42 protein-coding genes and 3 tRNA genes (1 of these 45 cut by a window edge) are annotated in these 57,671 nt (G+C 44.7%); 28 read left to right on the top strand and 17 right to left on the bottom strand.

The window, feature by feature from the left end; genetic code table 11:
• Positions 1-2 precede the first annotated feature (2 nt).
• Entirely contained in the window at positions 3-890 is an 888-nt protein-coding gene (locus L1D37_RS10700) for a YvcK family protein (RefSeq protein ID WP_176680189.1), read from the top strand.
• A 93-nt stretch (positions 891-983) separates the two neighbouring features.
• On the opposite strand, the gene luxU is transcribed toward L1D37_RS10700, so the two are convergent.
• The 3 genes from luxU to uvrB all read right to left on the bottom strand — a co-directional run bounded on the left by luxU (position 984) and on the right by uvrB (position 5,095).
• On the bottom strand, positions 984-1,328 hold the full coding sequence (gene luxU, locus L1D37_RS10695) for a quorum-sensing phosphorelay protein LuxU (protein ID WP_017632949.1): 345 nt from the start codon (positions 1,326-1,328) through the stop codon (positions 984-986).
• 23 nt (positions 1,329-1,351) lie between these two features.
• The gene (gene luxO, locus L1D37_RS10690) at positions 1,352-2,740 is read right to left on the bottom strand and encodes a quorum-sensing sigma-54 dependent transcriptional regulator LuxO (RefSeq protein ID WP_017632950.1); all 1,389 of its coding nucleotides are present in this window, start codon (positions 2,738-2,740) and stop codon (positions 1,352-1,354) included.
• Positions 2,741-3,064: 324 nt separating this feature from the next.
• Positions 3,065-5,095, bottom strand: a complete 2,031-nt coding sequence (gene uvrB / locus L1D37_RS10685) for an excinuclease ABC subunit UvrB (RefSeq protein WP_239847887.1) — start codon at positions 5,093-5,095, stop codon at positions 3,065-3,067.
• A 509-nt stretch (positions 5,096-5,604) separates the two neighbouring features.
• On the opposite strand from uvrB, the gene L1D37_RS10680 reads away from it, so the two are divergent.
• The 8 genes from L1D37_RS10680 (at position 5,605) to nth (ending at position 13,145) form a co-directional block, all read left to right on the top strand.
• Positions 5,605-5,680 (top strand) — tRNA-Asn (locus L1D37_RS10680).
• Positions 5,681-6,046: 366 nt separating this feature from the next.
• A complete protein-coding gene (gene rsxA / locus L1D37_RS10675; protein WP_004734039.1) occupies positions 6,047-6,625 on the top strand; it encodes an electron transport complex subunit RsxA in 579 nt (192 codons plus the stop codon).
• A 2-nt stretch (positions 6,626-6,627) separates the two neighbouring features.
• Complete coding sequence (gene rsxB / locus L1D37_RS10670; RefSeq protein WP_004734040.1) at positions 6,628-7,221, top strand: electron transport complex subunit RsxB; 594 nt, start codon at positions 6,628-6,630, stop codon at positions 7,219-7,221.
• A 7-nt stretch (positions 7,222-7,228) separates the two neighbouring features.
• Positions 7,229-9,946: an electron transport complex subunit RsxC gene (rsxC, locus tag L1D37_RS10665; protein WP_239847886.1), complete on the top strand. Its 2,718-nt coding sequence runs from the start codon at positions 7,229-7,231 to the stop codon at positions 9,944-9,946.
• Positions 9,946-10,992 (top strand): electron transport complex subunit RsxD, encoded by a 1,047-nt coding sequence (rsxD, locus tag L1D37_RS10660; protein WP_017631119.1) that lies wholly within the window; start codon positions 9,946-9,948, stop codon positions 10,990-10,992. The genes rsxC and rsxD overlap by 1 nt, the downstream gene beginning before the upstream one ends.
• A gap of 12 nt (positions 10,993-11,004) precedes the next feature.
• Positions 11,005-11,634, top strand: coding sequence for an electron transport complex subunit RsxG (rsxG, locus tag L1D37_RS10655; protein WP_239847885.1), 630 nt, complete (start codon positions 11,005-11,007; stop codon positions 11,632-11,634).
• Positions 11,634-12,326, top strand: coding sequence for an electron transport complex subunit E (locus tag L1D37_RS10650; protein WP_076656929.1), 693 nt, complete (start codon positions 11,634-11,636; stop codon positions 12,324-12,326). The genes rsxG and L1D37_RS10650 overlap by 1 nt, the downstream gene beginning before the upstream one ends.
• A gap of 183 nt (positions 12,327-12,509) precedes the next feature.
• Complete coding sequence (gene nth, locus L1D37_RS10645; RefSeq protein ID WP_176680197.1) at positions 12,510-13,145, top strand: endonuclease III; 636 nt, start codon at positions 12,510-12,512, stop codon at positions 13,143-13,145.
• A 179-nt stretch (positions 13,146-13,324) separates the two neighbouring features.
• Here the strand turns inward: nth and L1D37_RS10640 are convergent, their stop codons facing one another.
• Complete coding sequence (locus L1D37_RS10640) at positions 13,325-16,078, bottom strand: cation-transporting P-type ATPase (RefSeq protein WP_176680198.1); 2,754 nt, start codon at positions 16,076-16,078, stop codon at positions 13,325-13,327.
• A 764-nt stretch (positions 16,079-16,842) separates the two neighbouring features.
• Between L1D37_RS10640 and gloA the strand changes: the two genes are divergently transcribed.
• Positions 16,843-17,259 carry a lactoylglutathione lyase gene (gene gloA / locus L1D37_RS10635; RefSeq protein WP_004734046.1) on the top strand — a complete coding sequence of 139 codons (417 nt, stop codon included), beginning with the start codon at positions 16,843-16,845 and terminating at the stop codon, positions 17,257-17,259.
• Between the two features lie 466 nt (positions 17,260-17,725).
• On the top strand, positions 17,726-18,160 hold the full coding sequence (locus L1D37_RS10630; protein WP_004734047.1) for a DUF2753 domain-containing protein: 435 nt from the start codon (positions 17,726-17,728) through the stop codon (positions 18,158-18,160).
• Positions 18,161-18,262: 102 nt separating this feature from the next.
• Here the strand turns inward: L1D37_RS10630 and L1D37_RS10625 are convergent, their stop codons facing one another.
• Entirely contained in the window at positions 18,263-19,144 is an 882-nt protein-coding gene (locus tag L1D37_RS10625; protein ID WP_017632535.1) for an OmpA family protein, read from the bottom strand.
• Positions 19,145-19,332: 188 nt separating this feature from the next.
• Between L1D37_RS10625 and rnt the strand changes: the two genes are divergently transcribed.
• From rnt to L1D37_RS10605, 4 genes are all read left to right on the top strand, one after another.
• Complete coding sequence (gene rnt, locus L1D37_RS10620; RefSeq protein ID WP_017632534.1) at positions 19,333-19,977, top strand: ribonuclease T; 645 nt, start codon at positions 19,333-19,335, stop codon at positions 19,975-19,977.
• A 64-nt stretch (positions 19,978-20,041) separates the two neighbouring features.
• Complete coding sequence (locus L1D37_RS10615; RefSeq protein ID WP_026084414.1) at positions 20,042-21,367, top strand: Na+/H+ antiporter family protein; 1,326 nt, start codon at positions 20,042-20,044, stop codon at positions 21,365-21,367.
• Between the two features lie 275 nt (positions 21,368-21,642).
• Positions 21,643-22,986 (top strand): response regulator, encoded by a 1,344-nt coding sequence (locus L1D37_RS10610; RefSeq protein WP_239847884.1) that lies wholly within the window; start codon positions 21,643-21,645, stop codon positions 22,984-22,986.
• Positions 22,987-23,032: 46 nt separating this feature from the next.
• Positions 23,033-27,391 (top strand): transporter substrate-binding domain-containing protein, encoded by a 4,359-nt coding sequence (locus tag L1D37_RS10605; protein WP_239847883.1) that lies wholly within the window; start codon positions 23,033-23,035, stop codon positions 27,389-27,391.
• A 42-nt stretch (positions 27,392-27,433) separates the two neighbouring features.
• On the opposite strand, the gene L1D37_RS10600 is transcribed toward L1D37_RS10605, so the two are convergent.
• Together L1D37_RS10600 and L1D37_RS10595 are read right to left on the bottom strand one after the other, a co-directional pair.
• Positions 27,434-28,063: a DsbA family protein gene (locus L1D37_RS10600; RefSeq protein ID WP_239847882.1), complete on the bottom strand. Its 630-nt coding sequence runs from the start codon at positions 28,061-28,063 to the stop codon at positions 27,434-27,436.
• A gap of 98 nt (positions 28,064-28,161) precedes the next feature.
• Positions 28,162-28,500 carry a Grx4 family monothiol glutaredoxin gene (locus tag L1D37_RS10595; RefSeq protein WP_239847881.1) on the bottom strand — a complete coding sequence of 113 codons (339 nt, stop codon included), beginning with the start codon at positions 28,498-28,500 and terminating at the stop codon, positions 28,162-28,164.
• Positions 28,501-28,769: 269 nt separating this feature from the next.
• Here L1D37_RS10595 and sodB point away from each other — a divergent pair, with 269 nt between their 5' ends.
• From sodB to L1D37_RS10580, 3 genes are all read left to right on the top strand, one after another.
• Positions 28,770-29,354 carry a superoxide dismutase [Fe] gene (gene sodB, locus L1D37_RS10590; protein WP_004734050.1) on the top strand — a complete coding sequence of 195 codons (585 nt, stop codon included), beginning with the start codon at positions 28,770-28,772 and terminating at the stop codon, positions 29,352-29,354.
• 248 nt (positions 29,355-29,602) lie between these two features.
• Positions 29,603-30,106: a VC2046/SO_2500 family protein gene (locus L1D37_RS10585; protein WP_275665496.1), complete on the top strand. Its 504-nt coding sequence runs from the start codon at positions 29,603-29,605 to the stop codon at positions 30,104-30,106.
• Between the two features lie 275 nt (positions 30,107-30,381).
• A complete protein-coding gene (locus tag L1D37_RS10580) occupies positions 30,382-31,065 on the top strand; it encodes an SDR family oxidoreductase (RefSeq protein ID WP_017632527.1) in 684 nt (227 codons plus the stop codon).
• Positions 31,066-31,225: 160 nt separating this feature from the next.
• Here L1D37_RS10580 and adhE read toward each other — a convergent pair whose 3' ends face one another.
• Positions 31,226-33,931 (bottom strand): bifunctional acetaldehyde-CoA/alcohol dehydrogenase, encoded by a 2,706-nt coding sequence (gene adhE, locus L1D37_RS10575; protein WP_132761999.1) that lies wholly within the window; start codon positions 33,929-33,931, stop codon positions 31,226-31,228.
• A 639-nt stretch (positions 33,932-34,570) separates the two neighbouring features.
• On the opposite strand from adhE, the gene L1D37_RS10570 reads away from it, so the two are divergent.
• A complete protein-coding gene (locus tag L1D37_RS10570) occupies positions 34,571-35,209 on the top strand; it encodes a YchE family NAAT transporter (RefSeq protein WP_004734056.1) in 639 nt (212 codons plus the stop codon).
• Positions 35,210-35,357: 148 nt separating this feature from the next.
• On the top strand, positions 35,358-36,200 hold the full coding sequence (locus tag L1D37_RS10565; protein ID WP_176680205.1) for an ion transporter: 843 nt from the start codon (positions 35,358-35,360) through the stop codon (positions 36,198-36,200).
• A 435-nt stretch (positions 36,201-36,635) separates the two neighbouring features.
• Here the strand turns inward: L1D37_RS10565 and asd are convergent, their stop codons facing one another.
• A complete protein-coding gene (asd, locus tag L1D37_RS10560) occupies positions 36,636-37,754 on the bottom strand; it encodes an aspartate-semialdehyde dehydrogenase (RefSeq protein WP_017629874.1) in 1,119 nt (372 codons plus the stop codon).
• 501 nt (positions 37,755-38,255) lie between these two features.
• On the opposite strand from asd, the gene nhaC reads away from it, so the two are divergent.
• Entirely contained in the window at positions 38,256-39,692 is a 1,437-nt protein-coding gene (gene nhaC / locus L1D37_RS10555) for a Na+/H+ antiporter NhaC (RefSeq protein WP_239847879.1), read from the top strand.
• 108 nt (positions 39,693-39,800) lie between these two features.
• Here nhaC and L1D37_RS10550 read toward each other — a convergent pair whose 3' ends face one another.
• The 3 genes from L1D37_RS10550 to yejK form a co-directional block, all read right to left on the bottom strand.
• Positions 39,801-40,979, bottom strand: a complete 1,179-nt coding sequence (locus L1D37_RS10550) for a chemotaxis protein (RefSeq protein WP_239847878.1) — start codon at positions 40,977-40,979, stop codon at positions 39,801-39,803.
• A gap of 76 nt (positions 40,980-41,055) precedes the next feature.
• Entirely contained in the window at positions 41,056-42,507 is a 1,452-nt protein-coding gene (locus L1D37_RS10545; protein ID WP_239847877.1) for an Hpt domain-containing protein, read from the bottom strand.
• 106 nt (positions 42,508-42,613) lie between these two features.
• Positions 42,614-43,618 (bottom strand): nucleoid-associated protein YejK, encoded by a 1,005-nt coding sequence (yejK, locus tag L1D37_RS10540; protein ID WP_017061190.1) that lies wholly within the window; start codon positions 43,616-43,618, stop codon positions 42,614-42,616.
• A gap of 84 nt (positions 43,619-43,702) precedes the next feature.
• Between yejK and L1D37_RS10535 the strand changes: the two genes are divergently transcribed.
• The 4 genes from L1D37_RS10535 (at position 43,703) to L1D37_RS10520 (ending at position 46,483) form a co-directional block, all read left to right on the top strand.
• Positions 43,703-43,930: a YejL family protein gene (locus L1D37_RS10535; protein WP_004740674.1), complete on the top strand. Its 228-nt coding sequence runs from the start codon at positions 43,703-43,705 to the stop codon at positions 43,928-43,930.
• A gap of 28 nt (positions 43,931-43,958) precedes the next feature.
• Positions 43,959-45,767 (top strand): DUF3413 domain-containing protein, encoded by a 1,809-nt coding sequence (locus L1D37_RS10530; RefSeq protein ID WP_017633039.1) that lies wholly within the window; start codon positions 43,959-43,961, stop codon positions 45,765-45,767.
• Positions 45,768-45,905: 138 nt separating this feature from the next.
• Positions 45,906-45,996 (top strand) — tRNA-Ser (locus L1D37_RS10525).
• 396 nt (positions 45,997-46,392) lie between these two features.
• Positions 46,393-46,483, top strand: a tRNA-Ser gene (locus L1D37_RS10520).
• A gap of 77 nt (positions 46,484-46,560) precedes the next feature.
• On the opposite strand, the gene L1D37_RS10515 is transcribed toward L1D37_RS10520, so the two are convergent.
• Both L1D37_RS10515 and L1D37_RS10510 read right to left on the bottom strand, forming a co-directional pair.
• Complete coding sequence (locus tag L1D37_RS10515) at positions 46,561-48,687, bottom strand: methyl-accepting chemotaxis protein (RefSeq protein ID WP_239847876.1); 2,127 nt, start codon at positions 48,685-48,687, stop codon at positions 46,561-46,563.
• A 194-nt stretch (positions 48,688-48,881) separates the two neighbouring features.
• Positions 48,882-49,802 (bottom strand): histone deacetylase, encoded by a 921-nt coding sequence (locus L1D37_RS10510; RefSeq protein ID WP_239847875.1) that lies wholly within the window; start codon positions 49,800-49,802, stop codon positions 48,882-48,884.
• Positions 49,803-50,063: 261 nt separating this feature from the next.
• Here L1D37_RS10510 and L1D37_RS10505 point away from each other — a divergent pair, with 261 nt between their 5' ends.
• Together L1D37_RS10505 and L1D37_RS10500 are read left to right on the top strand one after the other, a co-directional pair.
• Entirely contained in the window at positions 50,064-50,750 is a 687-nt protein-coding gene (locus L1D37_RS10505) for an SDR family oxidoreductase (RefSeq protein ID WP_239847874.1), read from the top strand.
• A gap of 7 nt (positions 50,751-50,757) precedes the next feature.
• Entirely contained in the window at positions 50,758-51,759 is a 1,002-nt protein-coding gene (locus L1D37_RS10500; RefSeq protein WP_239847873.1) for a DUF3080 domain-containing protein, read from the top strand.
• Positions 51,760-51,776: 17 nt separating this feature from the next.
• Here the strand turns inward: L1D37_RS10500 and L1D37_RS10495 are convergent, their stop codons facing one another.
• The 3 genes from L1D37_RS10495 to L1D37_RS10485 all read right to left on the bottom strand — a co-directional run bounded on the left by L1D37_RS10495 (position 51,777) and on the right by L1D37_RS10485 (position 56,669).
• A complete protein-coding gene (locus L1D37_RS10495) occupies positions 51,777-53,789 on the bottom strand; it encodes a DNA topoisomerase III (RefSeq protein WP_239847872.1) in 2,013 nt (670 codons plus the stop codon).
• A 114-nt stretch (positions 53,790-53,903) separates the two neighbouring features.
• The gene (locus L1D37_RS10490) at positions 53,904-54,452 is read right to left on the bottom strand and encodes an NAD(P)H nitroreductase (protein WP_017631353.1); all 549 of its coding nucleotides are present in this window, start codon (positions 54,450-54,452) and stop codon (positions 53,904-53,906) included.
• Positions 54,453-54,659: 207 nt separating this feature from the next.
• A complete protein-coding gene (locus L1D37_RS10485; RefSeq protein ID WP_185004406.1) occupies positions 54,660-56,669 on the bottom strand; it encodes an NADPH-dependent 2,4-dienoyl-CoA reductase in 2,010 nt (669 codons plus the stop codon).
• Between the two features lie 544 nt (positions 56,670-57,213).
• Between L1D37_RS10485 and sppA the strand changes: the two genes are divergently transcribed.
• On the top strand, positions 57,214-57,671 hold the 5' end (the start) of the coding sequence (gene sppA / locus L1D37_RS10480) for a signal peptide peptidase SppA (protein ID WP_239847871.1). It continues 1,393 nt past the right edge of the window; only the first 458 of its 1,851 coding nucleotides appear in the window; it begins with the start codon at positions 57,214-57,216; its stop codon lies off the right edge, out of view.

Genomic DNA, 57,671 nt, shown 5'->3' with positions numbered 1-57,671 from the left:
AAATGAATATTTACTCTTCAAAGAAAGTCGTAGCAATCGGTGGAGGCCATGGCTTAGGTCGTATGCTTGCTGCACTAAAAGACTTTGGTAACAACGCAACTGGCATTGTTGCAACAACGGATAATGGCGGTTCAACCGGACGAATTCGAGACTGCCAAGGTGGTATCGCTTGGGGAGATACACGCAACTGTATCAACCAATTGATCACTGAACCTTCAATCAGCTCGATGATGTTTGAATACCGCTTTCGCGGCCAAGGTGAACTCGATGGTCATAACCTGGGTAACCTGATGCTCACTGCATTAGACAACCTCTCAGTTCGTCCGTTGGAAGCCATTAACCTAATTCGAAATATGCTTAAGGTCGACGTTAATATCGTCCCGATGACCGAGCACCCTTCTGACCTCACAGCCCTATCAATGGACGGACGTTGGGTAACCGGCGAAACCAATGTTGATGACATGACAGAAAAACTGCGCATGATGGACTTGTCGCCAGAAGTGCCAGCGACCAAAGAAGCCGTAGCTGCGGTGGAAGAAGCAGACTGTATTGTGCTTGGCCCTGGTAGCTTTCTAACCAGTGTGATGCCTCCGCTGCTGCTGCCAGAAATTGGTAAAGCAATCTCAGAAAACACCAAGGCAAAAGTTATCTTCATTGAAAACCTGTCTCCAGAACACGGTCCTGCAGGTAAAATGACGCTTCAAGAGCAATTGGAGTGGTGTGAACGTACCTGCAAAGCACGTAAGATAGACGTTGTACTAGGCAATGAACCACACCCAGAACTAGAAGGGCAATGGAATTGTGTGACCACGGACCTTGCATCTGCAAACCGAGATTGGCGACACGACCGAGTGAAGCTCCAACAAGCGATCGAAGCTCAGTTGGCTTAGTCCATAAGTTCAAACATCAGAAAACGAAAAAGGAGCATGATGCTCCTTTTTTAGTCTCTGTATCTCTACTTGTATATTTGGCAATTAACCGTTTTAGAGATCCGTCATCAACTGCTGATATTCAGTATAAGTCGATAGCAGAAGCTCCTGCATATCTTGAAAATCAATATCAGTCACGGGCAATGCTTGCTTCACTTTTGCGTCTAAGCTAATAGCAAAATTACACAAAGAATCAGCACCAAAACTCGCCGCACTGCTCTTCAATGCATGGCTGATATCGGCCAAATACTTAGACGTATCGGTATCTTTGTTTAGCTCTAGGTGCTCGTAGTATCCCTTCAATTCACCTAAAAAGATTTCCAATAACACTGGGACATTCTCTTGCCCAATCTCACCGGCAAGCTCATCAACTTTTTGCTGATTTAATACTTTCATCATCGTTCTTTCTTATTGTTTGGCGATTACTGCTTCGCATTCCACGTTTGCAATTTACGGTATATCGTTGATGGACTGACATCCAAGAAACCAGCCGCGCGAGGGATGTTGCCATCACACGCTTTTATGGCTTGTTCGATTGCCGTTTTCTCAGTGATCCACAATGGGAAAATATCTTTTACTGTGATGTCTTCACTCTGCTTCTCTTTCAGGCGCAGACTGTTTTCAATCGGTTGATTCAACGGTGGCGGAAGCATGTTCAGAGTAATCTCTTTACCATTATTCAACACCACCACATTCCGCAATACGTTTTGTAGCTGACGAACGTTACCCGGCCACTCATATTGGTTAAAGCGATCCAACACTTCTTGAGCAAAACGTACAAACGCCTTGCCTTCTTCAACCGACATGTAACCCAATAATGAGTAAGCAATCTCGATGACATCTTCACCACGTTCACGCAATGGCGGCAAGTGCAGAGGAATCACATACAAACGGTAGTATAAATCTTCTCTAAAGCGACCTTCTTGCACTTCTTTCCAAGGATCACGGTTGGTCGCACAAACAAAACGCACGTCCACACTCTTCATCTTCGAAGAGCCTACCTTTTGAAAAGTACCCGTTTGGATAAAACGTAGAAGCTTGGTTTGCAATTCAAGGTCCATCTCACACAACTCATCGAGGAACAGTGTGCCTCCATCAGCCAATTCAGCAGCACCTTGGCGATCGGTTGCCGCGCCCGTAAACGCCCCTTTTACGTGGCCAAACAGCTCACTTTCAATCAAGTCTTTAGGAATTGCCGCGCAGTTGATGGCGATGAAAGGCTTATCGCCACGCTTACTCGCCGCGTGAATCGCTTCTGCACACACCTCTTTACCCGTACCACTTTCACCGGTGATGAAAATACTCGCTTTACTCGATGCGGCTGAATCTATAGTTCGGTAAACCTGCTGCATGGTTTGGCTACTGCCAATGAAGCCTTGGTAATTCTGGTTTCCAGGATGTTCAGAGCTGTTCTTAAGCTTGGTCGCTTTGCGGATCGCGTTGTTCACCGTAATACGAAGTCGGTCGGCTTCACACGGTTTGATCAGGAAATCTTGAGAGCCATGACGCATCGCTTCTACGGCGGTATCGATGGAGCCGTGCGCTGTCATGAAGATAACGGGCACTTCAGGGTATTTTTGTTTTACAGCGAAAAGTACGTCCATACCCGTCATATCAGGTAGACGTAGATCTAATAAAATGAGGTCAGGGATTCGATGATTCAAACTCTCAATTGCATCGCGGCCAGTACCGACAATGTTGATATCAATTTCGAGCGGTGTAAGATACGAGCGATATAACGCTGCGACTGAAGCCGTATCCTCCACCATCAACAAATACTTTGATTTGTTATCTAGCGTTTTTGATTGCATATCCTAGCCATTTATAATTTGCATTTACTATTATAGTCGCATTCCGCTTTGCATTATGCAAATTAGCCACAATATTTGTATTGTATTTTTTTACTTGCTTCAAATAATCAATGTTTTATCTATATGGCACGAACGATGCAATTGTGTAGATGACCTTCGGGTCACCTAGCCAACTGACGTTGTTAGTGGACTGAGTGTTCACAAACGTAAGCCAGTAGAACATTTACTACTGGCTGTTTTTTTGTCTGAAACACTCTCAAATGTAGTCTTTTGAGAGGAGCTTCTTTAGTTAATTCTTGAGTTAAGGAATGCGATCAAGTGAAGTTAGCTATTGGTAATGAATTGCTTTCTTAACTGCTCAATTTCATCACGCTTCTGTGCCGCCAATTCAAATTCCAAGTTCTGAGCATGCTGATACATTGCCGCTTCCAACTTACTGATCTCTTTATCAAGCTGTTGTGGTGTAAGCACCACATAACTTTCTGAAGGCTCAGCCACCTTAGACAGCGGAACTTGTTTAGATTGTCGCTGTTGTTTCGACTTGGTGATGTCACCCAATTCCATAATGTCTTTGATATTGCGCTTAAGCGCTTGCGGCGTAATACCCTGCTCTTCATTGTAAGCCTGCTGTTTCTCTCTACGACGGTCGGTTTCATCAATCGCTTTTTTCATCGACTTAGTAATCGAGTCACCGTATAAGATCGCTTTACCTTCAAGGTTACGTGCAGCACGACCAATGGTTTGGATAAGAGAGCGTTCAGAACGTAAGAAGCCCTCTTTATCTGCATCTAGAATCGCCACCAGCGATACTTCAGGCATATCCAAACCTTCACGAAGTAAGTTAATACCCACTAACACGTCGAACTCGCCCAAGCGCAGGTCTCGGATGATCTCGACACGCTCAACCGTATCAATATCCGAGTGCAAGTAACGTACTTTAACGCCATGCTCGCTCAGGTATTCGGTTAAATCTTCCGCCATTCGCTTCGTCAACGTGGTCACCAAAACACGCTCTTCTTTCGCTGAACGGATTCTGATTTCAGACAACAAGTCATCAACTTGAGTCGCGACCGGTCTTACTTCAATGATCGGATCTAACAGGCCAGTAGGACGAACCACTTGATCAGCAATCTCACCATCTGATTTTTCAATCTCGTAATTACCAGGTGTCGCCGATACAAAAATCGTTTGCGGCGCGATCGATTCAAACTCATCGAACTTCATTGGACGGTTATCCAATGCGGAAGGCAGTCTAAAGCCAAACTCGACCAAGGTTTCTTTACGAGAGCGGTCACCTTTATACATCGCGCCAATTTGCGGCACAGTCACGTGTGACTCATCGATAATCAACAGACCATCATCAGGTAAGTAATCAAATAACGTAGGAGGCGCTTCCCCTTCGGCACGGCCACTCAAGTATCGTGAATAGTTTTCGATACCCGAGCAGAAACCAAGCTCCGTCATCATCTCGATATCAAATTGAGTTCTCTGAGAAATGCGCTGCTCTTCCAAAAGCTTGTTATTGTCTTTTAGATACTGAGCTCGGTCTCGAAGTTCGTCTTTAATGTTCTCAATCGCCTCAAGAATTTTCTCCCTTGGCGTCACATAGTGAGTTTTCGGATACACGGTAAAACGCGGTAAATCTCTTTGTTTAACCGCACCAGTCAGTGGGTCAAAGATACTGATGCAATCCACTTCGTCATCGAACATTTCGATGCGCACGGCATCTTGGTCAGATTCAGCAGGAAAAATATCTATAACTTCACCACGAACGCGGAACTGACCACGCTCGAACGCAACGTCGTTTCTTGAATATTGCAGCTCAGCCAGGCGGCGCAAGATATCACGTTGGTCCATGACCTCACCGCGACTCAAGTGAAGCATCATCTTCAGGTAAGACTTAGGATCACCCAGACCATAGATAGCCGATACAGACGCGACGATGATGGCGTCTTTTCTTTCTAGCAAGGCCTTGGTTGCCGAAAGCCTCATTTGTTCGATATGGGCGTTCACAGACGCGTCTTTCTCGATGAATGTGTCTGTTGTCGGAACGTAAGCTTCTGGTTGGTAGTAATCGTAGTAAGAAACGAAATACTCAACGGCATTATTCGGAAAGAAGGATTTCATCTCGCCATACAATTGAGCGGCCAGCGTCTTGTTGGGCGCTAACAAGATCGCAGGTCTTTGAGATTGGGAAATGACATTGGCGAGGGTAAAGGTTTTACCTGAGCCCGTTACCCCTAGTAGCGTTTGATGTGCCAAACCAGAATCTAATCCATCTAGTAATTTGGTTATCGCTGTCGGCTGGTCACCGGACGGGCTGTAGTCCGATACCAAGTCAAAGAGTTTACTCATAGGTCGCCATTTCCATACTGTTTTTTTAATCAGGTCATTGTCACTCTAGGAGGAGTGTCGTTGCAACTATTATCTAGAGAAATGCTTCTTAAGATTCGAGATCAGTTATAGCTTTTATTTTTAGAACTTGGTATTATCCGTGCCCCTGCAAAGTTTCCCCAGCTAAATTACTCGAATTTTAATCCACTACTTTTCCCCAAAAAACCTAAAAATACCGCTTGTTTTACTGTTCAATTTATAATCTAGAAAAGTTATACAACCGTGATATTTTGATACTATTTCTTTAAATACATCAAGTTAGATCCATTTTTTACATTTTCAGATTTATCCCAATTATTGTTGTTAAAGTTTCACACACACACTTATCCACAATTTTGGTGGATAACTAAAGCAAAGCTAAATCCAATAAGGCGTTCCAGAAAGTAAAGTTTTTTATCTTACTTTTTTCTGCTATTTTTTGTTGACAGAAAAACGGACTGTTATTAGAATTCGCGTCGCTAACAAGCAATTCCCCTTTAGTTCAGTTGGTAGAACGGCGGACTGTTAATCCGTATGTCGCAAGTTCAAGTCTTGCAAGGGGAGCCAAATTTAAAGAAGCCGCATCACTCGATGCGGCTTTTTGCGTTTTGAAGCTTTTAGTCGGCATTTTGCTATTTTTTGACGTTCCTTCGATAACTCTACTCTCCCAAGAACCAACAATTATTCCCCTGTAATTAGCACTAAGAACATACCCAACTCACGAATGATCTTGTCAAAGCTCCAACTCAACCACTCCTATAAACTTGTCTCACCAAGTAAAAATTGCCCGTCTATACTTAATGTAACTTTAATAATCAAACGATTACCTGATGTTTTTTTCGCCAAGTATCTAAATCCCTAGTGATCCTTGGTTGTTATTAGGTGAGCAAAGCAGGATAATATCGGGATCGGAATCTCAAGAATTAATCCATTATGACCGAATACCTTTTGTTGTTGGTTGGCACAGTGCTGGTCAATAACTTTGTGCTAGTGAAGTTTTTAGGGCTATGTCCTTTCATGGGAGTCTCCAAGAAACTGGAGACTGCGATTGGCATGGGCCTCGCGACGACTTTCGTTCTGACGTTAGCGTCGGTATCTGCATACCTAGTAGAAACCTACATCCTTACCCCTCTGGGTATTGAATACCTGCGTACCATGAGCTTCATCTTGGTTATCGCGGTGGTTGTTCAATTTACGGAAATGGTCGTTCACAAAACCAGCCCGACTCTTTATCGCCTATTGGGTATCTTCCTACCTCTTATCACCACTAATTGCGCGGTGTTAGGTGTGGCACTTTTGAACATCAATGAAAACCACAACTTCATTCAGTCGATCATCTATGGTTTCGGCGCAGCGGTTGGTTTCTCCCTTGTTCTTATCCTATTTGCTGCGATGCGTGAGCGTATTGCGGTTGCTGATGTTCCAATGCCATTCAAAGGCGCATCAATTGCGATGATCACAGCAGGCCTAATGTCTCTGGCATTCATGGGCTTTACTGGATTGGTGAAATAAGCATGAGTACCATTTTAATTGCGATCATTGCACTAGCCGTTTTAGCCGCTGTTTTTGGCGCTATTTTGGGCTTTGCTTCTATCCGTTTTAAAGTAGAAGCCGACCCTATCGTTGATCAGATCGATACCATTTTACCGCAAACTCAATGTGGCCAATGTGGCTACCCAGGTTGTCGTCCATACGCAGAGGCGATCGCTAACGGAGACAAAATCAACAAATGTCCTCCAGGCGGCCAAGCAACCATTGAAAAGCTAGCAGACTTAATGGGCGTAGAAGTTGAAGACTCCGCTCATGACTTAGATAACAAAGTAAAAACCGTTGCTTTCATTCATGAAGATATGTGTATCGGCTGTACCAAGTGTATTCAAGCCTGCCCTGTTGACGCCATTGTTGGTGGCACTAAGGCACTGCACACAGTTATCAAAGATGAATGTACAGGTTGTGATCTATGTGTCGCACCGTGCCCTACTGACTGTATCGAAATGATTCCAGTGGCAACAACGACTGAAAATTGGAAATGGCAGATGAACATCATTCCTGTTACTGATATCACTAACCAAGCGACTGATGCGACTGCGTCAGAGCCTAAGGCGTAGGGTTAGTATGATCTCTTTAATTGAACAAATTCGCACGGGCTCTATTTGGAACTTCCCGGGCGGCGTGCACCCTGCTGAAAACAAGAAACAGTCCAATACCACTGACATCGTTCATGCAAGGCTTCCTGAAGAAATCGTTCTTCCTGTAAAACAACACATCGGTAAGCCAGGTAACTTATTGGTTGCTGCGGGTGACACCGTACTAAAAGGCCAACAACTGACTGCCTTGGACACGGGTTTTACCTTGCCAGTACACGCACCAACATCAGGTGTGATTACTGCTATCGAACCAAGAACTACTGCTCACCCTTCGGGCTTAAGCGAACTCAGTGTGGTTATTAAACCTGACGGTTTAGACACTTGGATTGAAAAACACCCAGTTGAAGAATTTTCGACAAAGACCTCTGACGAACTGCTTGATGTGATTCGCCAAGCTGGTATTTCAGGTATGGGCGGTGCAGGCTTCCCTACCGCGAAAAAGCTGCAGTCAGGCCTTGGCCGTACTGACATTTTGATCGTCAACGCTGCTGAGTGTGAACCTTACATCACCTCTGATGACAAGTTGCTTCAAGAACATGCCGAAGAAGTACTAAAAGGCATCGAAGTGGTTGAACATATCCTTCAACCAAAACTGACCGTGATTGGTATTGAAGACAACAAGCCAGACGCGATAAAAGCACTTGAGATTGCAGCGAGAGACAAAGATATCGTCATTCGTGTTATCCCAACCAAATACCCTTCCGGTGGTGAGAAACAGCTCATCAAGATCCTCACCAATAAAGAGGTTCCTGCCGGTGGTATTCCTGCAGATATTGGTGTTTTGGTTCAGAACGTAGGCTCTCTCTACTCGATTAAGAGAGCAGTAATCGACGGTGAACCTGTCGTTAACCGCGTTGTGACTTTAACCGGTAAGACCTTTAAACAACCTCGTAATGTTTGGGCGCTATTAGGCACGCCAGTACATGAGTTGCTTGAAGAGTTTGGCTACAAAGCCGATAAAAAGCTGCCGCGTTTGATTTTGGGCGGCCCTATGATGGGCTTCACCTTGCCACATGCCAATGTGCCAATCACGAAAACGTCGAACTGTATTTTAGCGCCAACGCGTCGTGAAATTTCACCAAGCACTTACGAGATGGAATGTATTCGATGCAGTGCTTGTGCCGAAGCTTGTCCTGCCTCTCTGCTGCCTCAACAGCTGCAATGGCACGCGAAAGCCAATGAGCTGGACAAGTGCGAAGAGCTAAACATTAAAGACTGTATTGAATGTGGTGCTTGTGCGTTTGTTTGCCCAAGTGAGATTCCTCTTGTTCAGTACTATCGCCAAGCGAAAGCTGAAATCAAAACAAGAAAAGACGAAGCGACGGCCGCAGAGCGCGCCAAGGTTCGTTTCGAAGAGAAAAACGCTCGTATGGAGCGTGACAAAGCAGAACGCGAAAACCGCTTCAAGAAAGCCGCGGATAACCGTCGCAAAGACATGAAAGCGGCAGACGGTGACGATGCAATTGCTGCTGCGATTGCACGAGTTAAAGCACAAAAAGCCGCTGCTGATCAGGCTCCAAATGAAGAGCCAACAGTGAAACCTGCGGTTGCAGCTGCGATTGCTAAGGCAAAAGCGAAACAAGCTGCGGCTCAGAAAGCAGACGGCGCTGAACCAGACAACTCTGAAATGTCGAAGCTACGTGAAGAGCGTAAGCGTCAAGCTAGAGAACGCAAAGCACAACAAGCTGCTGACGCTCCAGATGAAAGCTCTGGTGATGGCAAGAAAGATGCTGTTGCTGCCGCTATCGCTCGTGCTAAAGCTAAGAAAGCACAACAAGCGGAATCAGCTTCTGACGCTCCTGCTGAAAGTACTGGCGACGCTAAGAAAGACGCCGTCGCTGCCGCAATAGCTCGTGCCAAAGCGAAGAAAGCACAACAAGCGGAATCAGCTATTCAAACAGAAAGTGACGCTCCAGCTGAAAGCTCTGGTGATACCAAGAAAGATGCCGTTGCTGCTGCAATAGCTCGTGCTAAAGCAAAGAAAGCACAACAAGCGGAGTCAGCTTCTGAGGCTCCTGCTGAAAGTACTGGTGATGCCAAGAAAGATGCCGTTGCTGCTGCAATAGCTCGTGCTAAAGCAAAGAAAGCACAGCAAGCGGAATCGACTATTCAAACAGAAAGTGAAGCTCCAACTGGAAGCTCTGGCGATGCTAAAAAAGACGCAGTTGCTGCGGCCATTGCACGCGCTAAAGCGAAGAAAGCTCAGCAAGCAAAACAAGCTGAAACAGTAGAAACGCCTGAGCCAGTAATTGAAGTTGAAGCTGAAACTCAACAAGAGTCAGTCGATCCTAAGAAAGCCGCGGTTGCTGCTGCGATTGCTCGCGCCAAAGCAAAAAAAGCTCAGCAAGCGAAACAGACTGAGACAGCAGAAACGCCTGATCCAGTGCTCGAAGTGGTAGCTGATGCTCAACCAGAAACTGTCGATCCTAAGAAAGCCGCAGTTGCTGCCGCTATCGCACGCGCTAAAGCGAAAAAAGCACAGCAAGCTAAGCAGGTCGAAGCTGAAGAAATCACTCCTGAAGCCGTGGCTGAACCATTAATTGAAAAAGAGACTGTGGTTGAATCTGAGGCTCAATCAGAACCCGTCGATCCTAAAAAAGCAGCTGTTGCTGCCGCAATTGCTCGCGCTAAAGCAAGAAAAGCGCAGCAAGAGCAAGATAAAAAGAACAATGAGGAGAAAGAGTAGTGGCCTTCTTTATCGCCAGCTCACCGCACGCACACAATCGTAGAAGCACCCCTGATCTGATGAAATGGGTGGCTATTTGTGCATTGCCAGGTCTACTAGCTCAAACCTACTTCTTTGGATGGGGTACGCTCATCCAGTTAGTATTTGCTATCGCACTTGCTGTTACCTTTGAAGCAGCCGTAATGCTGCTAAGAAAACGCCCGCCAGTAATGGCGCTACGTGATTACAGTGCTGTTGTGACCGCTTGGCTGCTCAGTGTCGCTATTCCTCCACACTCACCGTGGTGGATTCTAGTGATTGGTATGTTCTTCGCGATTATTATTGCAAAGCACCTATATGGCGGGCTTGGGCAAAACCCATTTAACCCAGCGATGGTGGCTTACGTTGTTTTGCTGATCTCATTCCCAGTTCAGATGACCAGTTGGAATGCTCCAGCCAGCTTAACGGCAGAAGCAACAAGCTTTGTTGACTCTTTCTTGATGATCTTCACGGGGTTCAATAACGAAGGTTTGTCTCTTCAACAAGCACGCCTTGGTATTGATGGCACCACAATGGCAACGCCGCTTGATGCATTCAAAACCGCATTAACGGCAGGTAACACAGCGTCTGAAGCTCTGTCTCAACCGCAATTTAGCTGGCTAGCTGGCGTAGGTTGGGAATGGGTGAACCTTGCTTACCTCGTTGGCGGCTTGGTACTTATCAAGCAACGCGTGATTCAATGGCATATTCCTGTGGCGTTCATCGGCAGCCTTGCGCTGTTTAGCTTAGTGTTCTTAATCCTAACGCCAGGTGAAACCGCTTCTCCAACTATTCACCTATTGTCTGGCGCAACCATGCTTGGTGCATTCTTCATTGCAACTGACCCGGTTTCAGCTTCAACGACAGTAAAAGGTCGATTGGTATTTGGTGCCTTGATTGGCGCGTTAGTGTTTATTATCCGCAGTTGGGGTGGTTTCCCTGATGGCGTGGCGTTTGCTGTATTGTTAGCCAACATGTGTGTTCCACTGATTGACTACTACACCAAACCTCGTACGTACGGTCACTAAGGAGCGGATACCATGCTAAATGCTATTAAGAAAAATGGCCTTGTACTCGCGATTTTTGCGTGTGCTTCAACAGGTTTGGTCGCGGTGACTCACTACCTGACCAAAGATCAGATCAAACAGCAAGAACAGGCTCAGTTACTGTCTGTTCTTAACCAAGTGATCCCGCACGATCTTCACGACAACGAACTGTTTTCGTCTTGTACTTTGGTTCAAGCAGAAGAACTTGGTACTGAACAAGCGATGCCAGCTTACATCGCTAAACTTAATGGTGAGCCAAGCGCGATTGCGATCGAAGCGATTGCACCAGACGGCTACAATGGCGCGATTAAAGTCATTGTTGGAATGAAAACTGACGGTACTATTTTAGGTACTCGAGTACTTTCACACCAAGAAACTCCGGGCTTGGGTGATAAGATTGACCTGCGTGTGAGTGATTGGATTCTTTCGTTTGCAGGTAAGCAAGTAACAGATTCTAATCTAGACCGTTGGAAGGTTCGCAAAGACGGTGGTGACTTCGACCAGTTTACTGGCGCTACTATAACTCCGAGAGCGGTTGTGAAGTCAGTAAAACAAGCGGTTCAGTACGTTAACCAAAACAACCAAGCATTGCTTGCTCAACCTCTAAATTGTGGTGGTGAATAATGAGTGACCATAAAACACTAATCAAAAATGGCATGTGGGCTAACAACCCTGCCCTAGTTCAACTTCTTGGCTTATGTCCTCTGTTGGCTGTGTCTTCAACAGTGACGAACGCACTTGGACTGGGTATTGCGACTCTGCTTGTATTGGTTGGTTCGAACGTTGCAGTTTCTCTGGTTCGTAACCACGTGCCAAAAGAAGTGCGTATTCCAGTCTTCGTAATGATCATTGCATCACTGGTAACCTGTGTTCAACTTCTGATGAATGCTTACGCGTATGGCCTTTACCTGTCTTTGGGTATCTTCATCCCACTGATCGTAACCAACTGTATCATCATTGGCCGAGCTGAAGCCTTCGCTTCTAAAAACGAAGTGCTGCCTGCTGCTCAAGATGGTTTCTGGATGGGTCTTGGCATGACATCGGTACTGGTTGTACTGGGTGCAATGCGTGAGGTTATTGGTAACGGCACTCTGTTTGATGGTGCAGACCTGCTTCTTGGTGATTGGGCTTCTGTGTTACGAATCCAAATATTCCAATTTGATAACAGCTTCTTGCTAGCCCTGCTTCCACCGGGTGCCTTTATTGGTGTTGGTTTCTTGATTGCGTTGAAAAACATCATCGACAACCAAGCAAAATCTAGACAGCCTAAACAAGAAAAGCCAGTCATTGAACGCGCTCGCGTTACCAATGCTTAATAAGTTACAGTAGCTTAAAACCTGCTGAGTAGCTCAACCGCTCAGCAGGTAATTAGATTGACCAAGTACACATAATAATGACGCTCATAAGAGCGCGTAACCGATGATAAAGCCTGAGCATTGAGAGTTTATTGAATACCAACTCCGGAGCTCAAGCCCTAACTATTTGAAAGTAATGTCGCTATGAACAATGTAAAACGAGTAGAAATACTTGAGCGTTTAAGAGAAAACAACCCAAAGCCAGAGACTGAGCTTAACTGGAACAGCCCTTTCGAGTTGCTGATCGCGGTACTTTTATCAGCACAGGCAACCGATGTCAGTGTCAACAAAGCAACGGATAAGCTTTACCCAGTAGCTAATACTCCACAAGCCATTTTCGACCTAGGTGTTGATGGCTTAAAAGAGTACATCAAGACAATCGGCCTGTTTAATTCAAAAGCAGAAAACACCATTAAAACGTGTCGAATGCTGCTTGACCTACACAACGGTGAAGTGCCGGAAGATCGTGCGGCATTAGAAGCCCTTCCTGGCGTTGGTCGTAAAACAGCTAACGTTGTACTCAACACCGCTTTTGGTTGGCCAACTATTGCCGTTGATACTCACATCTATCGTGTATCGAACCGCACTAAGCTCGCTATGGGTAAGACAGTCGATGATGTCGAAGCCAAGCTACTTAAAGTGGTTCCAAAAGAATTCAAATTGGATGTCCACCACTGGCTCATTCTTCATGGACGTTACACCTGTGTCGCGCGTAAACCACGCTGTGGCAGTTGTATCATTGAAGACCTATGTGAGTTCAAAGAGAAGACCGAAGATTAGTCTTTCCGTTCACAACGATTAATCAATACGGCAGCGCTTAAAGCGCTGCTTTTTATTATGACTCTCTAGAAGCCGCCTCTATATCAGTTTTCATTTCTCATTCTACGTTCCCAAGATAACAGGCATAAAAAATCCCGCCTTTTGGGGCGGGATTCAATTATTTAGCTAAGAAGTCTGTCTTAGATAAACTTCACTTTAGTCACTTCCTTGATAGCAGATAGAACAAATGTTGGTACTGCTGCAATGAAGATTAACGATATTAAGTGATCAAACTCTAGTGCTTCTGTGCTGAATACCAGCTGGCCGAAGCTTGTGTAAACAACGCTTAAAGACAAGATAGCCGATACTGCCACCGCACCAAGTAGGTAGTGGTTAGTGAACGGATTCTTACGATAAATCGTTGTAAACGTACGTGCATCGAACAAGCTCCAAAGTTGAGCAAAGATCAGTGTTAAAAACGCAACGGTTTGTGCGTATTGAGCACTGTAGCCACCGTCGAGTGCGTAAGAGAATGTCACAAAGCTTAGACCACCTAATGCGAGACCACGAGTTAGGATACGAGCGCCTAGACCATTAGAGAAGAAGCCTTGGTCACGTTTGCCTGGCTTACGCTCCATGAGATCTTTCTCTTCTGGCTCAACACCGAGTGCGAGTGCTGGTAGACCATCAGAAACGAGGTTAACCCATAAAATCATTAGTGGAGTTAGCGGAAGTACTACATCTGGTCCCATGAGTAGGAATGCAAATAGGATTACCGAAACCTCACCCACATTCGCTGTAAGTGCTTGGCGGATAAACTTACGTAAGTTATCGAAAATTTGACGACCCTGACGTACCGCCTTCACGATAGTACTGAAGTTATCATCCAACAGGATAAGGTCACCTGAGTCTTTCGCAACAGAAGTACCTGTAATACCCATCGCAACACCAATGTCTGCACGACGCAGTGCTGGCGCATCGTTCACACCGTCACCGGTCATAGAGGCAACTTCGTTGTTCTCTTGCTGCGCTTTTACGATACGCAGCTTGTGCTCTGGAGTAACACGTGCAAATACTGCAACCTGAGAACAGATAGACAACAGCTTCTCGTCATCCATTTGATCAAGCTCAGTACCCGTTACCACTAGATCATCTTCGCTACGGATGATTCCGATTTCACGAGCAATCGCTGCTGCCGTAACTGCGTGGTCACCGGTAATCATTACCGTACGAACACCAGCGCTATAACAGCTATTTACTGCATCACGCACTTCTGGGCGTGGTGGATCCATGATGCCATAGATACCCAGGATACTGACGTCTTGTTCAAGCTCAGGGAAGTCTAACTCTAGCTCTTCCTCTTTTAATTCACGGAAACCAACGGCAAGTGTACGCAGAGCATCACCACCAAAGGTTTGGATTGCCTCTTCAAAGTTTAAATGAAGATCTTGAGACGGTGCAGTATCGAGAGCCAAGTTGCCTGATACTCCACAGCCAAGCGTTGGTACGAAACCACCGTCAACCATGAAGCTAGTTGATTTACCAAGAACAACATCTGGCGCGCCTTTCAATGCTAGGAAGTGCTTACCTTGTGGGTCACGAACGATAACAGAAGCCATCTTACGACCAGAATCGAACGGGAACTTCTTAACGATTGAGTAGCCTCCCGTTGATAGCATTTCATCTTGTTTAAGACCAGCTTTTGCCGCTGCAACAATTAGTGCACCTTCTGTCGGGTTGCCACGAACCGTCCATTTACCATCAGCATTTACATATTCAGCATCATTACAAAGTGTTGCAACTACAAGACCTTTCATCATTGCAGGGCTGTTTGTCGCTTCGACATTGTGACCTTTGGTAATGAATTCACCCTTTGGATCAAAACCTTTACCTGACACATCCCAGTAACGACCAGACACATCGTACGCTTTCATTACCTGCATTTGGTTTTGTGTCAGCGTACCTGTTTTATCTGAACAGATAACAGTTGTAGAACCTAGCGTTTCGATTGCTGCTAGCTGTTTAGCCAATGCATTATTCTTAACCATCTTAGTCGAGCCCATCGTTAATACGATAGTAACCACCGTTGGCAAACCTTCAGGAATAGCGGCAACCGACAAAGAGATACCTGTTGTTAGAATTTCTAACCATGGCATACCGTGGTAAACACCGATAGCACAAACAATAGCAACAACCACAAGAGCAACAACCAATAATGCGAGTGCGATAGTGTCCATACGCTCTTGCATTGGTGTTTTCGTCTCTTCCGTTTGGTTCATCATATCAGCGATGTGACCAACTTCAGTTTGCATACCTGTGCTTGTTACAACAGCAAGGCCTGTACCCGTAGTCACTATTGTTGTCATGAAGCCCATGTTCTTCTGATCGCCAAGACCAAGAGTCTCATCTTCAAGGCGTTCAGACTGCTTATTCACTGGCTCAGATTCACCGGTCAGCGCTGCCTCATCGACCGTCAGACGGTTTGACTCAAGAATACGAACATCAGCTGGCAGAATATCGCCAGTATTAATTTTAATGATGTCACCAGGAACGAGGGTTTTCGCTGGAACACTGATCCATTTACCATCTCGCATCACTTCGGCTTCTGGAGCTGCCATTTCTTTTAGCGCTTCCATCCCTTTCTGAGCTTTAAACTCCTGCCAGAATGCAATACCAGTATTAATAAGAATAATCACTGCAATAGCGATAGCATCAATGGCGTGGCCAGTAGACCAAGAAACGATTGCACCAACAGCTAGAATAAAAATCAGTGGGTTTTTATATTGATGAATATACAGTTCCCATGCAGACGCAGACTCTTGTGCTGTCAGCTCGTTGGTACCGTGCTTCTCTAAGCGTGCATCCGCTTCAGAATTTGATAAACCTGTAGTTTGATCCGCGTTCAGTTCCTTTAGAACATCTGAACTTTGTTGTGTAAACCATTTACTCGTCATTTGAGTACTCCACATCAATGCCTCACATCGAGGCTAATGTAATAAAATAATACTTATTTTTATATGATAAAAAAATCGCACAAATCAAAAATGAATATTTAGTCGATTTAGTGCGCTTGAAAAACTATATATTAAGGATTCTCTATTTAGCAAAGATCACAAAAAAACACTTGATACACACTTGACAACCACTTTAAAAACATAACCACCCAAAATATCAAACATAAAACCAACAATGAAAACTCAACCCATTGTTTAATAAGAGTAAGTACAAAAAATAAACACCCCTTATTACTTCGTAAAAACCACTGATTATTGGCGTAATTTATCGAAAATTCCTTAATAACGAAGTAAAACATCGGAATAACCTTTCTATAAACAGGGAAATATTGGCGTAATCATAAATTGATAAAATGGAAAGTTAGATGCCAATTGTAAAAATGAAGGCGGTTCAGTAACAAGATGGAGATACAAATCACAATTCAATAACTAAGGCTACTCTTGGACCTCACGAAAAATAGCAACACTTGAACTTACTACTTATGCAAAATATCGAACTAGGCTCTAGTGATGGACAAATTAAGAATGCCGTTTTCTTTGGTTTTATTGTAATACAAATGAAAGAAAAGGTAGAGACGGAGAGTAAGACAGATGATGGGAATAAGAAAATATGACCAAACTTGTCATCTCTTTGGTGTTGCTTATGAGCTTGCTCATATATAGTGCTATAAAAGAAACAACCAATAAAAAGCTAGGAGCAAATCATGTCAAACGGTCGTATTTTACACACCATGCTACGCGTGGGTGATCTAGACAAATCTATCGAGTTCTACACTAATGTAATGGGCATGCAGCTATTACGTAAGAATGAAAACAAAGAGTACGAATACACACTGGCTTTCGTTGGCTTTGGCGACGAATCTCAAGGTGCTGTGATTGAACTAACGTACAACTGGGGCACGACTGAATATGACCTTGGCTCAGCTTTTGGCCACGTTGCTATCGGTGTTGATGACATCTACACAACGTGTGACGCGATTAAAGCAGCAGGTGGTAACGTGACTCGTGAAGCAGGCCCAGTAAAAGGCGGCTCTACGCACATCGCATTCGTTAAAGATCCTGACGGCTACATGATTGAGCTGATTCAGAACAAACAAGCAAGCGCAGGTCTAGAAGGTTAATTCCTAAATACCTTTGCAAGATTAGGCTAGAACGCCTGATGAAATGAACAAAGAAGCGAGCATAGTGCTCGCTTCTTTTTTATCACTCTCCCCACAATCGATATTCTTTACTAGGGCTTGTTGATGTTTTGCGGTTGAGTTTTGTTCGAGATAAAAGCGTTTTAATCGCGGCGAGGGAGAAGTAGCCTAGTCGTTTTAAGCAAGTCTCCCTCAACAAAGAGAAAAACGCTTTTTGCCGAACCCTTGGGCAGCGTTTGCTGGTTATTAACGACTACGTTATCAACTTCTCTGATAAAAAAACGACATATCAAAACCTCATCCTTCCATATAAACCCAGCAACTCGCTGCAAAAACAAGCTCAAAAGGTCAACATGCCCTATATATTATTAACAATCTCACTGATGAAACTTTACATGATAATGATTATCATTTAAATTAACCACCTATTGATTAGTGAGGTAATACAATGATTAGCGAATGGGAAAAACACACGTTACTCGCCGATACGGCATTGCAGCTCGATGATCCTGTACGAAGTATTCTTCACTATCAGCAAGCATTGAACTTAAGCGAAGAAATCACAGAGCGTACCGATATACAAGCCGATGAACGCCTACTTATCTCGGTGATCTCTTGCCACAATCTTGCGCAATTCTGGCGCTGGGCTGGAGATACTGAGTACGAACTTAAGTACCTTCAACTGGCTTCAGAAAAAGTACTGACTCTGATCCCTCAGTGCCCTAACACGCAATGTTCTAGCTTTATCGATTCTATTGGTTGCTGTAAGAAAGCGCTTATCGACTTCATGAAACGCCATCCCAACCCTAAAATTGCTTCTATGGTGGAAAAAATCGATACCGCGACTAACTGTGAAATGATTGCTCGTTTTCGCCTGAACTAAGCAAGCCCCTTTCACAGACGACATATTTAGTCTGTTGATTCAAATACAAAAAGCCCGTCATGACGACGGGCTTTTTAATTTAAGCTTTAGATTTTATTGGCGCTAAACCTGCGTTCTACCCAGTGAGATAACAACGCGTCGGTTCTTGTCTTTACCAATTGGCGAGTTGTTGTCGGCAATCGGGCGACGCTTACCATAGCCTTGTACTTGAATGCGGTCTTCTGGCAAACCGAGAGATTTAAAGTACTCTCTTAACGATTCAGCTCTGCGCTCTGAAAGGTTTTGGCTAATGCCTTTGCTGTCGACAGAGTCGGTGTACGTTGCCACCAGCACAAGATCAATGTCTTGGTTGTAGCGAACATAATCGGCAATCTGGCTCAGCCTTTTACGTGACGACTTATTCAGCTGATCGCTGTTGCGGTCGTAATGCAAGATAGTGAAAGAGATATCTTCAAAGCTGTAAGGCAGTAAGTTGGCAACACAATCACTGAACACATTGTATTTTTCTTGGAACAGCACTGACGACAACGACACTTCGATACGTTGATCTCGGCTTTGCCACTCTTGGTAGCTGAATGTCGGGTAACGCCCTTTCTCCAGCTCACTCAAAATACCCCAAGCCGTTTGTCCGCCCACGTAACCATCAAATTGTTGGAAGAACTTAATAGTAGTCATACGATCCGCACTTTCGCCCGGACGCCAAGGTGGTGGCATTGAAATCAAGCTAACATTGCGAGTCGCCCCCATTGGGCGGCGCATTTTAAGCTCAAAGTCCAAAATGATTTTTTTACTCGCGCGAGATGAAAACTCAGCGTCACCAAAATTGGGGATTGGATGAACTAAGCGACATTCTAGTGGCGTGTTAGCCACCATCTCCCACGTCGACTGTTGAGGAGATGCTCCGTAACGCTTTTCTTGTGCCATTACCGATGACGACATAAGAAGCGAAAATAGCATTGAACCTGTTATGAGTTGTTTCTTCATAAAGTGGAGTATCTCTTAAGCAATTCGTTTAACAATGCAGCCAATTGCCGCATTTTTCTCTCGTGTTTAAATATGCAATTATCAAGCCGCAATGGGTCGGCTAATTTATGATTTATTGCCCTTCCCTAGTTTTTATCACTGCTATTATCTGCAATAATGCAGCCTTAATCACACTTATTTGGGCTAACATGACTGTAGAAAACGAAGCTCTGACCCTAAAAAAACGCTTTCGCGGCTATTTTCCAGTGGTCATCGACGTGGAAACCGCAGGGTTTAACGCAGAAACCGATGCATTATTAGAAATCTGTGCCATTACATTAAAAATGGATGAGAACGGAGATCTGCAACCTGCATCAACGCTTCATTTTCACATTGAGCCTTTTGAAGGCGCAAATATAGAGCAGGCAGCATTAGACTTTAACGGAATTAAAGACCCATTTAGCCCATTACGTGGTGCTGTGTCGGAACAAGAAGCCCTTAAAGAAATCTACAAGCTAGTGAGAAAAGAACAAAAAGCTTCAGATTGCAGTCGTGCAATCATGGTCGCTCACAATGCTACATTCGATTTGAACTTCGTTAATGCGGCAAGTGAGCGTTGTAAGCTTAAACGCGTCCCGTTCCATCCATTTGCAACTTTTGACACTGCAGCTCTTAGTGGTCTTGCCTACGGTCAAACCGTTTTGGCTAAAGCTTGCCGCACTGCAGGGATGGAATTTGACAACAAAGAAGCACACTCTGCTTTGTATGATACGCAAAAAACCACAGAGTTATTTTGCGGCATAGTAAACAAATGGAAAGCCCTTGGTGGTTGGCCTCTTGTTGACGAAGAATAAAAATAGAGTCGGTAAACGTTTTTTCGTATTGCCTTCATAAAAAACACAACATCCCGAGAATAATATGAATCCTGTTGTAATTTCAGTTTGCATCATGCTTGTTTTAGCTTTGATGCGTGTAAACGTAGTCGTTGCTCTGACGTTCAGTGCAATTATCGGTGGCGTAGCCTCTGGTATGAGCTTGAACGACGCAGTCGCGGCTTTCGAAAGTGGATTAGGCGGCGGTGCAACGATTGCACTTAGCTACGCTATGCTTGGTACATTCGCTGTTGCTATCTCACGTTCTGGTATCACAGACCTACTTGCTCAAAGTGTTATCAAACGCATTCACGGCAAAGAGAACAGTGCAGCATCGACTGGTCTTAAATACGGCATCCTTGCGTCGTTGATCTTAGTGACCATGTCTTCGCAAAACGTGATTCCAGTACATATAGCCTTCATCCCAATCTTAATCCCACCTCTATTAGGCGTATTCGCAAAAATGAACCTAGACCGTCGTCTGGTTGCGTGTGTGCTGACTTTTGGTTTGATTACACCTTACATGGTTTTACCGATTGGTTTTGGTGGCATCTTCCTAAACAACATCCTGCTTAAAAACCTTCACGACAATGGTCTTGAAAACGTAGTAGCAAGCCAAGTACCAATGGCGATGTTGTTACCCGCTGCGGGCATGATCTTCGGCTTGCTAACGGCAGTATTCTTTACTTACCGTAAGCCTCGTCAATACAAAGAAACATCTCACACGATTGTTTCAACTGAGACAAAAGAGATCAACAAGAAGCACATCCTAGTAGCAGCGGCGGGTATCGTTGCAGCACTAACGGTTCAACTATCGACGGGTTCTATGATCATCGGTGCTCTTGCTGGTTTCATGGTATTCACCTTCGGTGGCGTAATCGCTTGGAAAGAGACACAAGATGTCTTCACCAAAGGCGTTCACATGATGGCAATGATCGGTTTCATCATGATTGCAGCGGCAGGTTTCGCAGCAGTAATGAAGCAAACTGGCGGCGTTGAATCTTTGGTTGAAGCGCTTTCAACCAGCATCGGTGACAACAAGCCTCTAGCTGCACTGCTTATGCTAATTGTTGGTCTACTGGTGACTATGGGTATTGGTTCTTCGTTCTCTACGATTCCAATCCTTGCAACTATCTACGTTCCACTAGCAGCAGCATTTGGTTTCTCACCAATGGCAACGATCGCGCTAGTAGGTACAGCTGCAGCGCTTGGTGATGCGGGTTCTCCTGCTTCTGACTCAACCTTAGGTCCAACGTCTGGTCTTAATGCTGATGGTCAACACGAGCACGTATGGGAAACCGTAGTACCGACGTTCCTGCACTACAACATCCCACTGATCGTATTCGGTTGGATTGCTGCAATGGTTCTGTAATTCGGTTCTGTAGTTAAAGAGCCCTACGCTTACTTTTATAAAGACCGCCTCGTGCGGTCTTTTTTGTATTTAGCCTCTTTCCCCTCTTTCTTTATAACTTTAGAAATAAGCTAACCTTCTGAACCAAAGTCACTTTCTATACATTATCCTGTGCGCATTAATATGCAACTCATGGCTATTCATTAAATTCACTTCTACACTTAAGTGTTTAATAAATAAGCCGCTAATTCATAGAAGACCAAGCGGCAAGGCTCAATACGTCAGAAGGCTACTATATGGATATACTCGCCCGATCGCGCTACCTCATCATTGATGACAGCAGCGTCATTCAAAGTGCGACACGCGCACTGCTTATCAAACTCGGTGTTCCGAACAACAATGTAATCAGCGCCTCCAATGCCCAAAATGCGATTGAGGCTTGCCGCGCACATCGATTCGATATCTTACTGATTGACCATGATTTAGGCTCAGGTAGTAATGGCTTGCAACTGCTTGAGTTTTTGCAGCAGAAAGAGTTAATCAAACCACAAACTCTTGTGTTTATAGTGACGGGCAATGATAGCCAAGACATCTTCTTTGGTTATGCTCACTTCGAACCTGATGGCTACCTGATCAAGCCAATAAGAGCCGATGACATCATAAAACGAGTGACATCAGCCCTATGTCGACAGCAATACTTTTCGACACTAGAGCAAGCCTATCTTAAGAATGGGCTTAACGCGGTAAAGCCGCTCTTTGGTAAAGCCCCTGACCCATCGACATTGAAAGACGCCATTATCTACATGGCGAACATTCTGATTAAGAATCACCACCTCGATGAAGCACAAGCCATGTTGAATGGTTTGTTGCAGCTTCATGATTACTTGCCTGCCAAGGTCAAGCTGGTTGAAATCCATATCAATAAACAGAATTATCACGACGCGCTCAGCCAGATAGATGGCTTGATAGAAAACAACCCTCGCAATATCAAATTGCAGCAACTTAAGGTCAAGATCTGTCTCAATACCAGTGACTTCGAATCGGCTAACGAGCTAATCGACCAAGTGCTCACCGTAAACGGCAGTAATATTGAGCTGAACAACACCATGGTTTGGCTACAACTATTAGATAAAAATATCGAACAAGCGACCTTACACCTCAAATCGCTTGCTCAACTCATCCCCCACTCGATCTGGGACTCTGCAGGTAAGCGAGCACTGATCTTGTGGGCAGACAGTTTAACCCTCACTCAAAAAGAGCTAGCACTTTGGAAACCTGAAGTTGCTTGGCAAAGACTCTCTCATTCTGAAAAGTCATACGCACTCAGCAAGCCGTTGTTGAAGCTTTGTCGAACCTTACAACTCATTCAACTCGAACAGCATGAGGTGGCAAAAGAGCGTATTGAGAGCATTTCGATGAACGAATTCTCAGACAATGATGTCGAAGCCTTCTTCTTATTAGCACTGTGTAATCAAGCCTTGGGTCTACAAGACAAAGTCGACCAAATAAAGCGCCAAATAGAGATCCATCTAAAAGCAGACCACACCAGTCTCGCCCTTTTGCAGCGTATGGCACTACAACAAGCAGACAATTTTGCATTACCCACGCTAACCAAAGCGTCTTTGGCCGCCGTTAGTTGAGCACGCCGTCAAACCCAAATGAGTACGTAAACGACAGGATGTCTTTATGCAGAACAATGCTACAAGAACGAAAACGTGGTGTGTCGCCTTTCTATTGAGTTGCCTTACGGTATTCATGTGGCCACTGCACAGCTTTGCTGAAAGCACACCTTTAGAAAACTCGTCAAATAACCAGGTTGTATTGCGTGTCGGCCTGCCTTCTTACAACATGGTCCCTTATAGCTACCAACATCAAACGCCCTCTGGGAACATTGTTTCTGAAGGGCTACTCATCAGCATGTTGGACGAGGTATCGGTAAACGCAGGCTTCAAATATAAAATAGAGCTATTCCCAACTTTTAGCGGCGTACTTAGTGCATTTGAAAGAGGTGAATTAGATTTGTTGGTAGGCGTCTCTTCGACCAAAGAGCGTCAAGAATACATGACCTTTAGTGAACCGATGTTCTCGATCCGACGAGCGGTCATTACTCAAAACTTGAAAATAAACGACCTAAGTGAACTGGCAACCGCAAACTTAGCGCTAGAGAGAGGGTTTGCACTCAATGACCTTCTTCCTAGTTTGCTTCCAGACAGTCGAATTACCACGCTAGACAGCACACAAGCGGCCTTCACAGCGATTGAAGAGAACCATGTTGATGCTTACATTGGTGACGCACTTGCGCTTTCTGCATTACTGCGAGAACAACCTAAAGACTCACTTACGCTATCAGTTCTTCCTGATCTGCCAGCTGACCACTTGCACTTCGCGGTCAAAAAAGGAAAACACAAACTACTCAGCCGAATCAACTTCGCTTTAGAGGACATCAAGCAAGGTTCATTGCAATCGATTTACAATCAATGGCTTGCTCCCTCTCAACACTCGATGTTGCTGGATTATGGAACATTGAATTTAACTCAAGACGAAAAGAACTGGCTTGATAACAACCCGTCCATCCCTGTAGGCACACACTCCAATTGGTATCCTTACGACTTTACCAACGAGCAACAGCAACACTCCGGCTTATCTGCTGACGTCTTAAATCTAATCAGTAATGTGCTCGGCGTGTCATTTAAAAGTACCACTTACCTAACACCAGAAGCAGCAGAGGTCGCATTCAATAATGGTGAGACTATGGTGCTAACCAACATCACGCCAACCACAGATAAAATCCGATACATGGACTTCACTCAAGCTTACAGTTTTGAACCTTGGGTGTTATTGAGTCGCTCTGATCGATTAGGCAACTTTGCGCCAAGTGGCACCGAAGCGATTGGTGTGATTGAAAGTTCGGGAGGCACAACGGTTCTACCTTCTCTCTGCCTGACTTGCCAAGCCGTCCCTTACATCAATCACGTCAGCGCTTTCCAAGCATTACAGAAAGACGAAATCAGTTTTGCGCTTGCTTCACTTCATCATGCCGCGCCTTTATTGCATCAAGACTATGTAGGGCAATTCAAAATCACCGGCACCATCAACAAACAAAACAGCGCACCACTGGCTTTAGCCGTTAACTTCCGCCACCCCATGCTGTTGAGTATTCTCAACAAAGCCATTGGCGCATTGCCTGCCAATGAACTTGAGCGTTTGGAAAACAAATGGTTAACCTACGAATACCAAGAAGGTTTGTCGCCACGCGAAGTAGCTAAATGGTCGGTGATCATCGGGCTTGGGATCTTTGTGGTCATTTTCGTAATCGTATTCTGGAACCGTAAAATGGCAGCAGAAATCGAGCAGCGAAAAGTCGCAGAACAACGCGCCAAAGCCGCAGAAGCTCATTTACAAACACTGGCCGACAATATAGATGGGGTGGTGCTAAAACATATTCAAACGCACCCTCAACAGCCTTTGAATATCCAGTTTAGCTTCGTCAGTGCCGGTGTAACCGATATGTTCGGCTTATCCGTGGATAGTGTAAAAGAGCACCCTCAACATCTTTTCGAGCTTATCTCAAAGGATGATCTACCACAGTTTGAAGCCAGTATGCTTGATGCTATTGAAACCGGGCATTGGGAAAGCGAACAGCAAGTGCAGTTAGAGTCTGGTGAACTGAAATGGGTGAAATTTAATAGCCAGATATCGAACAGCAAGGCTATCGAATGGAACACGGTGATTACAGACATTACTCTGCTGAAGAAACAGCAACAGGCTTTAGACAATGCTCGCCAGAAAGCAGAAAGTGCCACCGCTGCTAAGTCGCAATTCCTAGCGACTATCAGCCATGAGGTTCGCACCCCAATCAGTGGGATCTTAGGATTACTGGAATTAATGCAAGAACATCAACTGAGTGAAGAGTTACTCAACCTACACGGAGGATTGAATCAGTCAGCTCGTAACTTACTGCACATCGTTAATGACGTACTCGATTACTCCAAGATTGAAGCAGGAAAACTAGAGCTTAACCCGACCGAAATTGAGCTTGGCAAAGTATTAGCCCGCATCGTACAGCCGCAATCCATTCACGCACAGCAAAAAGGCTTGGCTTTCCACTATTGGCAAGATCCAAATCTCGCTCAATGGTTGTTCGCAGATGACATACGACTCCACCAGATTCTGAACAACTTCCTAAATAATGCGATTAAGTTCACCGAACACGGGACAATTTCGTTACATGTCGACGTTATTGAGAAAAACGAACATCAGCAGAGAATCAGCCTCACCGTCTCAGATACGGGCATAGGTATCCCGAAAGACAGACAACAAAGTTTATTCCAACCTTTTGAACAAGCCGACAAAACCACCAGCCGCCGCTTTGGGGGCACAGGGCTTGGGCTGTCTATCGCGTTGAAGTTGATTGAACAGATGAATGGCACCATAGAGTTGTCGAGTGAAGAAGGAAAAGGCAGCCACTTTACGGTTACCGTTACTCTCCCAACTTGTACGCCTGAACAGGCAGTCAGCAACGCTTTGGCTCTGCCACAAACTTTGCTCTGCACTTCGGAGACTGAGAACTCTCTTGGACTAGATGTTGGTAATCACTCACACGAGGTGTATGTGGTTGGTTACGTTCTTCAACAAGAAGAGTTGTGTCGATATCTGAAACACTTCGGCCTTGAACCAAAGGTTCTGCATATTAATCAAAAGCACCTGCTCAAAGAAATGGTCGTCAAACATCAGCCAAAACACATCTTTGTGGCGATGTCTGTATGGCAGCAACTGGCGATTACCGATGCCTGGATTCAACAACATACAAGCTCAACACGATTCACAGTGATCAACCAAAATCCAATGCTCTCGCCTGAGCCTTTAGGCAACTCTTGGTGTTTATCGGTTAACCCATTACTGCCCGATAACTTAGTTCACGTTCTAACGAAACCCGTCAGTCACGACAATCTAATATCGCCATTAGACAACGAAACTAAAGCGCCGATCGCCACAGAGACTCGTGAACAAGCTGAACTCAACGGTAGGCTGATTCTGGTCGCGGAAGATCATCCCATCAACCAGCAAGTCATCGCCAAACAGCTTGAAAATATTGGTGTCCACGCCGACATCGTGGATAACGGAGTGTTGGCTCTGAACGCCTTGAAAGATAAACGCTATGGTCTATTGCTAACCGATTGCCACATGCCCGAAATGGACGGATACACACTTGCATCAAGCATTCGTCAAATAGAACAACGCAAAGAGGAACTTAACCAAGACACTCAAAGACTGCCAATCGTCGCGCTGACGGCAAATGCGGTGCAAGGTGAAGATGCTAACTGCTACGCGCACGGCATGGATGACTTCTTGGTTAAACCCGTTTCGATTAAGCAGATGAGATTAACCATTGAGAAGTGGCTGCCCGCAATCGACGATTCCAACCCGGTTCGTGAAACTGATGTTTACAACGTAGAGGAATTAAAGGCACAGAATCAGGAAGTCAGTGCTTCATCAAACTCTTCACCTAAAGACGAGGAAACCAATAAAGACGAAGAAGCCAATGAATTTTCGATGCTGTTCCAAGGTATTGAACAGAGCTTTGAGGATAATCAGAGCTTAGAGCCAAGCGAAGACCTCATTCCTGCAATCACCCAAGACGCCTTAAGCGATACCAACAATCAAGTGATCGACTACGCCGCACTCTATGATCTCTTCGAAGATCACGATGTAGTAATGACCTTGCTTGATGAGTTTGCCGTAAGCTTCATTGAAGATAATAAACGGATAAACGACCTGTGGGCTAACAAGGAATACCGAGAACTAAAAACCACGGCACACCGACTTAAAGGCGCAGCAAAAATGGTGGCATGTGACACGATTGCTTCTCCGCTCGCATTCATTGAGACACAAGCAAATGACCTTGTAACCGAAGCCACGGACTTAGAGCAAGTCGAATCAGAAATTGAAGCATCAATCGCGGAAGTCACTAACACATTCGAACGGTTTACAGAGGAGATAAACCAATTACGTCAGACAAAAGAAAAGGCTTACTCTTATGAGTAAGCCTTAGAAGTCGTTGCGTCAATACAGACAGCTCTCGCTAGATTATGCAGCGGGAGCGTTATTCACTAGAATTTCGCGAATAGATTTAAGCGTCGCTTCAGTTGAGTGGTAATCCAATTCAACTTCACTAAAAATGCCATTAACTTCAAGCATTAACGTCGGGTAAGAAAACACACCCATCGCTTCTTTAAAGCCTAACTGATCATCTAATTCACTTTCCAATAACTTACTAGAAAGATCATTTTCAAACTGTTGTACATTCATGCCTAGCTCTTCAGCCAGCTGGAGATGCGTATCTTGACTGTGTGGCAACATCGCACGAAGGTAGTACGCATGTTGAATCGCTTCCAGCATCGCTTCGTAGTGATCTTGAAAACCTGCTGCAATTACAGCACGGCACGCTGGGTAAGTGCTGCGAACAGGCTTACACTCAGTCCAAAACTCGTGGTTAAACTCAGTCCCTAGCTTAGCTTCGATCTGCTTCCAGATAGCTTGCAGCTTGTCTTTCATCTCTTCTGACATTGGCTCATCAGAATCTGGAGCCAAGCCACCCACAACGTAGTTAAACTCAATGCTCGCAGGCAATTGTTGTTTCAACAACTCAAGCGTTGGCTTGTATCCCCAACACCAGCTGCACATTGGGTCATGCACATAATGAAGTTTTACGTTCATTGTTCGTTCCTTATCGAGTCGACTCTTCTATCAATTCCAACAAAAAAGGAGCCTGATTAAGGCCCCTCATTTTAACTATTCAGCGCAAAGGCTAGAGCTTACTCAGCGTCATCATCAGCAACTTTAGCTGCTGCTTCTTTGATGATTGGCTGAAGTTCGCCTTTTTGGAACATCTCAAGAATGATGTCACAACCACCGATTAGCTCACCTTCAACCCAAAGTTGTGGGAAAGTTGGCCATTGTGCATAAGCTGGAAGCTCTGCACGGATATCAGGGTTTTGTAGAATATCTACGTAAGCAAATTTCTCGCCACATGCCATTAGAGCTTGAGACGCTTGAGAAGAGAAACCACAGCTAGGTAGCTTAGGAGAACCTTTCATGTACAGTAGAATAGTGTTTTCTTCAATTTGCTGTTTGATTTTATCGATAGTTTCCATTGCTTCCTCGTTAATGGATTACGGCTTTTATTGCCTTTATTCTACCCCAAACCAAAAGAATAAAAACCATATAAAAAAAGCGGTTAACAAGCTAAGCTAACAATTCACACAAAAGTGATGAAATAAGCTTTTAATAAAGTAAAAACTTGCTAAACTATATCGCAAGTCAGCAAATTGACCATGGTTGGCAGTATAGCGAGCCATGAATAATAATATCACTGGAAGCAATCGAAAGAGTTAACTCTTTCATATCAATGGAGAATTGAGCAATGGCATTTGAACTACCGGCTCTTCCTTACGCGAAAGACGCACTAGAACCACACATCTCAGCAGAAACGCTAGATTTCCACCACGGTAAGCACCACAACACTTATGTTGTTAAGCTAAACGGTCTTATCCCAGGTACTGAGTTTGAAGGCAAAACACTAGAAGAGATCGTTAAGACTTCTACTGGTGGTGTTTTCAATAACGCTGCTCAAATCTGGAACCACACGTTCTACTGGCACTGTCTTGCTCCTAAAGCAGGCGGTGAACCAACTGGCGCTGTTGCAGAAGCTATCAACGCTGCATTCGGTTCTTTCGAAGAATTCAAAGCGAAATTCACTGATTCAGCAATCAACAACTTCGGTTCTTCTTGGACTTGGTTAGTTAAGAAAGCTGACGGTTCTCTAGACATCGTTAACACTTCTAACGCTGCTACTCCTCTAACAGAAGAAGGTGTTACTCCACTTCTAACTGTTGACCTATGGGAACACGCTTACTACATCGATTTCCGCAATGTTCGCCCTGACTACATGGCTGCATTCTGGAACCTAGTAAACTGGTCTTTCGTAGAAGAGAACCTAGCTAAGTAATCTATTACCTAAGCTGCGCTATTTATAGCGAGTTACCTATTGAAAGCTCATGCCTCGGCGTGAGCTTTTTTGTATCTGTCGTATTCCTATCAATACGAACATGACGAAACAAATCAGCCAATCGAGCCTGCTTTTTAACCTATTATTACCTTTCTTAATAGCCCTGCATAAATTCTCTATTCGCCTGTAATTAAAGGCTAAAGTTTGCCGACTCCATGCCGTTAAAGGTGTATCAAATGAGAGGCGTCATGCAAATACATACTTTAGACAAAGCAGGAATCATCAACGAACTGAAGTTCGGCATCGGGATCAGCCAAGCGGTTGAGCAAGGTCGCCGTGCAGATTTCGCGTTGCTGCTATCTATGTTTTCTAATGATGTTCGCGATTGCACGCCCATCGACACCATTGAAGTTACAGAAACAAATGAAGATCGCCTACGCAAGCAATTTGGCGTAGCAGAACCGCAGCAACTGCGTTCAAACCAATCTTCCTATGAGATTTCAGCGCAACAATCTAATCATTTTCATCAGGCTAGCCTTGCCAGCGCAAAACTCAGCCATTACTTGAAACCCGAAGCTTTGGCTTTTATGCCTGAAGATACAGCTGACTTCCCGGAAGAGGTTTACCAAAACCTTTCAGGTCACGACCGACGTAAACTGGCGAACAAGCATGTCCCTGACTTGCCTCATGCCACACTCTACAACGGGCTATCGACTGCCCAACGTCAGTATCAAATTCAAGCTCAGGTATAACTTCAGCCCCGCTTTCTCGATTTATTTCTGCATCTCTATCGACTTTGTTCAATTCACTTCCTTGAATGATTCACCTGAGTGATATGAACCACCAACCTTGGGCATACTCAAAACGCCCGTTGTCGATTACCGCTTGAAGTTACTACAAAATGTGACGTGCCACTAAGTTCATAAAAACTTATTAATTGGCGCACCTTAGTTTGAACCAATTCACACCCATTGTATGAAATTTAACCCATTCTTATCCGACACGGATGATTTGTTTAGGTACTGGGATGGAAATAAAAAGCTCAATCATATTGGTGACATCTGCCGGCTCGCGACTGGGAGGGACGATTGCGAACCACTTTGTTAACCTTGGAGCCACAGTCATCCTTTGTGATAACGATACCGAAGCACTTCAGGCTACCTATTTACAGTGTGCTCGATTCTCTGATTCTGTTTACCACTACCCGCTCGAAAGCCATGACAACCAATCGATTCTCAGCGTGTTTGATTTTATCCAAACCACTTTCAACACCACACCCGATGTACTGGTCAATAACTGGATAAGTTCACCGATGCCAAGCCTAATTGGTGATCAGCCCGTCAGCAGCTTTATTAATGATCTTTCTTCTATGGCATCGACCCTTTTCGCATTTGGTCAAATCAGTGCAGAGAGATTGCGAGATGAAAAGAAAGAAGGTGTGATTGTAAACGTGATATCTCATGATGATTTTCATGATGTATCTGGCTTAGAGAGCGCGAACTCCATGATCACCGGGTTCACACACAGTTGGGCCAAAGAACTCACCCCGTTTAAGATCCGTGTTGGCGGTGTCGTTCCCGCGATTCACAATGCCGATGGCAAGTTCAACCGATGTCATTGGGCACAACTGCAAGACGAACTCACTAGAACCGCAGAGTACATTATCTCTAATGATTACTTCAGTGGGCGAGTAGTGGCAGCAGAGGTTTAGACTCCCCTATTCCTACTCAGATAAGCTCCCGGTTCTGAGAGCCAATCAGTCATCAGCAGCATATAAAAAAAGCCCCAGTCTTTCGACTGGGGCTTTAAACTTTTCCCGATAGATAAGTATCGTGCTAGCGAAAACTTATCTCAAAACTAATGCTTACTTATTATGCGTTAGCTTTTTCTTTTTTAGCTTTTGGTGCTTTCGCTTCAGCTGGTTTCTGGTCAGCTTTCTTAAGGATAACTGTAGTACCTTCGAAAGTTTCACCTTCAACGTATGCTTCACCGTAGTAAGAAGTTGTTAGTACTTCTTTAAGCTCAGTGATAAGTGGGTAACGTGGGTTAGCACCTGTACACTGGTCATCGAACGCTTCAACAGCTAGCTCGTCTAGTTTAGCAACGAAGTCAGACTCGTTAACACCCGCAGCTTGAATAGATAGTGGGATGTCTAGGTCTTTCTTAAGCTCTTCTAACCAAGTCAGTAGACGTTCAATCTTCTGAGCAGTACGGTCACCAGCTTGGCTTAGGCCTAGGTGGTCAGCAACTTCAGCGTAACGACGACGTGCTTGTGGACGGTCGTACTGAGAGAATGCAGTCTGCTTAGTTGGGTTATCGTTCGCGTTGTAACGTACAACGTTTGAGATAAGTAGTGCGTTAGCCAGACCGTGTGGTAGGTGGAACTCAGCACCAATTTTGTGAGCCATTGAGTGACACACACCTAGGAATGCGTTCGCAAATGCTACACCAGCGATAGTTGCTGCGTTGTGTACTTTCTCACGAGCGATTGGGTCAGCCGCACCATTTTTGTAGCTTGATGGTAGGTATTCTTTAAGCATCTTAAGAGCTTGAAGAGCTTGACCGTCTGAGTATTCGTTCGCTAGAACAGATACGTAAGCTTCAAGAGCGTGAGTTACTGCATCGTAACCACCGAACGCTGTTAGAGACTTAGGCATGTTCATTACTAGGTTCGCATCAACGATAGCCATGTTTGGCGTGATTTCGTAGTCAGCTAGTGGGTACTTAGCACCAGTCTTGTCGTCTGTAACAACAGCGAATGGAGTAACCTCTGAACCAGTACCTGAAGTTGTAGTGATACATACAAGCTCAGCTTTTTGACCCATTTTAGGGAACTTGTAGATACGTTTACGGATATCCATAAAGCGCATTGCTAGTTCTTCGAAGTGAGTTTCTGGGTGCTCGTACATAACCCACATGATCTTAGCAGCATCCATTGGAGAACCGCCACCTAGAGCAAGGATTACGTCAGGTTGGAAGCTCTTCATTGCTTCAGCGCCTTTCTCAACAACAGATAGCGTTGGATCCGCTTCTACGTCGAAGAAAGTTTGAACTTCGATGCCTTGTGCTTTAAGCAGGCTAACTACGTCATCAGCGTAACCGTTGTTGAATAGGAAACGGTCAGTTACTAGGAATGCGCGTTTCTTACCTTCTAGGTCGCTCATTGCGATTGGAAGGCTACCACGACGGAAGTAGATAGACTTAGGTAGTTTGTGCCACAACATGTTTTCAGCTCGCTTCGCTACAGTTTTCTTGTTGATAAGGTGCTTAGGACCTACGTTCTCAGAGATAGAGTTACCACCCCATGAACCACAACCTAGAGTTAGAGAAGGTGCAACGTTGAAGTTGTACAGGTCACCGATACCACCGTGAGTAGTAGGGATGTTGATTAGGATACGAGCAGTTTTCATCTTGTCACCGAAGTAACGGATGCGGTCTGCGTTAGTATCTTGGTTAGTGTAAAGACCAGATGTGTGACCGATACCACCGATTTCAACCATAGTTACCGCTTGAGCAACAGCGTCTTCGAAGTCGTCTGCGCGGAATAGACCTAGAGTTGGAGATAGTTTCTCGTGAGCGAATTCGTCATCGTAAGAAACTTTACCAAGGCCTTCACCTACAAGTACTTTTGTATCAGCAGGAACTTTAACACCAGCCATTTCAGCGATTGCTGGAGCAGGTTGACCTACGATTTTAGCGTTTAGGTTGCCGTCGATAAGAAGCACTTTACGTACTTTATCTGCATCAGCTTTAGATAGAACGTGAGCTTTGTGAGAAGCGAAACGCTCTTTAACTTCTTCGTATACATCGCTAACAACGATTGCAGCTTGCTCAGAAGCACATACAACGCCGTTATCGAATGTTTTAGACATTAGGATAGATGCTACAGCACGTTTGATGTCAGCTGTTTCATCGATAACTACAGGAACGTTACCAGCACCAACACCGATAGCAGGCTTACCAGAAGAGTATGCTGCTTTAACCATGCCTGGACCACCAGTAGCAAGGATAAGTGCGATACCGTCGTGCTTCATAAGCGCGTTAGAAAGCTCTACAGATGGTTGGTCGATCCAACCGATGATGTCTTTTGGAGCACCAGCTGCAACAGCTGCGTCTAGAACCAGTTTCGCTGCGTCGTTAGTTGAGTTCTTTGCACGTGGGTGTGGCGAGAAGATGATGCCGTTACGTGTCTTAAGAGAGATTAGAGATTTGAAGATTGCTGTAGAAGTTGGGTTCGTTGTTGGAACGATACCACAGATGATACCTACAGGCTCAGCGATAGTCATTGTGCCTAGGTTGTCATCTTCTTCTAAGATGCCACATGTTTTTTCGTCTTTGTATTTGTTGTAGATAAATTCAGATGCAAAGTGGTTTTTGATAACCTTATCTTCAACAATACCCATTCCAGATTCAGCAACTGCTTGTTGTGCAAGTGGAATACGAGCGTGGTTAGCAGCAAGAGAAGCTGCGCGGAAGATTGCGTCTACTTTCTCTTGAGAGAATGTTGCAAACTCTTCTTGTGCTGCTTTAACGCGAGCTACTAGAGCATCAAGTTCCGCTAAGTTAGTTACAGGCATGGTGGATCTCCTAAAATAATAAATATTAAAAACTTTTTATTAAATTCGCTGCTTGCCGTTAACCTTAAACACCAGCGTTCTTAGTAAATTGCTTTCAGGGCTGAGTATATTATTTCACAGTGTGAAAAAAATTGACCCAGATCAGTTACCCAAAAAGAATTAACCAGAAAGTAGTAAGGCAATCGCAAAAATAAACTTAAGACTATGATTTATATGGCTTAATATCACACTTTTCGTTCGTGCAAAAAACAAGCAAACAGACAACTTTTTTCTACATTGCGTCATAAACTGTAAAAAAGTTTCATTTTTAGTCAGCTCACTTACATGTATACGGCCAAAACTGTGCTACTGAGAGTATATCCATACCGTTGCAACGAGCTAGAAACTGTCATAATTTTTATTAAAAGCGTGCGTGAGATAACATTTAGTTCAAATCAAGTTACAACACGAAACACGAGAAAACATTTTGCAACACTGACATTACACATCTCACACTCAATTAGTTTTTCTAAAAAATAGCCCCTTCTTCAAGTTAGTTTTTTTCATTCGCTCTCATTGAATTTGTCCCTTACATTACGCACTCTGACAAAGGTCAGATCAAACCCACTATCCTACTTAACGTTACTGGAGATCGCTCTCATGCAAGGTTTAGAACTCGCAATCTTTATGCAATTCTTCCTTGGGCTTGTTGCAGCCGTAAACCCAATCGGCATCATGCCTGTTTTTGTTTCTTTAACTGCTCATATGCCACCAGAAGAGCGAAACAGGACAGCCTTACAAGCCAACATTGCTGTTGCCGTTATCTTGATTGTCTCGCTTGTTGCAGGGCAAATGCTTCTTGATATGTTTAGCATCTCGTTGGATTCATTCCGCGTTGCAGGCGGTTTACTGTTATTGAGCATCGCATTTTCGATGATGAGCGGTAAGCTCGGTGAAGATAAGCAGAACAAACAAGAGAAATCGGAATACATCAGTAAAGAGCAGATCGGCGTGGTTCCACTGGCTATGCCTCTAATGGCTGGTCCGGGTGCAATCAGCTCGACGATTGTTTACGGTTCTCGCTACCCTGCTGCAATTGATACGGTAGGCATCGGCATTAGCATCATTGCTTTCGCAACCTGTTCTTGGCTTTTATTCCGTTCAGCGCCAGTTATCGTTCGCTTCCTAGGTCAAACCGGCATCAACGTTATTACACGTATCATGGGCTTGATCCTGGGTGCGCTAGGCATCGAGTTCATCGCCAACGGCTTACGTAACCTATTCCCAGGGTTAGCATAACGTTTAGCGAAATTGGCTCGTGTATTGCGAGCAATCAAGATTGATATATAGATGAGGCGAGTAAAGCGATTGGGCTTTCACTCGCCTCGTTATTATGAAGCTTGTATAATGACTGTTAATACATTTAACAGAAGATGAACCTCTCCTTATGTCACGTAAGCCACTTAAGCATCATTTGTACGTCATTATCTTTGGCACTCACACTCCAGCCGGACGCGCATTTGATATTTCACTGATCGTTGCAATCTTGGCTTCGCTGTTGGTGCTTATCTTAGAGTCGATCCCTAATGTGATGACCGAGTGGTCACAACAGTTGCGTTACATTGAATACAGCTTTACTGCCCTCTTTACGCTTGAGTATCTGTTGAGGCTCTATTGCTCTCCAAAACCAAAATCTTATGCCACCAGCTTTTATGGTGTCGTTGACCTGTTAGCGATTCTCCCAACTTACCTAGCGATCATCTTCCCGGGTGCTTCATTTATGGGTGTGGTGAGACTGCTTCGTGTGATGCGTATCTTCCGTATCCTAAAATTGGTTCGCTACCTACAAGATTCCAACATATTGCTGCGCTCATTATTGATGGCGAGACGAAAGATTCTGATCTTCTTCAGTACAGTCGGCATCTTGGTCGTTATCTTTGGTGCTTTGATCTTTGTTATTGAAGGCCCAGAGAATGGCTTCACCAGTATTCCTCACAGTATCTACTGGGCAATCGTGACCATCACAACTGTGGGTTACGGTGACATGGTGCCGCAAACCGCATTAGGTAAGGCTATCGCATCTCTGACTATGCTTTTGGGTTACTCAATCTTAGCTGTGCCGACCGGGATTATTACCGCAGAACTCAGTAATGAAATGAACTCGCACAAAGAGTTGGTCAAATGCCCAAACTGCAACCGTTCAGGCCACGATTCTGATGCCATCTATTGTAAACACTGTGCCAGTGAATTGGCCGATCCCGACAAGCGTGTTGTGGTTGAAGATGAATAGGGCAGGTGCGGGATTCGAGTGGCGAGATGCGAAAGGATTTAAGAGCAGTTTCGTGATTTGAGTATGTGACACAAAAATACTAAAAGGGTGGCGTTTATCGTCACCTTTTTTGATGTTGGTTCACTGATCCAAAACGAGATTCCCGACTACGCTCCTTCGTCGCTATCGGGAATGACGCAATTTAAGTTAGGAGAAAAACGTCATCCTCAAGAGTGAGGAACGAACAAGTTGGGGATCTCTTCCTTGTCCTATTCCAACGAGAAGATTTGGGTGAAGTCGCGAGTGAAATTAATCAACCTTCCGCGATCAAAAAAGCCGATGTATTAACACCGGCTTTTGTCTCTCACGAAGCTAAGCATTCACACAGAGTGGCGCCTGCTTTAACTTCTAACAGAGTGGCGCCTGCTTTAACTTCTAAATAGAAAGAGCTTTCGATTACGCTTTCTCAGCAAGAATAATACGTAATGTACGACGTAGTGGTTCTGCAGCACCCCAAAGCAGTTGGTCACCAACTGTGAATGCGTTTAGGAAGTCGTTACCCATAGACATCTTACGTAGACGACCTACTGGTACAGACATCGTGCCTGTTACTTTAGCCGGAGTCAGTTCTTGCGCAGTGATGTCACGGTCATTAGGAATCACTTTAACCCAATCGTTGTGCGTCGCGATGATCTCTTCGATTTCGTCCATTGGAACGTCTTGCTTAAGCTTGATCGTTAGTGCTTGAGCGTGACAACGCATTGCACCGATACGTACACAAGTGCCATCGATAGGGATTGGCTGACCATCTAGGCCAAGAATCTTGTTCGCTTCAACGCCCGCTTTCCACTCTTCCTTGCTCTGGCCGTTTTCACGCTTCACATCGATCCAAGGAATCAGTGAGCCAGCAAGAGGAGCACCAAATTGGTCTGTTGGGAATGAAGATGAACGAATCGTATCCGCGACCTTCTTATCAATATCAAGAATTGAGCTTGATGGGTTTGCTAGTTCAGAGCTTACGCTGTCGTTGATCACGCCCATCTGTGAGATAAGCTCACGCATGTTTTTAGCGCCAGCGCCCGATGCCGCTTGGTAAGTCATCGCACTCATCCACTCGACCATGCCTTTTTCATATAGGCCGCCTAGTGCCATAAGCATCAAGCTCACAGTACAGTTACCGCCAACGAAAGTGTTGGTGCCGCTATGAATACCTTGTTGGATTTGAGCCAAGTTAACAGGATCAAGAGTGATGATTGAATCAGCGTCCATACGCAGAGTAGAAGCCGCATCAATCCAGTAGCCTTTCCAACCAGCTTGACGCAGCGCTGGGTATACTTTTGACGTGTAGTCGCCACCTTGACAGGTAATCACTGCATCTAGCTGTTTTAGGCTATCAATATCAAAAGCGTCTTGAAGTAGACCAGCATCTTTACCGCCTAAAACAGGGGCAGGAATACCAATCTGAGATGTGCTGTAATAAACAGGCTCAATCAGGTCGAAGTCTTTCTCTTCAACCATACGTTGCATCAGTACAGAACCAACCATACCGCGCCAACCAACTAGACCTACTCTCATCGCTCACTCTCCATGTATAAAATTAAAAATTGCTCTCCCCCATCTATAAGTTTTTCAGAAACAGAACTCAAGTGCTTTTTGTCAAAAAGTGTAACTTTTTCGTTTCTTTTAAGTGAACGTAATGAATCGTGCAGTTATCCCTGTGTCGACACTCAATATCTACATCACCAATAAAGGTCTCAATATCGGCAAATTCAAACATTTGCACGGTAGAAATCGTTGAAATTCAGCCTGATCACAAACAGTAATTCCCTCTTTTAAATCAAGGATACTCAGCATTATATTTTACAAAACAAAAACAACGTGCGACAGAAATCAACATGTAACAATCATGAATTTAACAATATTTTAGATTATGAAACCACAATTGATTGAGTTAACAGTCAAATATCACAACTTAGACGTATTTTTTCGATATAATAAACTAATTACTGTAGTGTCCGTTTCGTACCACACACTATAACGAAGCACTATAAATGCTCGAAATCACAAGAGGCTTTTATGAAGCAGAGTAAAACTCGCCTACCGAACCTATTACAGGTATTTATCGCGTTAGGACTATTTCTATCCCTTGCTTTTTCCTTTACTGCAAAGTTTGACCTTCCAATCCAACTTGCCTTGTATATTGGCTGGTTCATTATCATGGTTCTTGGTGTTCGTCTTGGTCATCAATACAAAGACTTAGAAAAAGCAGCACTCAAAGGAATATCTAATGGCTTAGGCGCAGTTTTAATACTTTTAGCCGTTGGCGCTCTTGTTGGTACTTGGATCTCAGGCGGGATCGTACCGACCATCATTTACTATGGTCTGAAAGCTATCCACCCTTCTATCTTCCTTTTAGCGACCATGATCATCTGTTCTCTAACCGCATTGGCTACCGGTACTTCTTGGGGCGCAGCAGGTACAGCGGGTATTGCGATGATGGGTATTGGCCAAGGCCTTGGTGTTCCAGCGCCAATCACGGCAGGTGCGGTACTTTCTGGTTGTTACTTCGGTGACAAGATGTCTCCACTATCTGATTCAGTGATTCTTGCTTCTTCAATGTCGAACGTTGAAGTGGTTGAACACATTAAGGGTATGTTGCCAGTTGCGTTAATCAGCTACGTAATTACCGGCATCATGTTTACTGCGTTTGGCTTCCACTACGCGGGCAACGTTGATATGAGCCAAGTAGAGTCTGTAATCAAAGCAATGGAAGTACAGTTCTACATCACGCCTTACTCATTCGTTCCAGTATTGATCGTGCTTGGCCTGCTGGCTTTCCGCATGCCTTCATTCCCTGTGATCAGCTTCGGTTCTCTGCTAGGTATTATTTGGGCAGTGATGATTCAAGAGATCGACTTCCTAACGGCATTCAACACCGCTTGGGCACCGTTCTCAATCTCTTCTGGTGTCGAGTTCATTGATTCAATTCTTAACCGTGGCGGCATGTCTTCAATGCTGGGTTCGGTTGCGGTTATCGTGTTTGGTTTAGGTTTTGGCGGCTTGCTTGATAAAGTCGGCGTACTAGAGACAATTGCGAAGGTATTCGAGCGCCGCGTAAACAGCGCAGGCTCACTAGCAACCAGTACGATTGGTACAGCGTTCATGGGTAACGTGTTCGGTTCAGCAATGTATGTGTCGCTTATTCTTACGCCAAAAATCTGTGCGAAGAACTACGACCGTTTAGGCTACAAACGTAAGAACCTGTCTCGTAACGCTGAGTTTGGCGGCACGCTAACATCGGGTATGGTGCCTTGGAGTGATAACGGTATCTACATGGCAAGTATTCTAGGCGTTGCAACGCTATCTTACGCGCCGTTCATGTGGTTAAGCTTCATCTGTATCATCGTGACTATCGTGACGTCTTACATGGGCTGGTTCGTTGATAAGTGTGAACCAACAGCGCCAGCACTTGAAACTGAAGAAGCAACTGAGCTGACTAAGCAACAGGCATAGTGCTTCATCGTTCAGGGCGTTAGAACGTAAAAACAAAACGTTAATGGTATAAATGCAAAAAGAGCGCCCTAGAGCGCTCTTTTCTTATCTGCTGATTTGTTTATTTGTTTATTTGTTGGCGGTTCGTTTACCCAACCAATAACCGATACCTAACGGGGCAAAGAAAACCACTAAGATAAACAATATGAAGTAGATAATCACACCTTTGATTAGCTCCATCAGCTTATCAATCGCAAGCACAACGACCTCTTGAGAGACACGGTCTAAATCCTGAGTGAACAGTTCTCTTTCAGATGTCACGATACCAGCAATCTCGATGCGTTCTTTCTCAATCATCTGAACCAAAGCTTCTCGTTCTCGCGTCACCATCTTTTCCAGTGCCACACGCTCATCACTCAGCATTGCTAACTTTTGGTCTGTTTTATCGCTGAGGTCGTTTAACAGAGGCTGCATTTCTGTCGACATAATAGAAGCCAGTGTTTGCATGTACTCTGGGTTGTTCTCAATGAAATCCTGCATGCTTGCTGACGTTTGACGAAGGCTTTCCAATGTCATCGACAAATCTTCACCCGTGAGTGAACTGTTCATCGCAACTAACTCGGCTTTCCACGTCATCAATTTTGGCGTTTGATCAGCCATTAAGCTTAAGCGGTCTGATGCATCGCTCATGGCTTCTGGCATAGTACCTAGGCTCTGAACGATTTGAGATTCGTCTTTACCCAGATAAGCCAACCATTCGCGATAAGCAGGCGTACTTCTGAAGGTAAGATCATTAAAAGGATTGTTCGCGGCAAATTCTGCAACGAATGCTTTGCTCTTTTTGAAATCACTTGAGCTCAATACGCCCTTTGCTAGCTTCTCAGCTTCTTGGTCAAGAAAACGCGCTGTTTCTACCGCATCATCAGTCACAAACAAATCAGAACCGTCACCTTGGGCGTAAAAGTGATTCATTTGCGCAGTGAACACCCATGAGTCAATTAAGGCTGACATAGGAGAAGTTTGATAAGCCGCTTGCTGTAAGCCCTGCTCTGCGTGGATCTTCCAAAGCAACACATAAGATTGATGTAAGGTGTCATCAGCCGGGTAAGATTGTGCGATTACGTCCGCTGAGTCTTCTACTCTTGTAAAAAACATCTTGGCGTATTCACGCGTCATGAGGCGAGCATTCAGCTCTTGTTGAGTGAGAGGCGTCGTCTGACTATCTAACTTAACTTCTAAGAGAGAACAACCACTTAGCACAATGCTAAGCACCAACACCATCCAACTTCGACTCGAAACTCGTAACATATAAACCTCTGACAAAGACTAAGGGCGCGGATTGTATGAGCACTTCGTCAGAGTATTGTCAAAATTCCTACAAAAGTTAACGTTGATTATCTAAATATGCATGAGCAGAATCCACCGAGGCTTTTATTGCCTGCTCGAGCTCTGTTAAATCATGTTCACTGATGGCTCTAGATTGCTTCATCGTCATTTCGATACTCGCCGCAATGATCGCCAACCGAGACGCTTTGATGCTACCCGCCACGCCTTTCAGGCTATGCACAACACGAGCAGCGGAAGTCTCATCTTTGGTCAGTAGCGATTTAAACTTCTCATAATCGTCAGCGTGATCTTGTACAAAGACACCAAGCAACAATTCGACAGACTCTGCGTCACCATCGAGTGTTTCTAACATGTCTTCAATATCAATCGCAGGTTTTGAATCCGTGACACTGGCGACGTGTTTCTCTACCACTGGCACATCTTCAATATTTTGTTGAATCGCGGAGTGACTCTGCACACTAGAATTCTGCTGTGCTTGAAAATTGGAATGTTGGCTACCTACAACATGAGAGGTATTATCTGCTGGTTTCACTACTGAAGAAGCGACGCTGTGATTCGATTCATGAGATACGCTGTCTTTTCCGCGAGCAACGCTTCCAGAGGTAGCCTCTTCAAGATCAGCCTCTGTGCGGGAAGCACTCGGCTTAGTTGGTTTGACTTCAGGCTCAGGAGTGAATTCTTCATCTGTTTCTTTAGTTAATTTTTTTGCATTAGCGCCCCACAAAACCAGCGCTATCATCGCCACCAAACTCAAACCAAGCATCACCAATAATAGGTTAAATTGACGATCGTGAAACTCAGCTTCAAGCTTGATGATCTGCTCGTTGACTGAGTTCTTCTTAATCTTATCAACCAAATAGTTAAGCTGAGCGTAATCACTCAACAATGCAGAAGCATCAGCGAGCAATTGTTGAATAGCGTCTTGCTCTTCAGTTTCTAATGCATACGATTTATCAAGAATTGAATCAAAGGCGCGATAGGTGGCAGATGAGCTTTGATTATCAGAATACATGGCTTCGAAAACCACCACTCCGAATTCATTCAGTAGCGGTTTTAGCTTAGGAGAAAGTTCAGTATCGGCACGCAATAGCTTGATGTTGTCGACAATGTCTTGAACCTGACTTTCTATTGGAATGAACTCATCAAACTTTTCTAAGAATTGGTCTGCGACGTAAAGCAATTGATTCACATCAGGACGAAAGAAGGCATGTTGGAAATCAGATTCAATCTGCAGCCTGATCGAGTAAACCAACTGAGCATCAAGGGCGAGGTCATTGATTCGAGACACACGCAGTGGCTCCGAGAAATAAAGCGATTGCCTTAGTTCATTAACGCGAATACCGAGTTCTTCAATTTGAGCAAGAGAATGTGTGTAGGAACGGCTTAGATTGAGAAGTGCTAATGAAGGCAGTAGCCACAGAGCCAAGAGTACAACCAAGAAAGTGGCTGGTTTTTTAAAGCGATTGGGCTTTGCTACTGATTGTTCCATCTATATTCCTTGTGCATATTTGCAGTCAGCCATTATCGTTAGCTAAAAGACTCAGCACAAAACAAGCGACAACATCCTGCTGCCGCTTCTACCCGTTAACTTCGGACTATGACTTATTGCGAGTCAGTTGGTCACGTAAGTTCGGTGGTGTGCCTTTAATTGTTAGCGTGTCTGTCTCCGGATCGTAGAAGATACGCTCGCCTAGAAGCAGACTATCAAAACTAACATTCAAACCGCCACCAGCACCAACAAATTTTGTTAGTTTACGCATAGTTGCGCGATCGGCTGGGAAGCTATCTTCTAACTCGTAGCCTTGCTCACTAGTATAGTCAAAGAAGCTCGTGCCATCTGTGCTTGCTGGTAATTCGCCAGAAAGCTCACGAACTTGTACTTCATCACCCGCTTTTAGCTGCTCGTTACAGTAGTCTGCAACCTGCTTTTTGTAGCTGATCGCTTCTTCTTTCTCTAATTTAGAGTCAGAAACAAAATCTTCTACCGCTTGCATCAACACTTGGTTTTGCTGTTTAGCATCTAAGCCAACTTCAGCTTGAAGAAAATCTAGGAAGAAATCCGCGACTTTACGGCCAACACGTCCTTTAATATAAGTTAAGTAACGGTTTGACTCTTTGTCTGTCTCGTAAGTCGACAAGTCTAAGCGCGCCGCGATATCCATTTTAGAGATATCTAGATAGTCAGTTGCGCTAATATCTAACCCTTCTGTCACCTTTAGGCTTTGGTTTGAAGGCAGCAGACCGATGAAAAGGTAATCTGTCGCAAGTGACTGATATTCAGCCATTACCAAGATACCTTCGTCAGCGAATGGGTACTTTGATAGCTCGTCTTTTAGACGTTGCGCACTCTTTTGAGAAAAATCGTAAAAGTTTGTCTCACCAGCACGAAGTTGATGCAACCACTGTTGAAATTCGCTGTCAGATTTGAAAGAACCAAACCCTTTGCCTGCTTTTGAATTAAAAACACGGTGAAGTTCAGCAACTAGGCTTTCAGATGAAGCATCGTTTTCTAGAGATTCAGCACGATAGTTAACAATCAGTTCATCCTGATCGTTCTTGCTCAGCTGGTGTAAAATTACGTTGGAAAGGTGAAGGCTCATAGTGAAAATATTACCGTTCAGGTTTCAGTTGTCGTGCATAGTAGGTTATCATAAGCCGCTTTTACTATCATTATTAGAGTCCTTATGCCGATTATATCTAAATACACAGATGAACAAGTTGAAAAAATCCTAGCTGAAGTAGGTGCTGTACTATCTAAGCACAAAGCTTCACCAGAACTTTCACTGATGATCGCTGGAAATATCGCAACCAATGTCTTAAATCAGAATGTTGCTGCTTCACAACGCAAAGGAATTGCTGAAAAATTTGCCGAGGCTTTAATTTCTTCTCTTGAAGATAAAAAGTCTCACTAAATTTGATTGACGGATAAAAGAATTATAAATGGTAGACAGCGCAAACTCATATAGCGATCGTGTATCTCGACTGGTTGGTTGGGGTCACTGGTTTGCATTTTTCAACATCATTGCTGCGATGTTGATTGGTACTCGTTATATTACTCAATCTGCTTGGCCAGAAACCTTGCTGGGTCAATTCTATTTGGCTGCATCGTGGGTTGGTCATTTTGGCTTTTTAGTGTTCGCGCTCTATCTATTAGTGCTGTTCCCGCTCACTTTTATTCTTCCGTCGAGGAAGTTATTACGTTTGGTTGCCGTTTGTTTCGCGACCATAGGTTTAACTGTCCTACTGATTGATACCCAAACGTATCAAAATATAAACCTCCACCTGACGCCTGTCGTGTGGGAGGTTTTGTTCAGTGGAGAGGAGTCTGCATTCACATCTGACTTGCAGCACCTCTTCATTGTTATGCCGCTTATCTTCTTGCTGCAACTCGGTCTGTCTGAGTGGGTTTGGCGTAAGCAGCGTAAACTGTCTCATAAACACATCGGCCGTCCAATTACCGCCGTGTTCTTCTTGTGTTTCATCAGCAGCCACTTGACCTACATGTGGGCTGATGCGTATTTCTACAACCCAATTACTAGCCAAAAAGCGAACTTCCCACTGTCTTACCCAATGACAGCGAAAAGCTTTATGGAGAAACATGGTCTATTAGACCGTGAAGAGTACCTACAGCGTTTAGAAGCGAACAAAGAGAACGTAAACCTAGTTAGCTACCCGCTAGAAAAAATTCAATACAACCGCCGCAGTGATGATCTGAACATCCTGATGGTGAGTGTAAACAACCTTCGCTCTGATGCACTTAATGCCACAGCGATGCCAAACAGCTACGCTTACGCGCAACAGTCGATCAATTTCACCAACCATTACAGTTCAAGTAACGATATGTTTGGTATTTTCGGTTTGTTCTATGGCCTTCCGAGCAGCTACGCAAGCAGCATCGAAGCACAAGGCTCAAGCGCAGTACTGTTGGATGTGTTAGACAATCATAATTATAAGTTTGCCGCTTTCAGTGGCGACAACTTTGACGATGCACTTTACTCGGAAATCATCTTCCGAGGCCGTGACGTTATGCCAGAGCAAGCAACTTATGATGACCAAAGCGCAATACAAGCTTGGGCGGATTGGATTCAATCACCACAGGCTAAACGCCCTTGGTTCAACTTTATTGAACTGACTACGCTGGATAACTTCTCTAGCTACGATTCAAGTTCAGAGTCAGATTCAACGTTGAGTACAGCGGAACGTTTTGCGGCAGACTATCAAAAATCTGCTCAAGCGGCCGATGCTCAACTAGCGACTATTTACGCTGAACTAGAGCGCTTAGATCTTATCGACAATACGGTGGTTATCATCACCTCTAACCACGGTACTGAGTTTAACGAAACCAAAACCAACAGCTGGGGTGCAAACTCTAACTACAGTCGTTACCAATTACAGGTGCCTCTGTTCATCAGCTGGCCTGGTAAATCTGCTTCTGAGTACACTCACCGCTCTAGTCACCTAGATGTGTCGGTAACGCTAATGCAGGAGCTGTTAGGCGTATCATCGAACCCAACTGACTTCAGTAGCGGTCGCAGCCTGTTTGATGAGCGTAAGAGAAAATGGATTCTAGCGGGTGATTCTCGTGAGCTTGCACTGGTTACTGATCAGCAAACAACGGTGTTAGATAAATTTGGCAACTACAAATTGTATGACCAAAACTACAAACGCCTGAAAAACGTAAGCCCTCGCTTACCTGTATTGATGCAAGGCCTCACTGAACTACAGCGTTTCTACACAAAAAATGACTAAATGATCATCAATGAGAAAAGGGAAGCCAGTGGCTTCCCTTTTTTATTGCCTTGAATGATTAGAAAACAAGCAACAAAACAAAATTATGAAAATTAAGGGTTTACAAGATCCTCCGCCCCTTATATTATTCACGCCACTGGAGGGATGGCTGAGTGGTCGAAAGCACCGGTCTTGAAAACCGGCAACCGTTAATAGCGGTTCTAGGGTTCAAATCCCTATCCCTCCACCACATTAAAGAAAGCCGCTGAGAAATCAGCGGCTTTTTTGCATCTGAAGCTTGTTACTGTTTGGAGTTAAGCTATCGACTTTCATCCTTGTCATAACAAGCCACAAACCCACCAGCCTTATCTGTCGTACTTTATTGTTGCCCTCAAGTCGCGCTCAGCCAACAAATCGATATCTAAACCAGACCATCTATAGCCTGCGATTGGTTTATCACACAAACAAAGCTCATCGCCAACATTACAAAGATGATTTTTAACCGCAGAACTTCGCCTCCACGTTCGATAAAAAGCACAACAAATAGCCATTCAGCACAAAATTATCGAAAAGCGTTCATAAAAAAAGCAGTCAGTTGATAAGGGTATTTACAAGCGAAAGCCACCCTTATATTATACGCCCCATCGGAGGGATGGCTGAGTGGTCGAAAGCACCGGTCTTGAAAACCGGCAACCGTTAATAGCGGTTCTAGGGTTCAAATCCCTATCCCTCCACCACATTAAAGAAAGCCGCTGAGAAATCAGCGGCTTTTTTGTATCTGAAGTTTACGTATCAGGCTGACACAGCCTTTTCATTACGCCACCTTTCGGCTCACTTCAAAGCGTCCTATCAGTTGGTCTAAGCGGCTCAATGCATTACCCATTAACGAAACTCGGCGTGCGAGTTGTTTCGTCGACAGTTGTAGGTCAGAGATAGAACGTTGGGCTTTGTCTGCCGTTTGTCCATTTTTCTGACTGTTCTCATCTAGGTTTGACATGGTCGTAAAAAGATCGGCTACTGCTGCTTGAATTTGCTCACTGCGTGCGTTCGAGTCGACGGTTAAATTACCTTTACTCACATTCTCGACGCCTCGCTCCATAGACTCGACTGCGCTGCGAGACTTAGTATGCAGCTCTTTCATTAGGTCACTAATATGGTTGGCGGCTTGTGAAGTACGATCAGCTAAAGTTCTTACTTCTGAGGCAACCACAGAAAACCCTCTTCCGTGTTCACCTGCTCTTGCAGATTCTATGGCAGCGTTCAATGCCAGAAGGTTCGTCTGCGCTGTAATGTCGGTAATGATGTCTATAATGTCAGACACTTTGGTCATTTCATTATTCACCTCATTTACGCTGTGGGCTGAGCTTTCTACAATATTCCGCACAATCTCCATTCCTTCAACCGATTGATTGTATTCCTTCTCCGCATTAAGAACGGCTTGCTTCATTACTGTATCCATTTGCGTTGCCGAAACGGTCGCATGAGTAATTTCACTCTGTTGATACTGGCTTAGATCCAACATATTACTGAGCGCCAGTGATGCATCATCACTGGTTTGCTTCATCACGACACTGCGACGAAACATCGATTCCGATACTTCCCTAACTTCGTGGCTAGCATGAATCAAATCACTTACCGTGCTATCTAAGTTATCGATGAAACTGTTAGTCCACCGCCCCAAATTACCAAGTTCATTATGGCTGAATGTGGTTGGGTCAAGCCTCCTACTTAAATTGCCATCACCTTCGGCTAAGGTTTGCATCACCCCAGTCATTTCATGAACCTTATTTGCTAACGGTTTAGCACTCACTAGGCGAAATAAACCGAGAGCGAGAAACGCGCAAGCGAACATGACACCGCCGTGCAAAAGAGGGGTTAACGTATAAAAGTGAGCAAGCAGTAATGGAACAGATAGAGGCAGTAACATGCAGCCGATAAAATGTTTAGATAAGGTGTAACTTAGGCTTCGATCTCTATAGACCTCTTCTAAGTCAGACTCACACATCATGCCGAAAGTGTCTGGTGAACCGTCCAGTTGAAAAGTGATACCTTTACCGATGACCGGAATGTGGCGATAGTCGGAATACCCCGGGTAACCAATAAACAGGTTGCTGCCATTTTTGATGGTTTCTCTGACGCCGGGATGAAGTTGATTCGTGGCAGGATCCGTAAATCGAATCTCAAATTCAGTGTGCTGTTGGATCTTAACCGTTCCCCAATCAGTATGAATCCCTTGTTTTAAGTTCTCGCCATGTGAAAAGGTATTATCTTCAAAGCGGGAGCGAGAGAGCGCAACACCTGGTTGAATTTGAGGGTCATGAATAGAGTCGACCATAAAGATATAGTTATCACCCGACTCACTATAAATATGCCCCGCTTCTCTCTGAATAATGTCACCAATAACATCATTGGGAACACGACCACATAAGAACTGCTGAGTCCCTTCGTCCCGAGAAAAGGGCACATAAAACATCAGCGTGACTTGATCATGAAACGATGAACTCGAAGCTCCTACGTTCAACGTGCGTTGATCCATATACGGCCCGTGTAGATAACGCTTCGATGCTCCTTCGACTAAAGCCTTCTTATCTGCAAGAGTTGCTCCGATATGGTCGTGATAACTCGATGCTTGCGCGACACCTTTAGAATCGACGATCGCCAGCTCAGAGAAATCCGTGCCACGTTTAAGAAGACTTGATAATGTACTTTCCGCCTGCTCTTCCGTTCGGCTTGCCAAATAAACGGCAGAGTCTTCTAAAAAGTCCCATTGGTTCTTCACCCAATTATGAAGAAGTTGAACTCGAGTATGGGCGATACTTTCAAATGTTTGCTCGAGCTCTTCTGTCCTACTTCGATTTAGAAAACAGGCTCTACGCATTGCTAGTTTCCCTGTTGCGCCAAACCACTTAAGCCAACTGCGTTCCTTGTCCGTCAGGTTCATTTACATCCCTTGTGTTTTTATATTCACAAGGGTAAAGCAATTTACAGACCAGAATTAATCACACAAATACGTAACTAATTAATAAAAAAGTAATTTTTGCGCATCAACGTGGTGCAAGTCGTGTCTTTTTTGGTGCAACAGATACTTCTTCTTTATCACCTTTTTAATGAGGTTACAGTGGTTAATTTGAGAAGTTAATCGTAAACATGATGAGCCGCTTTCAATAATTGCATGTGAATAGGAACCAGATCTTGATGCTGTGTTCGATAGCCACCACCAACAACACATGCCATCGGAATAGATTCTGATTTCGCTAATTCAATCATGAAACAGTCGCGTTCAAATATGCCTTGAGTAGACACATTCAAATAGCCCAGTTCATCGTCTTCATGGATGTCGATGCCCGCATCATAAATAATGAGATCAGGTTGATGGTGAGCAATCGACAACTTGGTGACTTGCTCAAAACAACGCAGAAATTCTTCATCTTCGGTTTCACGGCTTAATGGCACATCTAAATCCGACAGAGGTTTACGTGCAGGGAAGTTTTTATCACAATGGAAAGACAGAGTGATAATCTCATCGCTATCTTGGCAAAGAGTCGCTGTACCATCGCCATGATGAACATCACTATCGACAATCAACACTTTATCTATGTGCTCAAAGGTCAACGCGTGCTTTGCTGCCAGCACAAGATCATTCAACAGACAAAAGCCACTACCAAAGTCATTATGCGCGTGATGGTAGCCACCACTCAAATGAATCGTTAAACCACTCTCTATCGCCATTTCTGCGGCCAAGCAAGTTCCCCCGCTGGAATAGAGCGTTCTTTCAATCAGTTGCTCACTCCACGGAAAGCCAATACGCCTCATTTTTGCCGCGGGCAGGTTTCCAGAAACAAGCAAATCCACATACTCGCTATCGTGTACCTGTTTTACTTGCTCAACCGAAACGGGCTTTGGTTGAAACACTTCAAACTTGCTCTTCCACAGGGGTTCGCTATCCATTAGCGCCTCAACAGCACTGTGTAACAACTGATATTTGTTAATCGGATAACGGTGACCTTCAGGTAAAGGCAGTTGCGAATAGATTGGGTGGTAAATTAAAGGAATCATAATCAAGTTAATTGCGTATCTTTCTCAAAATCATAACAGCCTCAGACTTGGCGACAACCTTAATTAACGATAATAATTCTCATTACATTTAATCCATTTCAGAGGCAACAATGAAAAACGTAATACTCATCCTTGGGGTGATCTGCGGCTCGATGGCTGCAGTAATGATTTTTGTAGGAATGCTAATGGCCAGTTGGTGGACCGTTGATTTTCTCGTGTTAAGCCATCAAACTTAACTAATTGAACTGAAAAGGAATCACCATGAGCGTTATTTTTATTACTGGAGCGAACCGCGGCATTGGCTTAAGTTTGACTCAACAATACTTGAAAGGTAACCACAAGGTATACGCGACTTATCGTGATACCAATTCAGCAACAGAACTGCTCTCACTCGCAGACCACAACAGCAACCTAACCTGTATTCAGTTAGAAATAACCGATTACCAAGCGGTGAGCCAACTTCCTTCTCAAATTCCTTCGATTGATATCTTGATTAACAATGCTGGCTACTATGGGCCAAAAGGTTATGGATTGGGTAATACCGATGTTGAAGAGTGGCGCCGTGTTTTTGAAGTCAATACGATTGCGCCATTGAAGCTTGTCGAAACGCTATTACCTGTTCTAGAAAGCAGTGACGTGAAAAAGGTCGCTTGCTTGTCTTCTCGAGTGGGCAGCATGACAGAGAATACCTCTGGCGGTGGCTACATCTATCGTTCCTCTAAAGCGGCTCTTAACTCCGTTGTGAAGAGTTTAAGTAACGACCTAACCAATGATGGCTTTACTGTGTTAGCGCTGCACCCAGGTTGGGTACAGACCGAAATGGGTGGGCCAAACGCTCTGATCGACACCGACACTTCGGCATCTGGCCTTATCAAAGTCATCGAGTCTGCCAATACCGAAGTAAGCGGTCACTTCTTCAATTTCGATGGCACTGAAATAGACTGGTAGACTCTCCATGAATCATCGCCTTCTTTCAAATTTACTGCGACGCTCACCACTGGTTTTGTTAACAGTGGTGCTCGGTGGGTGTTTTGGGGAAGGCCCCGGTGACTTATTCGACGACTATCAAACTAAAGTAGCCAGAGTACAAGATGCTGACGAGATAAAAGATAACTGGGAATTTGAAAGCCTACCGAGAAAGCGAGAGCTGTTACTGGATGTCCCTTCGCTCTCTATCGGACTTATCGACAGCTACCAGCTTCGTCAATGTGGATTGTTCAACCTGATTGCCGAAAGGAACTCAGTACTCGGAAAAGTCGCGGACGAGTTCCGAAATTATGACTATCAAGTCGCTCTACTGGAAGGTGTGGGTCAATGTTTAGCTAATAACGAGTTAGACCCAGAGATCGTAGAACTACTAAAAGAAATTGAACAACAGAAACTCGCACAGTTTCCGCTACATCGATGGAATCTCATCTATGCCAGTGATGCTATGCAGTCGCAAATGCGGGGGAGTCAGTGGTTACGTGCTGATATTGGCGATCAAGTGAGACAGACAAGTGACGCCCTAGAACATATCAATCAAGCGTTAAACACATCGCTCGTTTCGGGCAAAACCATTGAGGTTCAAGAAGTACTGGAGAAGAGTTCTACGCTTGGAGATTTGTACTACTCGCTCGCTCGAGCCTCGGTTGAGCTTGATACCATCACCAAACAACTCACAACTTTTGATGCCAACATCATCTGCGGGAAACAACGAGACACCACTAAGTTTCGTTACCTCAACAATGTGTTCGAACAACAGTATATTGGTAAGGTTCAGCCTTACATGGCGCAACTGGATGGCTACTACCAGCAGTTAGCATCGCAGCTTGCTATATTTGATGCTCAGCCAGAACTTCACAGCTACTACTTTCCAATCAAAGACACACATGAAGCCTTTCGCGCATCAACGCGCCGCCATGTGGATTACTGGCAGCAGTTGTTCAAGCGCTGCGGACGCAAGGTGGGGCGTTAACCCCTCTACCGATAAGACTAGCTCTTAGTGCCCTTTTTAGCGGAAATACCTTTCTTTGCATACGAACCATTCTTAGCATACGACCCGTTCTTGGTATAAGACTTCTTCGCACCACCGCCTTTGCGACGTTTAAACGCTGGTCTCTCGACTTTAGGAAGGTGGCGGAGTGATTCAGGAACCTCTCCAGTTTTTACCTTACCCATCAAACCATCTATCTTGCTTTCCAGCGCTTGCATAAAAGGTTGGTATGCTTGATTTCGTTCTGCCATACCTTGCAACTGGTGCTCCCAGTGCGCTGTCATGTCAGGAAAGGTCGAATCCTCAGGTAAGGCATGAATCAAGCCTCTACCAGCAGGGCTACTATGTATACTTTTACCTTGACGCGTTAGCAACTGCCTTTTAAATAGCGTATCGAGAATGCCCGCACGAGTTGCTTCTGTTCCAAGGCCGTCGGTCTCTTTCAAAATGGCTTTCAAGTCTTTGTTCGCGACAAAGCGCGCGATACCCGTCATCGCTTGCAGCAATGTCGCTTCTGTAAAGTGTTTTGGCGGTTCGGTTTTCTTATCACCAATGATACCTTCACGACAGGTCAGCACAGTCCCTTTATCCAGCGGTGGAACCGTATCCGTTCCATCACCTTTCTCTTCGGTGTCTGTTTTACCCATCAACACTTTCCAGCCGGGGTTAATAAGCTGACGCCCTTTCGCAATGAACACGCCACCAGCGATATCAAAAACCAACTTAGCATCCGCAAAAACAGCCGGTGGGTAGAACTGCATCAGATACTGGCGGGCGATTTGTTGATAGATTTTCATCTCATTGGCAGACAAACCATTTACCGATGATTTCTTCGGAGTAGGAATAATCGCGTGGTGAGCATCAACCTTGCTATCGTTCCATGCTTTTGATTTCAGTGAAAGATCCGCGCCTTGAGCACCACTTTGCAGCTCTTTCGCATTGTTAGCGATGGCGTCTACGATCGACTCTCGCTGCGAGTAGTGTTCTTTAGGAAGATAACGGCTATCAGAACGTGGGTATGTAATGAGTTTGTGCTTCTCATATAAAGACTGACAGGTGTCTAATACCTGTTGAGCACTCATGCCAAAACGTTTAGATGCATCAATCTGCAACGCAGACAACGAATAAGGAAGCGGCGCGGCTTGTTTGCTTTGCTTCTGCTCTGACTCTGTGACGGTTGCAGGTTGGTTCGCGATTCGCTGAGCGACGTTTTCAACCAACTTTCGATTGAGCACACGGCCCTCTTCATCTTGCCACGGCTTACATGCTTCGCTTGGTTTCCAACGAGCACGAATATCAAAGCTCTGACCGTTATTTTGATAAGGAATCAAAGCATGCAGAGTGAAATAATCTTTAGGAATGAAGTTTTCGATCTCTTCATCACGCCTCACCACCAAGCCAAGTACTGGAGTCTGCACTCGCCCTACCGACAATACACCTTGGTAACCCGCCTTTTGACCAAGCAAGGTATAAGCGCGAGTCATGTTCATGCCATACAACCAATCGGCTCTAGAGCGCGCTAATGCTGAAATAGAAAGTGGGATAAAGTCACGGTTGCTGCGCATTTGAGAAAGTGCACGTTTTACGGCAGGTAGATTTAAGTCACTGATCAATAGCCTGTCCATCGACTCTTTCTTAGCCTTAGAGACTTTGCAGTAATCGATCACTTCATCAACCAGCAACTGCCCTTCTCTATCCGGGTCTCCGGCGTGAACAATTTGAGTGGCGTCCTTCAATAGCTTTCGAATCACCGTGAGCTGTTTGCTCGATGTCTTGCGTGGTCTTAGCTGCCATTGCTCTGGCACAATAGGAAGATCGGCCAAGTTCCACTTCTTATAACGGTCGTCATAAGCGTCTGGCTCAACCTGCTCCAATAAGTGTCCAATACACCAAGTCACCACATCCCCATTGCCACATTTGATAAACCCTTGGTCTTTCTTTTGTGGATTAGGCAGTGCAGCGGCGATCGCGCGGCCGAGGCTTGGTTTTTCAGCAATAATAAGGCGAGACATGTTTTTCCAGATGCTACAAACAATTAGAGCCACATTATCTAATGTGGCCCTAATAAATCAAGAAAAACTGGTTGTTTATACAGTTAGCATTCCACTATTCAGCTTCAGTGTTCTTTATAAGAACTCAACGAACTTAGCGAAGTCGCGCTCTGGTACTTTCATCGGTGTACAGCCCGGAGTACCTAGGTATAGGAAACCAACGATCTCATCGTCACCTTCTAGGCCAAATGCTTGGTGCACTTCTGGATGGAACATCCACTTACCTGAACGCCAAAAACCTTGGAAGCCTTGAGCGACAGCTGCCATTTGCATTGCTTGCGCCGCGCAACCTGCAGAAAGGTGTTGTTCAATCGCTGGTACTTTCTCGTGCTCAGTCACTTTAGCAATCACGGTGATCACCATAGGTGCTCGAAACGGTGCCTTTTTCACTTTCTCAATGACCGCTTCTTCGCTTTCATCCGCTTCAGCGGCACGAACCAAGATATCAGATAGCTTCTGTAGCCCTGAACCTTGCGCGATAACAAAGCGCCAAGGTGTTAACGCACCGTGGTCAGGAGCACGTAAGCCCGCTTTGATGATGTTTTCCAACGCTACACCTTCAGGTGCCGGATCAGAGAGTTTTGCGATAGAGCGTCTGTTGAGCAATAGATCCAAAGCATCCATTTGAAGTCCTTACTATTTCTTTATTATTTGTATACTTGAACTTTAGCACAGAATACAAACGATAATAAATCTCAACCACCGCCCATTTAGGTTAGATTAGAGACAATAAAGGCTCCTAAATCTATGACTTAGGAGCCTTGTTCAAAATCTAACTCAGCAAACTAAATAACAATATCTTCCGATAACATTATAGCTTGATAGTTGATTCTATAACTTAATCGCTAGCTCAACACCTTGACGGATAGCACGTACTGCATCCAGCTCACCGGCATAATCGGCACCGCCTATCACGTGCAGTTTGCCACCAAACTCTTGCCACATATCTTCGAATGGTCGAACCGATACCTGACCTGCACACACGATGACGGAATCGGCATCAAGTACCTGATCTTGCTTGCCAACGCTGATATGCAGACCTTGGTCATCAATCTTGTTGTAGCTCACGCCACCCAGTAGATTCACACCACGTTTTTCTAGTGTGCGTTTGTGAATCCAGCCCGTTGTTTTACCCGGACCTTTACCAACACGACCCGCTTTACGCTGCATCACCCACACCGTTTTATCGCTGAATGAATCAGGGTAAGGGTAAAGTCCGCCTGGGTGTTCCATATTTTTATCAATGCCCCACTCATGCAGCCAATCGTCTAGGCTGTGTGACGTCGGCTCAGTCAGCATGGTTGCCACATCGACACCGATACCACCAGCACCAACAATCGCAACCTTTTCGCCTACTGGTGTCTTTTCGCGAATCAAGGTTTGGTAATCGACCACGTTTTCTTGGTCAATGCCCTCAATATCGAGCTTTCTTGGCTCTACACCGGCCGCCATGACGACTTCATCGTACTTCAACAACATTTCAAACGTCGCTTCGGTATCCAGCTTCAAATTCACACCCGATGCGTCGATTTGGTTGGCAAAATAACGAATCGTTTCTCTGAACTCTTCTTTGCCCGGGATCTGCATTGCCAGTCTGAACTGTCCGCCGATACGGTCATTCTTCTCAATCAAGTCAACCTTATGTCCACGCTGCGCTAACGTTGTCGCACAAGCTAAACCTGCAGGGCCTGCGCCGACTACCGCAATGGTCTTAGTCGCTTGCGCTGGTTGAACAACAATTTCGGTTTCGTAACACGCGCGTGGGTTAACCAAACAGCTCGCGCGTTTACCTTTAAACACGTTATCTAAACAAGCTTGGTTACAACCGATACAGGTATTGATGAACTGAGCTTGGTCTTGAGCTGCTTTGTTGACGAAGTCAGGGTCAGCCAAGAAAGGACGAGCCATAGACACCATATCAGCCTGCCCAGAGCTAAGAATACGTTCTGCTTCTTCTGGTGTATTGATACGGTTACAAGTGATCACAGGAATAGAAACGTGCGGTTTAACTTTTTCAGTTACCCATGAGAACGCACCACGCGGTACTTGTGTCGCGATGGTCGGAATACGTGCTTCATGCCAACCGATACCCGTATTGATAATGGTCACGCCGGCTTCTTCAAGCTTTTGAGCCAATAGAACAACATCTTCAAAGGTGCTGCCTTGCTCTACCAAATCCAGCATCGACAGACGGAAAATAATAATGAAGTCGTCGCCCACTGCTTCGCGAATCGATTTAACAATCTCCAGCGGGAAACGCATACGTTTCTCATAAGAACCGCCCCATTCGTCGTAACGCATATTGGTTCGCTTACAGATGAATTGGTTAATCAAGTAACCTTCAGATCCCATGATTTCAATGCCGTCGTAACCCGCGACTTGAGCGAGTTCAGCACTGTTGGCAAAGGCACCAATGGTCTTTTTGATTTGACGAGGGCTCATCTCACTCGGAGCGAACTTAGCGATAGGCGCTTTAATGCCGGAAGCACTTTGCGCGAATGGGTGCATCGCATAACGACCTGCATGCAATAGTTGAAGCGCAATTTTACCGCCGTGCTTGTGGACGGCTTCAGTAACAACTTGGTGCGCTTTAGCGTGCTTTACTTTACTGAATTCAGCACTGAATGGGGTTAATCTGCCACGTAAATTAGGAGAGAAACCACCGGTAACAATAAGACCAACGCCTCCTTTTGCTCGCTCTTCATAAAACGCGGCGAGTTTGTGTAGACCTTCTTTATTTTCTTCTAAACCTGTGTGCATTGATCCCATCAATACACGATTACGTAACTGAGTAAATCCAAGATCGAGTGGTTCAAGTAAATGTGGGTACATGGCAGACATCACTTCTATTATTTTATCCTTGTGGTCTGACCACAGTATAGTTCAATTACCAAAAGTTCAAACAGCTGTTTACATTTTTGTAACACCGATCATAATGCAGAGCGTATTAATCGTTCAGAAGCCCTAGGGGCTGTTGACCTTTCGAGCTGGGTTTTGCAGCATCTTGTGGGAAATTTATACAAGGAAGAGGCTTTGACGTGTAGCTGGCCTACATGAAAAGCCGATAACGCAGTAGAAATGAACCACAAGGGCTGCCCGAAGGGTTCGGCTAAAATCGTTTTATGCTTTGTTGAAGAGTATTTGCTTAGAATGGCTAGGCTACATACTCTTCGCCGCGCCTAAAACGATTTTATCTCGAACAAAACTTAACCACGAAAGGTCAAAAGCCCCTAATCTGTCTACACTTAATGAGAATATATATCGATTAACAATTCTTGGTGTAGTTTGAGCTTGGGAATTATCGTAGGATACTAAGCAGTTCATATTATTGAGATTAATGGTACTACGGCTTGTTAAAGCGACGTGATCTCACTGCGGAGACAGAATGAAAAAAATATTCAAATTTATAGGCATGATCTTTAAAGGGATTTGGAAGCTCATTACGTTTGTGCGTCTTGCGCTTGTTAACATCATCTTCTTACTCAGTATTGCCATCATCTACTTTGTGTACTTTCACTCAGATACGGCTCAGCCGACTGTTCCACAGCAATCTGCTTTGGTGCTTAACCTTTCTGGTCCGATTGTAGAACAAAGCCGCTATATCAACCCGATGGATTCCGTGACAGGTTCACTGCTTGGCAAAGACCTTCCGAAAGAGAACGTTCTGTTTGATATCGTTGAAACGATTCGCTATGCCAAAGATGACGAGAACGTAACGGGCATTGTATTAGCGCTTAAAGAGCTACCAGAAACTAACCTGACCAAGCTTCGTTATATTGCCAAAGCACTGAATGAGTTTAAAGCAGCGGGTAAGCCGATTTATGCGGTAGGTGATTTTTACAA

It is taken from the genome of Vibrio sp. Isolate33 (genome assembly GCF_022397895.1).
Lineage (GTDB): Bacteria > Pseudomonadota > Gammaproteobacteria > Enterobacterales > Vibrionaceae > Vibrio > Vibrio pomeroyi.
The sequence above is the reverse complement of the archived record's forward strand: the minus strand, read 5'-3'. Positions and strand labels throughout refer to the sequence as shown.

What these genes read in the sequence shown, in the direction of transcription:
- L1D37_RS10700 (WP_176680189.1), top strand. Translation starts at nt 3, where the DNA reads ATGAATATTTACTCTTCAAAGAAAGTCGTAGCAATCGGTGGAGGCCAT.
- luxU (WP_017632949.1), bottom strand. Translation starts at nt 1,328, where the DNA reads ATGATGAAAGTATTAAATCAGCAAAAAGTTGATGAGCTTGCCGGTGAG.
- luxO (WP_017632950.1), bottom strand. Translation starts at nt 2,740, where the DNA reads ATGCAATCAAAAACGCTAGATAACAAATCAAAGTATTTGTTGATGGTG.
- uvrB (WP_239847887.1), bottom strand. Translation starts at nt 5,095, where the DNA reads ATGAGTAAACTCTTTGACTTGGTATCGGACTACAGCCCGTCCGGTGAC.
- rsxA (WP_004734039.1), top strand. Translation starts at nt 6,047, where the DNA reads ATGACCGAATACCTTTTGTTGTTGGTTGGCACAGTGCTGGTCAATAAC.
- rsxB (WP_004734040.1), top strand. Translation starts at nt 6,628, where the DNA reads ATGAGTACCATTTTAATTGCGATCATTGCACTAGCCGTTTTAGCCGCT.
- rsxC (WP_239847886.1), top strand. Translation starts at nt 7,229, where the DNA reads ATGATCTCTTTAATTGAACAAATTCGCACGGGCTCTATTTGGAACTTC.
- rsxG (WP_239847885.1), top strand. Translation starts at nt 11,005, where the DNA reads ATGCTAAATGCTATTAAGAAAAATGGCCTTGTACTCGCGATTTTTGCG.
- L1D37_RS10650 (WP_076656929.1), top strand. Translation starts at nt 11,634, where the DNA reads ATGAGTGACCATAAAACACTAATCAAAAATGGCATGTGGGCTAACAAC.
- nth (WP_176680197.1), top strand. Translation starts at nt 12,510, where the DNA reads ATGAACAATGTAAAACGAGTAGAAATACTTGAGCGTTTAAGAGAAAAC.
- L1D37_RS10640 (WP_176680198.1), bottom strand. Translation starts at nt 16,078, where the DNA reads ATGACGAGTAAATGGTTTACACAACAAAGTTCAGATGTTCTAAAGGAA.
- gloA (WP_004734046.1), top strand. Translation starts at nt 16,843, where the DNA reads ATGTCAAACGGTCGTATTTTACACACCATGCTACGCGTGGGTGATCTA.
- L1D37_RS10630 (WP_004734047.1), top strand. Translation starts at nt 17,726, where the DNA reads ATGATTAGCGAATGGGAAAAACACACGTTACTCGCCGATACGGCATTG.
- L1D37_RS10625 (WP_017632535.1), bottom strand. Translation starts at nt 19,144, where the DNA reads ATGAAGAAACAACTCATAACAGGTTCAATGCTATTTTCGCTTCTTATG.
- rnt (WP_017632534.1), top strand. Translation starts at nt 19,333, where the DNA reads ATGACTGTAGAAAACGAAGCTCTGACCCTAAAAAAACGCTTTCGCGGC.
- L1D37_RS10615 (WP_026084414.1), top strand. Translation starts at nt 20,042, where the DNA reads ATGAATCCTGTTGTAATTTCAGTTTGCATCATGCTTGTTTTAGCTTTG.
- L1D37_RS10610 (WP_239847884.1), top strand. Translation starts at nt 21,643, where the DNA reads ATGGATATACTCGCCCGATCGCGCTACCTCATCATTGATGACAGCAGC.
- L1D37_RS10605 (WP_239847883.1), top strand. Translation starts at nt 23,033, where the DNA reads ATGCAGAACAATGCTACAAGAACGAAAACGTGGTGTGTCGCCTTTCTA.
- L1D37_RS10600 (WP_239847882.1), bottom strand. Translation starts at nt 28,063, where the DNA reads ATGAACGTAAAACTTCATTATGTGCATGACCCAATGTGCAGCTGGTGT.
- L1D37_RS10595 (WP_239847881.1), bottom strand. Translation starts at nt 28,500, where the DNA reads ATGGAAACTATCGATAAAATCAAACAGCAAATTGAAGAAAACACTATT.
- sodB (WP_004734050.1), top strand. Translation starts at nt 28,770, where the DNA reads ATGGCATTTGAACTACCGGCTCTTCCTTACGCGAAAGACGCACTAGAA.
- L1D37_RS10585 (WP_275665496.1), top strand. Translation starts at nt 29,603, where the DNA reads ATGCAAATACATACTTTAGACAAAGCAGGAATCATCAACGAACTGAAG.
- L1D37_RS10580 (WP_017632527.1), top strand. Translation starts at nt 30,382, where the DNA reads ATGGAAATAAAAAGCTCAATCATATTGGTGACATCTGCCGGCTCGCGA.
- adhE (WP_132761999.1), bottom strand. Translation starts at nt 33,931, where the DNA reads ATGCCTGTAACTAACTTAGCGGAACTTGATGCTCTAGTAGCTCGCGTT.
- L1D37_RS10570 (WP_004734056.1), top strand. Translation starts at nt 34,571, where the DNA reads ATGCAAGGTTTAGAACTCGCAATCTTTATGCAATTCTTCCTTGGGCTT.
- L1D37_RS10565 (WP_176680205.1), top strand. Translation starts at nt 35,358, where the DNA reads ATGTCACGTAAGCCACTTAAGCATCATTTGTACGTCATTATCTTTGGC.
- asd (WP_017629874.1), bottom strand. Translation starts at nt 37,754, where the DNA reads ATGAGAGTAGGTCTAGTTGGTTGGCGCGGTATGGTTGGTTCTGTACTG.
- nhaC (WP_239847879.1), top strand. Translation starts at nt 38,256, where the DNA reads ATGAAGCAGAGTAAAACTCGCCTACCGAACCTATTACAGGTATTTATC.
- L1D37_RS10550 (WP_239847878.1), bottom strand. Translation starts at nt 40,979, where the DNA reads ATGTTACGAGTTTCGAGTCGAAGTTGGATGGTGTTGGTGCTTAGCATT.
- L1D37_RS10545 (WP_239847877.1), bottom strand. Translation starts at nt 42,507, where the DNA reads ATGGAACAATCAGTAGCAAAGCCCAATCGCTTTAAAAAACCAGCCACT.
- yejK (WP_017061190.1), bottom strand. Translation starts at nt 43,618, where the DNA reads ATGAGCCTTCACCTTTCCAACGTAATTTTACACCAGCTGAGCAAGAAC.
- L1D37_RS10535 (WP_004740674.1), top strand. Translation starts at nt 43,703, where the DNA reads ATGCCGATTATATCTAAATACACAGATGAACAAGTTGAAAAAATCCTA.
- L1D37_RS10530 (WP_017633039.1), top strand. Translation starts at nt 43,959, where the DNA reads ATGGTAGACAGCGCAAACTCATATAGCGATCGTGTATCTCGACTGGTT.
- L1D37_RS10515 (WP_239847876.1), bottom strand. Translation starts at nt 48,687, where the DNA reads ATGAACCTGACGGACAAGGAACGCAGTTGGCTTAAGTGGTTTGGCGCA.
- L1D37_RS10510 (WP_239847875.1), bottom strand. Translation starts at nt 49,802, where the DNA reads ATGATTCCTTTAATTTACCACCCAATCTATTCGCAACTGCCTTTACCT.
- L1D37_RS10505 (WP_239847874.1), top strand. Translation starts at nt 50,064, where the DNA reads ATGAGCGTTATTTTTATTACTGGAGCGAACCGCGGCATTGGCTTAAGT.
- L1D37_RS10500 (WP_239847873.1), top strand. Translation starts at nt 50,758, where the DNA reads ATGAATCATCGCCTTCTTTCAAATTTACTGCGACGCTCACCACTGGTT.
- L1D37_RS10495 (WP_239847872.1), bottom strand. Translation starts at nt 53,789, where the DNA reads ATGTCTCGCCTTATTATTGCTGAAAAACCAAGCCTCGGCCGCGCGATC.
- L1D37_RS10490 (WP_017631353.1), bottom strand. Translation starts at nt 54,452, where the DNA reads ATGGATGCTTTGGATCTATTGCTCAACAGACGCTCTATCGCAAAACTC.
- L1D37_RS10485 (WP_185004406.1), bottom strand. Translation starts at nt 56,669, where the DNA reads ATGTCTGCCATGTACCCACATTTACTTGAACCACTCGATCTTGGATTT.